We start from the raw sequence: 53,541 nt of genomic DNA, 5'->3' as shown, positions 1-53,541 counted from the left end.
TAATCCCAGCTGGGGGTCACGTCAGACCCAACCAAAGCTGCCGGTCCGCTTTCAGGCAGTCTCCGGCAGAGCCTGAACGTCTGAAATGAGGGCGCTAAGCGGTCGTCGCACACAATTCGCGCTTTAGAATGGCACCGACTTGAGCGCGCCCTAGCTTCGCCCCCTTCGAAAACCTCCCCGGGCATAACACTGGACAAAGGCGCACAAGCAATTTGAAATAGATGCGCAATCCTGCGAACCCCGCAGAAATTGGTGGCTGCGGGTAAGAGTTATGCTGGGCCAGGACCTGTTGCCTGCCACATGGTCAGTCTTATGACTCATTTGCGACTAGGCCGCTGGCGACGATTTTCCGACGTCAGCAGCCTGATATCGGCCGCGCCCACATCGGCGACATGGGCCGTCACGACCGGGATGCGATTGACGATCGCAAGAACAGTGCGCAGCGCGGCTGCGGAGGGGTAACGCGTCGCACCTTCTCCACCGTTGGTCTTATGCCCGAGGAGATCGTTTCTGAATTCAAGAAAGATCGCCTGCTGCTTGAGCTCGTCACTAACCATATGGCGAGCCGAATGCATCGCTTGGCCACGCAACAAGCCGGGGATCAGCGGCGCGAGATAAATCCACCACAGCTTGTAAAATACGTCGCCGCGCTTGCGCTTTGTGCCGTCAGCGGGCTCAATCTCGGGAAACACGAGCGTTTCACCCGCTGCCTTCAGGGCTTCTACATAATGAGTAAATCCGAGCCGCACGAGCTCGTCAGCGATCGGAATGCACCGGATAGCGCTGGTGTTTTTAACCCGCCCCGTTTCGGTCGTGTCGATCCGCAGGAACCAGATGCCGGAGACATGATCGACATCAACGATGCGTAGCTTGCAGATTTCCTCACGGCGCGCGCCAGTGTACCAGACGAGCAAGAGCACATAAAAAAGACTGTCGTGAATGATGATGTCGCCGGCACAGCCAGTCCAGGGCGGCAGCGCAAAGATGGCTTGACCCTGTTCCACGGTGTAGCGAGTTCTCGCCGCCCGTTCGTCTTTCCGGTCAGGCTGGATGAATTCGCTGGTGTTCAGCTCCGGCAAATCTTTCAGCTTGGACCGGAGAAATTCGTGTATCTGAGCGATCTTGCGATAGTGTTTGTTGCAGGTTGGTATTGTTAGCCCAATGCCATCTCCTGCCAGGTCCCCCGCCTCGACCCGCTCGATAGCGCGGGCGTGCGCGCGCTCGAAGGTCATGTTAGCCGCCCGATCCGCTGGCGATTTGCCGAAAGTGATAGGCAATTTGTCAAACCATTGGTCAAGTCTCTTGAGATTCTCGCTATTTACCGCCCACATGGGCTTGCCAGGCGGGAGCGACCTTTCGAGTAGCTGGGCGGCCCAGCGGATCTGACGGAGCGTTTGCTCGCCTGTCTGTTCGCTGGCGCGCTTGCCGCCCTGGCGATGTTCGAACATCCGAGGCGTATCGGCAATGAACCGCTCCGCTACTTCACTTGGCGTCATGTCGAGCCATTCTGTGTTCGGCTCATCAACAGCGATCGGGGCATCTTCAGCGGTCGGATGCGTGGCGGGCGGTGACGATTTAGGCGCCGCGCAAGGCGGCTCGGCTACCGCACCGGGCATGGCGCCGATCTCGACGCCCGTTCGACATGACCAAGCACCGACCATCCTGGCCAACATCACCAGCTTTCCTGCCAATGCGCGGTTTGCTGGCGACGGAGCAATATTGACCCGAGCCAGCGCGGCTTCCGTCTCCTTCGCGAAATTGGCTTTCAGCCCCGGCGTCGCAATGATGAGTTGGCGAAGCCGGCCGGCTTCTTCCTCGTCCAGTTCGACGAAATTCTCCTCCGCAAACGCGCGAGTCGGCTGCTCAACGATTCCTGTTTGAGCGAAGGTCCGCCAAAGCGCTTCATAGGCTTGCAGGTCACGGTCGTGATCAGACAGGGCGCTGAAGTCGTGGTCCGCTTGCCACTCCGCCACCAAGTGAACCAGCGCGTTCCGGTAAAGCGTCATCTCGTCCATGAAGAGGCGGTATTGCTGATCCTGATTCAGCCCCTCGGTCGTGATACGGCTATATAGGCTCATCCTGACGGTCTCGCTGTGCGCTGTCATCGCCGCGGCCCGTCCGCGTGCGATCCTCAGCTCCCGCGTCTGGAGGCTAAGTCCAAGGCTTATAGGAGCGTGGGCGCCTGTCGCCAAACGGAGCGTGCGCCGCCACCAGTATACGGCGCCTCGGCGATAGGTGTTGGTCGGTAGCGGCATGGCGTCTCGCGACAGTCAGTTAATACACCGACTTGAGACAGCGCCGGCCCAGCCAGGCTTTTCGCTGGCTGAAACCGCAGATTTCGGCCGTTCCCGAAAACGGGAACAGATGCTTGGCTGGGGCGGCAGGATTCGAACCTGCGAATGGCGGCACCAAAAGCCGCTGCCTTACCACTTGGCGACGCCCCAGCAGAGCGGGTGCCCTTAGCACCGCTTTGTCGCCGATGAAAAGCCCGTCCGGCGACGCAGTTCGCGCTCTTTTAGAACAGGCGCTTTACCCAGCCATGCGGGTCGGCCTGTTCGCCGCGCTGGATACCGACGAGGCGGTCACGCAGCCGCTGGGTGAGCTGGCCCGTACCGCCCGCGCCGATGGTGAAGTCGCCCTTCGACGAACGCACCGTGCCGACCGGTGTCACCACCGCTGCCGTGCCGCAGGCGAAGGTTTCGCGCAGGCGGCCGCTTTCGGCATCGGCGCGCCACTGGTCGATCGCATATTCCTCCTCGCGCACCGCGATCCCCTCGTCACGGGCGAGCGCCAGGATCGATTCGCGCGTGATGCCGGGCAGGATCGTTCCTTTGAGCGGTGGGGTGACCATCGACCCGTCCTCCATCACGAAGAACAGGTTCATGCCGCCCAGTTCCTCGACCCAGCGATGTTCGGCCGCGTCGAGAAATACCACCTGATCGCATCCATTCTCGATCGCCTGCGCCTGTGCGACCAGACTAGCGGCATAGTTTCCGCCGCACTTGGCAGCGCCGGTTCCGCCCGGTGCCGCGCGCGTATAATCTTCCGAGACCCAGATCGAGATCGCCTTCGCGCCGCCCTTGAAATAGGCGCCGACCGACGATGCGATGACGAGATAGAGATATTCGTGCGCCGGCCGCACGCCCAGAAACACTTCGCTCGCGAACATGAACGGCCGGATGTAGAGCGCCCCGCCCTCCGCCGTCGGAATCCATTCGCGGTCGATCGAGACAAGCTTTTCGATCGATTCGAGGAACAACTGCTCGGGCAGCTCGGGCATCGCCATACGCGTAGCCGAGCGATTGAAGCGGCGGGCATTTTCCTCGGGGCGGAAAAGCGCGGTGGCGCCGTCGGCGAGGCGATATGCCTTCATCCCCTCGAAAATTTCCTGCGCATAGTGCAGGACAGAGGATGCCGGATCCATCTCGATCGGCCTGCGCGCGGTGATTTTCGCGTCGTGCCAGCCCTTGTCTTTCGACCAGCGGACCATGGCCATATGGTCGGTAAAGACACGGCCGAAACCGGGATCGGCGATCCGCTCGGCACGCTCGCTGGCGGGAACCGGATTGCCGTGCTCCTCGATCGCGAAGGTCAGTTTTGTCTGGGCGTCCATGGGCATCCTCGATTCGGCGCGCACCGGCAATAATCGGCCCGGCACAGCACTGGTTGCCGTGGCCTAGAGCCGATGGCAAACAGGGTCAACATGGCTGGCCAGTCCCCTTCCGAACCGCCGCGCGGCGCGTCTCCGCTGTTCCTGCGCGAGCCCGAAATCCGGCGCGGGATCGAGCTGCTTTATTTCGGCTACAGCCATCTGACACGCGCGATCGACGACCTTCTGGCGAGCGAGAAGCTGGGCCGTGCGCATCACCGCGCGCTGTATTTCATCGCCCGCCAACCCGACCTGACCGTCGGCGATCTGCTCGCCATTCTCGCGATCACCAAACAGTCGCTCGGCCGCATACTTGGCGACCTGACCGAGCGGGAGCTGGTGGAAACGCGTCCCGGCGACCGCGACCGACGGCAAAAACTGCTCCGGCTTACCCCGGCAGGGCGCACGCTGGAGGCGGCACTGTTCGAAGCGCTGCGCGAGAAAATGTCGGCGGCCTATTCGAGCGCCGGCCAGGAAGCCGTTGGCGGCTTCTGGGCGGTGCTCGAAGGACTGGTTCCCGATGGCGAACGCAGGCGGCTGCGCGAACCGCGCTGAACGTCAGCGCTTGCGCGCCGCTTCCGCCAGTTCGTGATTGCGATCGCGCGAAGCCGTCAGCGTCTTGACCATCAGCTTCTTCAGCGCATCGCCGTCGTCGAGGACGTTCATACCCTCACGTGTCGAGCCGCCGGGGCTCGCGACACGGTCGGCGAGAACGCCCGGCGTTTCGTCGCTGCCGGCCGCCATTGCCGAGGAACCGTTGACCGTCGCCGTCGCGAGGCGGCGTGCCTGATCTTCGGGCAGGCCGAGTTCGGCGCCGGCTGCCGCGATCGCATCGATGAAGCGGAACACGAAACCCGGACCACAGCCCGACAGCGCGGTAACCGTGTCGAACAACCCTTCTTCCCGAATCCATTCGACAAGGCCGAGCGAGTCCATCAGCGCGGTCGCCGCCTTGCCCTGCTCACCCTCGGGATCGGCGCCGTAGAGCGCGACCACGCCCTTGCCGAGGCCAACCGGAAGGTTGGGCATCACGCGCACCACCGCCTTCGCATCGAAGCGGTCGGACAGCGCCGCGACATCGACACCGGCCAGGATCGAGAGCAGCAGCGGCACGCCCTTGATCCGCGGCGCAAGCGCCTCCGCAACATCGTCGAGCATCTGCGGCTTCACGCCGAGCATCACCGCGTCGGGATCGTCACCGCCCTCGGGAAATTTCTCGAGATGGCGGACGCCGTCGGGGATCTTCGGGGTGCCGGGGTCGATCACCGTCACCTGCGACGGCGACACGTCTCCGCTCGCGACCCATTGGCTGAGCATCGCGCCCGCCATGTTGCCACAGCCGATCAGCCAGATGTTCTGCGGGATGCCGTTGGTCATGCTTCTCCTTGCGTGTCGATGAGTGCCGATGCCAGCGCTTCCTCGGGGCTCTTGCCGCCCCAGAGGACGAACTGGAACACCGGGTAGAAACGCTCGCATTCATCAATCGCCGACTCGACGAGCAGTTCCGTCTGGGCGAGCGACATGTTGCCGCCATCGGATGCGTCGATCATCGCCGCGTGGCGGTACAGCAGAATGCCGCTCGACGACCACAGCTCGAAATGACCGACCCAGAGCTGCTCGTTGATGAGCCCCAGCGCCTCGTACACGGCGGCGCGTCGTTCCTTGGGAACGCGGACATCGGGAAAGACCAGATATTGCAGCACCCCATCTTCCTCGCGGTAGATCGCGCGCATTTCGTATTCGACCCAGCTACCCTTTACCCGCGCGACGATTTCCTCGTCCTCGCGCTCGTGGCTCCAGCCATGGGCGGCGAAATAGCTTTCGAGCATATCGATGGGCGCCGCCTCGACATCGGTGTCGAAATCAGCTTCCTCGAGCATGTATTTGCCTCCGGTGCGGCAGAATTGCCGCGTACAGGGGTGCCAATAGTGGACGCCCGGCACAAGACCGGGCGTCACGACATCGGCAAAAAACTGTGGAAAAGCGCCGGATCAGGACTTCGGGGCCGCCTTGGGCTTGCGCGCGGCGGCGGGCTTCGCCGTGTCCTTGGCTGCCGCTTCGAGCGCCTCGATACGCTTTTTCAGTTCGTCATTTTCGTCGCGTGCGGCCGACGCCATCGCCTTTACCGCCTCGAATTCCTCGCGCGATACGAAATCGAGTCCCCCGATCCATTCGCGGGCGCGATCGCGCGCGGCACTTTCGCCCTCGCGCGCCATGCCGGCAACGGTCCCCGCCGCACCGTTCATGAACTTGACGAAATCGTCGAAAAATCGGTTTTCGGTCTGCATCTGTCTTGATCTCCGTTCAGAGCGTAATCTGGGTGGCAGACGGCGAAGTTACAACATGTTCGGCGTTCGGGTTCAGCTGGCCGATCTGGAACAGGATGATGCCGGCATAGCTGACCCATATCAGATAGGGCACCAGACACCATGCCGCGGCCTTGCGAATGCGTGCGAATACGAACGTCATTGCGAGCACGAGCAGGAAGATCGCGGCGATCAGCACCAGCGACCAGGTGATCCGGTGCATGCCGAAGAACAGCGGCGTCCAGGCGAAATTGGCGGCAAGCTGGACAGCGAACAGCGCGAGCGCCTGCGCGCGAAGCCTCGATCCGCGGGCGTTGAGCACCATCGCCACCGCCAGCCCCAGCAGGATATAGATCGTCGTCCATGCCACCGGAAAGGCCCAGTCGGGCGGCGTTCCCGCAGGCTTGCTGAGCGCCGCGTACCACGCATTTTGCGATCCGGCAGGAACGAGGTTCGCCGACAGGAATCCGATCAGCAGGACAAATGGCACCGTCACCATCGCCCAGCGCAGGAACGCCATGCGCAGCTGCCCCTGCGACGCAATCTCTTGCATTCGGATCTCCCGTGAAGAACCTGATTTTTTCAAGCGTCCTTATCGGCAAGCGATGACAAGAACAATGCGCGAGCACATGCGCGGCTGTCCCGGTACGGTTCAGCCCCGAATGGCGGCGATCAGGAATTCGACATTGCCCTCCGGCCCGGTGATCGGGCTGGTGGCAATGCCCGCTACGTCCCAGCCGCGCTCCTGAAGCCAGGTCCGCACTTCGCCGCAGACGCGTTCGTGGACGGCCGGGTCGCGAACGACGCCGCCCTTGCCAACTTCGTCGCGCCCCGCCTCGAACTGCGGCTTGATGAGCGCGACCAGCCGCGCACCGGGCCTCGTAAAGCCGAGCGGCACGTCGAGCACCTTGGCGAGCCCGATGAAGCTGGCATCGCAGACCACCCAATCAACCGGCTCCGGCACGTGGTCGGGTGTCAGGATGCGCGCGCTGGTCTGCTCGTGAACGATGACGCGCTCATCCTGCCGCAGCTTCCAGGCGAGCTGGTTGGTGCCGCTATCGACCGCATAGACCCGCGCCGCGCCGCGCTGGAGGAGCACGTCGGTGAAGCCGCCGGTCGATGATCCGACATCGATCGCTACCGCGCCGGCCGGGTTCCAGCCGAAATGGTCGAGCGCATGCGCAAGCTTGATTCCGCCGCGCGAAACCCAGGGATGATCGCGCCCGCGCACCTCGATCGCGGCGTCGGCGGCAAGCTGCTGCCCCGCCTTGGCGATCTTCGTCTCGCCCGAAAAGACGAGCCCCGCCATGATAAGCGCCTGCGCCCGCGTCCGGCTCTCGGCCAGCCCGCGATCGACAAGCATCTGGTCAACGCGTTGCTTGGCCATCAGCGACTCGCTCGCTGCAAGGCGATCCCTAGTTCCGCCAACGTAGGATCTGCGCGGCACTCGAAGGGGTTTCCAGCCAACTCGACGCCAAAATCTTTTTCGTATCTGACGGCTATGTCGCTGACATCGTCGGGATCGATCTTCATATCGCCGTAAACCCGATCATCCGGATAAGGAGTTAGGGGCCTAAAATAGTAGGGCAGGAACGCGTTCCAAAGAAAGCTCGCAACCGCCGGTCGCACGTCTTTGCAGACCATCAGCGCGCAGAAATCATGCTCACTGAGAGGCTTGCGCTTCATCGCAAGGAATTGTTGCCTCCGCCGCTCCCGTAGCGTCAAGATTGTCACCCCGGCACCGACGACGGCAACGGCAATCGGTATTGCGATCCAGTCGCTCAGGCCCGCGCGCCTTCGATCTTGCCGCTCTCGTTCCAGCGCAGCGCCTTCAGCACGGTATCGACGATGTGCTGCGCGTTGAGCCCGGCCTCGTCATATTGTTTCTCGGGCTTGTCCTGGTCCTGGAAGCGGTCGGGAAGACGCATCGTGCGCAGCTTCAGGCCGGCATCGATCAGCCCCTCGTCGCTCGCCATCGTCAGGACATGCGCGCCGAGGCCGCCGATCGCCGCCTCCTCCACCGTCACCGCGACTTCGTGCGTCGTCAGCAGCTTGCGGATGAGATCCTCGTCGAGCGGCTTGGCGAAGCGCAGATCGGCGACACTCGTCGAAAAGCCCTTGGCCTCCAGCTGGTCGGCGGCCTTGAGCGCTTCGGCGAGACGCGTGCCGAGCGACAGGATCGCGACCTTCTTGCCTTCGCGCACGATGCGGCCCTTGCCGATTTCGAGCTGCTGCGGCGTATCGGGAAGCTGTACGCCGACCCCCTCGCCGCGCGGATAGCGTAGCGCGATCGGCCCGCTGTCGTGGAGCGCCGCGGTATAGGTCATGTGAACCAGTTCGGCCTCGTCGGCGGCGGCCATCACCACCATGTTGGGCAGCGTCGCAAGATAGGTGACATCGAAGCTGCCGGCATGCGTCGCGCCGTCGGCACCGACCAGCCCGGCGCGGTCGATCGCGAAGCGCACCGGCAGGTTCTGGATCGCCACATCATGGACGACCTGGTCATAGGCGCGCTGCAGGAAGGTCGAATAGATCGCGCAGAAAGGCCGCATTCCCTGTGCGGCGAGGCCCGCGGCGAAGGTCACGGCATGCTGTTCGGCGATGCCGACGTCGAACGCGCGGTCGGGATGCGCCTTGGCGAACTTGTCGACCCCGGTGCCGCCTGGCATCGCCGCGGTGATCGCGCAGATGCGGTCGTCGCTGTCGGCGAGCTTCGCCAGCGTCTCGCCGAACACATTCTGATAGGCCGGCGGTCCCGGCGGGCCCTTTTGCTGCGCGCCGGTGATGACGTCGAACTTTTTCACACCGTGATATTTGTCGTCGGCATTTTCGGCGGGCGCATAGCCCTTGCCCTTCTGCGTCACGACATGGACGAGGATCGGCCCTTCCTCGGCATCCCTGACATTTTCGAGCACGGGGATCAGATGGTCGAGATTGTGCCCGTCGATCGGCCCGACATAATAGAAGCCGAGTTCTTCGAACAGCGTGCCGCCCGTTACCATGCCGCGGGTATATTCCTCGGCCTTGCCCGCCGCCTTGTACATCCGCCGCGACAGCTTTTTCGCGACACGGCTCGCCAGGCTGCGCAGCCCCAGATACTCGCTCGACGAGATCAGCCGCGCGAGATAGGCCGAAAGCCCGCCGACCGGCGGCGCGATCGACATGTCGTTGTCGTTCAGGATGACGACCAGCCGGTTGCCCGCCTGTTCGGCGTTGTTCATCGCCTCATACGCCATGCCGGCCGACATCGCGCCGTCGCCGATCACCGCGATCGCCTTGCCCGGCTTGTTTGCGAGCTTGTTTGCGACCGCAAAGCCCAGCGAAGCCGAGATGGAGGTGGAACTGTGCGCCGCGCCGAACGGGTCGTATTCGCTCTCGGCGCGCTTGGTGAAGCCACTGAGGCCCCCGCCCTGCCGCAGCGTGCGGATACGGTCGCGACGCCCGGTCAGGATCTTGTGCGGATAGCATTGATGGCCGACGTCCCAGACCAGCCGGTCCTCGGGCGTGTTGAAGATGTAATGAATCGCCACCGTCAGCTCGACGACGCCGAGCCCGGAGCCGAGATGCCCGCCGGTTTCGCCAACCGCCGAGATAACCTCCGAGCGAAGTTCGTCGGAGAGCTGACGAAGCTGGTTGGGCTTCAGCTTGCGGAGATCGTCGGGGGTCGTGACCGTGTCGAGCAACGGCGTTTCGGGTAGTTCAGCCATGCCGCCTGCTTATCCCACGCTTACACTGGTGTCGATTGTTACCGGTTGCTCAATCGCAGTCGGCGCATTTGCCGCGCACTTCGATGACCGGACGAACCGGCGAAAATCCCGCGCTTTTCGCCGCCGAACGCACTTCATTGGTGATCGCGTCGTCGTCGAGATGCGTGGTCTGTCCGCATTTGTCGCAGACCAGAAAGATACAGTCATGCAGGCAATCGGGGTGCGCGTTGGCGATATAGGCGTTCTCGCTCTCGACGCGCCGTGCGAGGTTCGAATTCACGAACAGGTCAAGGATTCGGTACACGCTGTTGGCCGCGACACGCCGCCCCTCGCGGTCGGAAACCGCCTCGGCGATGTCATAGGCGGATGCCGGCTTGTCGAACTGCGCAAGCGCGGAGAACACGCTTTCACGCATCGCCGTCCATTGCTCGCCGGCCTTTTCCAGCGTCGTCTGGGCGGCGCGCGTCAGATCGGCGCCTTCATGTTCATGATGATCGTGCGCGTGCATGGCTTGAATTTAGGCACTGCACGCAATTGCGGCAAGCGTTGGCAAAAAGTCAGTGCGTCGCCCGGCGGTTGAGCTCGTGCCCGGCGGCGAGGCAGGCAACACCCAGGATCGTGAAGACCGTTTCCGGCCCGCCATGCGGTACGTTGAGCGCCCCGGCCATCACGCCGAGGCCGAATCCGCCGAGCGCCGCGGGCAGCATCAGGCCGTGGGTCAGAATCCCCTTGCCCAGCGCGATCACGCCGAACCCGATTGCGAGCACCAGACCGATCTCGTGAATGCGCGGATCGAGCAGCGCCCCGGCCGATGCGAGCAGACCCAGCAAAACAGCGCTTGCCAGGCAGTGCACAAGGCACAGCCCGCTGAGCGCAATCGCCAGATTGTCGAACCGGGTATCGACCCGGTCCCAAAGGCGCATGACTGGATTCGCGGCGGTCATCGCGGCGATATAGGGCAACGCCCTGCGCGATACAACATAACATCGCCCGTCGTTCAGGCGACTAGCATTCGTGCAATCGCGATATTAAGCAGCACTTGTGTCCGATCCTGCGCTGAAACCACCCACCGCCCGTCCGCTCGCCATCGCCAACTGGCTGTATGTCGTCGCCGCGATGATCGTCGCGATGGTCGTCGTCGGCGGAATTACGCGACTGACGGAATCGGGGCTGTCGATCACCGAATGGGACCCGATCAGCGGCATCATCCCGCCGCTCAGCCATGCGCAGTGGCAGGCCGAATTCGCGCATTACCGCGAGATCGACCAATATGCCGCGATTCATGCGGGCATGACGCTGTCGCAGTTCAAGGGCATTTTCTTCTGGGAATATTCGCACCGCCTGCTCGGCCGGTTGATCGGGATGGTGTTCTTCGTCCCGCTGGTCTGGTTCGCCGTCCGGCGCGCCATTCCGAAGGGCTATGCTTGGCGGCTGATCGCATTGCTCGCGCTGGGCGGCCTGCAGGGTGCTTTTGGCTGGCTGATGGTCCGTTCGGGCCTTCAGCCGGGCATGGTCGAGGTCAGCCATTACTGGCTGGCGATCCACCTTGTTACCGCGCTTTTCACGCTGTCGGGAATCGTGTGGGCCGCGCTCGACTTGCGGCAGCTTGCGCGCAACCCCGCAGCGCGCCCCGCGCGCCTCACCGGTATCGGCGCGGCCACCGGCATCGTGCTGCTGATCCAGCTGATCTACGGTGCCTTCATGGCCGGGCTGCGCGCCGGACTGGTCACCGACAAATGGCCGCTCATCAACGGCCATTTCTTTCCCGCAGCCGAGTTCGCCAGCCATTCGCTCGGCGATGCGTTGTTCAACGACCCTTATGTCGTCCACTTCATTCATCGCTGGTGGGCATGGGTCGCGCTCGGCTTTCTGATCGTACTTGCGCGCAAGGTACGCCCGGTCGACCGCCGCGCCTCGATCGCGATCCATTCGGCGGTCGGCACGCAAATCCTGCTCGGCATCGCGACCGTCATGGCGCATGTGCCGATCTGGCTCGCGGCGCTGCACCAGCTGGTCGGCGCGCTGCTCGTAATCGCGACCGCCTGGGCCGCGCATGCCGTCGGCCGGAGAAACGCCGCGACATGAGCGACATCGCGCTGCTGCACACCACCTTTCCCGACCGCGAGAGCGCAGGCACCGTTGCCGCTGCGGTCGTCGACGCGCGGCTCGCCGCCTGCGCGAACATCCTGTCGCCCTGCGTCTCGGTCTATCGCTGGCAGGGCGCGATCGCCAACGATCCCGAGGTTCCGGTCCTGTTCAAGACGACGATCCCGATCGCCAAAACGCTGCGCGATCGCATCACCGAGCTTCATCCCTATGACGTACCGGTGATCGAACTCTGGCCCGTCGCAGTGGCGCAGGCCGTATTCGACTGGGCCGAGCGGGAAACCGATGCTTGACCTCGTCGCGCTGGTTGCCGCGGCCACAGCGGTGCAGCCCGCCGCTGCCGCGCCCTTCTCCCCGCCGCTCGACCGGACGCTGCAATTGCGGATCAGCCAGACCCGAAGCGAGGACGGCCGGCGCAAACGCTTCGTCGTCCGCCGCACCGTGCGTTTTGCGCGCGAAGGAGACGGCTTCGTCGCCGAGCTGGTCACCATTGGCGCCGACGGAGCGAATGCCGGGAGCGCGGGCAGCCGGTTCGAAGCTGCGATGGCATCACTGATGGGGCGCACGATCCGCTACCATCTCGACACCCGCGGACGCGTGCGGTCGATCGACGAACTGGGCGTCCTTTGGAAATCGCTCACCGCCGCCGTCGCCGAAGAGGCCAGAAAGGCCCATCCCGAACGAAAGGGCTATGCCGAACGCATCATATCGTCGCTCGGCGGGCTTCCCGTTGCGCAGCGGCAGCGAATGCTAGCCACCATGCTGACCTCGGTTATCGAAGTCGATGCGGCGGAACGCGGCGTGATGCCGGTCAAGGCGGTGACACTCCCCGCCCAGCCGCCTTTCGGCCAGGATCAGCGCCTCGAAGGCACCGAACGCAGCTGGCGCGAGGGGAATCGGCTGGTCGTATCCGAGCGCTTCGCAGGAGACCTGAAGATTCCCGACGGCTCGGGGGCGGTCGCACACATCGAAACCGACATCGTCCGACGCGTCGATCCGTTGACCGGAATGCTCGTCCGGAGCCGCAAGACCAAGCGCACGACGATCGGTGACGAGACCCGCAGCAGCGTGACCGAAATTACCCTCGAATAGCACCCGGTATTCTGATACCCGTTCGCTATCCCCCGGCTGCGCTTGACTTGCGCGCGGTGATCCGACAAATGGCCCGCAGCGACGCCGCTCTGACAGGGGCGGCGCGATTCGTTTCAAACAACTAAGGTCAAAAGCACCATGAAGGCGCTGATGAAGACCACCAAGCCGGCCAAGCCGCACGAGGTGGAAAAGAAGTGGCACATCGTCGATGCCGACGGCCTGGTGGTCGGTCGCGCGGCGACGATCATCGCCAATGTCCTGCGCGGCAAGCACAAGCCGAGCTTCACCCCGCATGTCGATTGCGGTGACAATGTCATCGTCATCAATGCCGACAAGGTGAAGTTCACCGGCAAGAAGCTGACGCAGAAGCTCTATTACAAGCACACCGGCTATCCGGGTGGCCTGAAGGAAGTCCGCGCCGACAAGGTGCTGGAAGGCCGCTTCCCCGAGCGCGTGCTCGAAAAGGCTATCGAGCGCATGATCCCGCGCGGTCCGCTCGGTCGTCAGCAGATGCGCAACCTGCGCATCTATTCCGGCGCAGAGCATCCGCATGAAGCGCAGAACCCCGAAGTGCTCGACATCGCGAGCATGAATCGCAAGAACAAGGTGGGCGCCTGATGTCCGACAATCGCCAGTCCCTTTCCGATCTCGGCAACCTGACCAAGGGTCAGCAGCCGGCGCCTGACGCCGTCGTCGCCGAAGACACGACCGAAACCCCGGCCGAGCCGACGACGCCGCTGCGCGAGCAGGAAATCGACCAGCATGGCCGCGCCTATGCGACCGGCCGCCGCAAGGACGCTGTTGCGCGCGTCTGGCTGAAGCCCGGCACCGGCAAGATCACGGTCAACGGCCGTGACCAGGCAACGTATTTCGCACGCCCGACGCTGCGCCTCGTCATCAACCAGCCGTTCGACGTCACCGATCGTCGTGGTCAGTATGATGTCGTCTGCACCGTCAAGGGCGGCGGTCTTTCGGGCCAGGCAGGCGCCGTCAAGCACGGCATCAGCCAGGCGCTGACGCGCTACGAACCGGCGCTGCGTTCGCCGGTCAAGGCAGCCGGCTTCTTGACCCGCGACAGCCGCGCGGTCGAGCGTAAGAAGTACGGCAAGGCCAAGGCCCGCCGCAGCTTCCAGTTCTCGAAGCGCTAAGCGTTACGGAAACGAAATCACCAGAAAGGGCGGTCCGGCAGCGGGCCGCCCTTTTTCGTGCATGCGCACTCGCTTTTGTGACATTTTCGCTACAACAGCCCTGTTTTCACGACTGTTAGTACGGATACGGACGCACAACTAGTTGAGCCTCCACCCCGGCGAATCTAACCTTTGCCGATTCGTTTAAGGGGGGAACTAATGCAAAATCAGTATTTTGGCCGGAAAGCCCGCGCTCATCAGCGATTGCTGCTCGCATCTGCTGCCTGGGTCGGCCTCGCCATCGCGGGAAACGCACAGGCGCAGACTTCGGACGTTTCAGGCCCTGATTTCGCCATCGACGCGCCGCAGACGGCTTCGGTCGATCTCGCCGCGCTTCTGGGACAAGCACCCACCTCAAATGGCCCCGAATTTGCCGTCGATGCCGCACAACCTGGAACGGCGGCCACAACCGTCATCAACACTCCGAACGTCGTGGTCGAAGGACCCGGCACCGGATACACTCCCGCCCCAGGTGTCCCGGGTAGCATCATCGATGACGCAGTCGACGTAACCGGCGTCGGTCAATTCTACCGCGCGGACGGCTATGTCTGCACCGGCACGCTCATCAACCCGCGCACAGTGTTGTTCGCCGCCCACTGTGTGAACGACCGCAACCCGGAAGAATATGGCGTGGCGACCGGCGGCGTCCCTGCGGCCTTCTCCTTCAAGGCAGATGCGCTTGGAGGATTTATCGACTGGGTCAATTCGGGCTTCAATTCGGTGCCCGATTCGTATGTCTACAACGTCAACCAGATACTTTATAATCCCGCTTCGGTGGCCCGGCCCGAAGGCCTTGGCTTTCTGGAAGGCGACATCGCGATCGCCTCGCTGGACACGCCGGCCACAAACGTTCCGACCTGGGCGCTGCTCTTCTCGCCGCTGCCCGCGCCCAATACGATCGATTCGGTTGATGGCACCGGCTACCACGTCCGCGTCAACGGCTATGGCGCGTCCGGCTATGGCGACACCGGCGCGATCTACGGCGTCGATTTCCGACGCCGCGCCGCGGAGAACATGATCGGCATCCTCGGTTCGTTCAACGATCGTGACAACTTCCTGTTCGGCCCGCCGGGAGCGAACGACCCGAACCTTCCACAGAATCTGTATCAGCTCGATTTCGACGATCCCGCGAGGGCAAATCCATTTGATTTCAATCTTTTCAAGGATGACGCCCGCAATCCGGAAGGATCGACGGCGGGCGGCGATTCGGGCGGGCCGCTGATCCTCGATCAGACCTATGCCGAGGAACTGGTTATCGGCGTCCTGTCGGGCGGATCGCGCTTTTTCGGCCCCCAGCCCTTTTCGAGCTACGGCACCGAAAGCTTCTACCAGCCGCTTTATCTGTTCTGGGACTGGATCGTCGCCAACAGTCCCTATCGCTATACGCAGTCCAAGGCCGGGGATGGAATGTGGAGCGATCCCGATCACTGGGTGACCGCGCTCGATCCGAATTTCCGCATCATCGACGCCAATGGCGACCTGGTGAACGGCGTTCCTTCAACGGCAGGTGCCGGCACGGCCGGAGACGGGTCCAAATTCGGCCAGATCTGCAACGGCGCATATTGCTACGACCTCGCGACCGGCGACTATGTCGATTATGACGGCAATGTTCTGCTCGCCGGCGATCCGGCTCCCGCCGGTGGAACGCCCGACGCGCTGCCCGATCCGACGCTCGCCAACGGCCTGCCCGGTGCGACGGGATATGTACCGGACAATATCGACCCCCAGGTCATCATCGATCCCGACACCGGCGCCACCACCATCGTAAACGCCCGCTATTTCGACGTAACACTCGCGGCGGCAGGAACCACCACGCTCGATACCGGTGTGACGATCGACAAGCTTTCGCTGATGGGCGGCGAGACCGCGCTCGACATCACCGGCAACGGATCGCTGACCAGCCTGACCGACATCAACCAGCTGGCCGGGTCGATGAATGTCGACGGCACATTGTCGAGCAACGGCGATTATTTCCTGATGACAGGCATGCTGTCGGGCAGCGGCACGCTGAACGTGCCCTATTTCACCAATCTGATGGGCCTGGTCGCCCCCGGATCGGTGGGCACGGTCGGCACGCTCGATTTCAACGGCAACGTGATCCTGACCTCGGCCAGCGGCTATGCCGTCGATCTGGGCACCGACGGGGTTTCCGACCGGATTGCGGTGCACAGCACGGGCGTGGACGCCAATGGCGACCCCACCGATGGCCTTGCCAGCATCGGCGGAACGGTGATGTTCTCGCCGACCGATGGGACGCTGCTTCGCGACGGGTACAGCTATACGATCCTGACCGCCGAGGCTGGATATGACGGCACGTTCACGACGTCTGACCTCAGCGCTATCCTGCGCCCCGAACTGTCTTACGGCCCCAATGCCGTCACGATGGAAATCGTCGCCGGCAGCTATGTCAGCGTGGTCGATCGGTCTTCTTCGACGCAGCTCGCCTTTGCCCGGCTGCTCGACCAGAACCGGTCGCAATATGATCGCTATGCCGATCTCTACGGCCCGCTCGATATCCAGAACGCGGCGACGATCCAGGCGACCCTCGAAACCTTCGCTCCGCGTACCCAGGCGGTGAAGCAGGGCATGGGCACGACCGCGGTCGAAACCGCCAACCGGTTCATCCGCAACCGCATCAATCAGATCGGCAGCGGCGATATGGGTGGATCGCTTGCGATGTACGGCCAGCCTGTCGCGCTCGCATCGGCAGCGGCGACCAACCCGATGACGGCCACCTCGCTCGCAGGCGGCACCGGCGCCGAAACCGTAGAGCGGAGCGGCGTGCTCCCCGATGATGTCAGCGGCTTCCTTGCCGGCGGTTATATCGACGGCGACAGTGCGGGCATGCCGGCAACGACGATGGCGGGCCGCGACACGTTCGACGGCTATTTCATCGCCGGCGGTCTGGAAAAGGCGATCGATGCCAATGGCGCGATCGGCCTGGCCTTTTCCTACACCAGCCTCGACGGCATGACGCCGGTCGCGACGCATTCGGCGAAGGGCGACCTGTATCAGGGCACGCTCTACACCGTGTACAACTATGGTGGCGGCATCCGCTTCGATGCGCAGATGAGCGCGGGCGCGTTCGACACCCGGACGACGCGTCAGGTCAGCGCGGGCGGGACGAACTATTCGATCACCGGGCGCGACCGGGCGTTCGTGTTCACCTCGGAAGTCGGCCTCGGCAAGGTGTTCGGCACGGGGTCGTTCGATATCACTCCGCGGGTGGCATTTCGCGCCAGCCATATCGGCTTCACACCGGTCGCCGAACAGGGTGGTGGCCCGGCGCTGCAATATGCCTTGGGCAATTACGACAGCGTCCAGGGTCGCGCGGGCATCAACCTGACCGGGCGCGGCATGTTCAAGCCGTTCCTCAACGCGACCTATGTCCACGATTTCCGTGACAAGCCCGCCGCATTCGGCGCCAATTTCGTCGGCGGCATCGGTCCCAACGCGATCTTCGCGCTTCCGGGACATGATCAGGATTACGGCGAAGTCAGCGGTGGCGTCGGCTATGCCGGCAACGGTTTCGACATTTCGCTTGCGGCGGATACCACTGTCGCGCGCGACGATCTGTCCTATCAAAGCTATCGCGGCACGGTGACCTTCCACTTCTAAGGAAGGCGCCGACGTGAAATCGATTGGGGCGGTCCGGCGACGGGCCGCCCTTTTTCGTGAAGTGCGGCTACATCACGCGGCAACTGACCTCGATTTCACCGCCGCTTATATCGATCTGGTTGAACGAGGGGCGCGACATTCGTGTTCGTTCGGACAAGGTTCCCGCGCCGATCAGCCGCACCGAACGGTCTGTGGCATCGTGCGCAATGTCGAACGGATCATGGACATGCCCCGTCAGCACGGCATCGGCCCCCGCCTCTGCCAGCATCCGCAGCGCCCGGGGGCCATGGCGCGTCTTCGACGTCGCCGCCGTGCCGGGCTCGACAAGCGGATGATGCGCCGCCACCAGCAGAACCTTGGCAGACGATGCTTCTTCGATCAGCCGCAATGTCCGCTTCAGGCTCCGGCGACTGACATGACCCTTCGACCAGTTGAGCCGCCACTGGAAACGCGCCGTGGTTTTCAGCGGAACGACCGCAACGCCGGGCAATTCAAGCGGGCGTTCGATCGCGCGTTCCACCGCGCGGTATCGCCGATAGGGTGAAAACAGTCGCCGCAGCGGATTGAAATACGGCAGGTCGTGATTGCCCACCTCTACCGTCATCGGCCGGTCGAGCGAGAGCAGCCAATCGGCCGCCGCCTCGAACTCGCGCCGCCGGGCGCGCATCGTCAGGTCACCGGTCACGATCAGCGCATCGGGTTGCTCGTCACGCACCGTCTGGGCGAACCAGTCGAGCGCGGCGCGGTCCTCTGCCCCGAAATGGATATCGCTGACATGAAACAGGCGCGGCATCGGCTCTCCCGGCAAGGCTACACGATGTCGAACATCGCGATGCCCGCCCGGGTTCCCGATTTCCGTTACCGCTTGACAAAACCGCGCAACGCAAGCAATTCCGCGCGGTTCGCGGGCGTAGCTCAATGGTAGAGCAGAAGCTTCCCAAGCTTAAGACGGGGGTTCGATTCCCCTCGCCCGCTCCAGTTCCCCACCCTATCCGCAACAAGGCCGCGTCGGACGGCGGTGTCCGACACGGCCTCGATATTCCGGCATGCGCTTCGGTTCCGCTTACGCATCGGGGACGATGCTGATCCCCATCGCGACGCGTTCTGCGGGCTGGCCCAGCGCGGCATTGCGGCGGTCGGCCTCTTGTTGCAGTTTCGCGAGCTGCCGGTCGTGGCTCTGCTGATCGAGCGCAAAGAGCAGCAGTGCCTGATAACGCTGCCCGGCACCGATCCCGGCCGGTAGCGGATGCAGGGTCTTGATCCGCTGCACCGCAGCCATCGCCGCGCGGTCGAGTTCGCGGTGGCCCGACGATTTCGCCAGCGTGATCGCGGTCGGCGCACCCGTCTCGGTACACCGGAAGTTCACTCGCACAACGCCTTCGCTCGGTTGATGAAAGCCGCCCGCCTGGTGGAAGCGAACTGGATAATCGAGGTTGCGATTGAGCTTCCGCGTAATGCCCTTGGACCAGCGCTCGATGGTCAGCGTCGGCGCCGTGACGTCGAATTCGGGATTCTGGGTATTTTGGGCGTGGCCTGGAACCGCAAGCAGCAGCCCGCTGGCTATAGCGAATGTCGTGATCGTCTTCATGATGCGGTCTCCCGATCCTGATGGTCGGCGAAGCAGTGTCCGGCGGCGCGACGGATTCGCGTCGTCGCTGCGATTCTGCCTGGGAAATCCCGTACCGCGGCCGCGGCAGGAACTTCTCCGACCATCCTAGGGCGCTGGCCTCGCCCGACGATCCGCGTGCATCGACACGCTACCAGCAAGCAACCGGCGACCGCACCATCCTCCCGTCGCCCATGAACGACACTGTCGGCGGGCGGTGCCCGGACTCCGTTCCGAATAATCTCGCTTGACGGGACGTTCGTCGCATCGGGCGAGACGTTCATCGCACGCCGGCTCGGTCGCAGCGCGAGATGGCCAACTCGCGACATTGTGTATGTGCCGCGGCCTGATCGGCGCGATGAACGGCAAATGAACAGGAGCGTCCTTCGCGAAGCCGTGCCGCAATGCGGCTTCCCCTATATTGCCCGGCACCCGGTTCGGGCGCACGATACGCCATGGCTTTCGCGATGAACCGGTCGCGTTTCTTGTCGTCGTCCGCCGGCACGGCGTGGACGATCCTGCTCTTCTGGCTGGCGCAATACGGTCTGCTGACCGCGCAGCGCCTGCTCGTCAAACCCGATGAGGGCGGCTCCTTCCTTGTCGCCCGGGCATGCGTGACGCTTATCGGCATCGCGCTGGCATTCGCGATGGCGTATGTTCTGCGCGCGGTACGGGGCTGGTCGGCGCGCTGGCAGCTTGGCACCGCGATCTTGCTCGCGCTTGTCGGCTGCCTGCTCCACGCGGCCGGAAACTTCCTCGTCTTCGACCTGTTCATGCGTGAGCTCAACCGCGCCAATGCCGATGTCGCCAGCTATTTCATGGCGGTCGCGCACTGGTTCTGGTCCTATGCCGCGCTCGCCGGGTTCCTGCTCGTCCTGTCGTTCAGCCAGCAGGCCAGCGAACGCGAACGCCGTATCGCGCAGCTCCGCCGGGAAGCCGACAGCGCCCAGATGCGGGCGCTGCGATACCAGCTCAACCCGCACTTCATGTTCAACACGCTGAATTCGGTCGTCGCGCTGATCGGACGGCGCGACATCGATACTGCCGAGAAGATGGTCGAGAATTTGTCCGATTTCCTGCGCGCATCGCTATCGCTCGATCCGCAGGACATGATTCCCTTGTCGCGCGAGATCGAGTTGCAGTCGCTCTATCTGAGCATCGAATCGGTGCGGTTTGCCGACCGTCTCCGCATCGAATTCGACATTCCCGCCGATGCCGGGCGGGCGCTGGTACCCAGCCTGATCCTGCAACCGCTGGTCGAAAACGTCATTCGCTACGCCGTTGCCACCAGTCGGGTACCTATCCTGCTCGTCATCTCGGCGACGGTCGCCGAAGGACGGCTGCGGCTGTCGGTTCGCAATTCGAGCGGCGACGGCAGTGTTATAGAGCCAAGGGGAACGGGTGTCGGGCTAGCCAATGTACAGGCGCGGCTCACCGCGGCGTTCGGTGCGGAGGCGGGATTTCGCACCTATCGCACGGTCGACGGCTCTTTCACCGCCGACATCTCTATCCCGCTGTGCGAGAGGAAGGAGGAATAGGCCATGCTGCGCGCGGTCTTGAGCGACGATGAACCGCTCGCGCTCGACAGGCTCGCGGATCTGGTCGGGCGCCTGCCCGATATCGAAATCGCTGCAACGGCGGGCAATGGCGATGAAACGCTGGCCGCGGTCGAGCGACAGGAACCCGACATCGTTTTCCTCGATGTCGAAATGCCCGGGCTCGACGGCTTCGACGTGGTCGAGGAGCTGCTCCGCCGCGAATCGGCGGCGCCGCTCGTCGTTTTCGTCACCGCCTATCCTGAATTCGCCGCCCATGCGTTCGACACCGGCGCGATCGATTTCCTGACCAAGCCGGTCCGCATCGGCCGCCTCGAAACCGCGATCGAGCGCGTCCGTCAGGCGATCGAGGACCGCAGCGCTCGTGAACGGCTGGTTGCGATCGGCGAACAGCTCCACCGCCTGCGCGAGGAGCGGCAGACGCATATCCGCCGCGACCGGCACCTATGGGTCACGCGGCGGGGCGAAATGGTGCGTGTCGATCTCGATGCCGTCATATTCGTGCAGGCGGAGGGCGAGTATGTCCGGCTGCAGATGGGCGATCACGATCACCTCCACCGCGAGCCGATCAGCACGTTGCTGACACGGCTCGATCCCGATCGCTATGTCCGCATTCACCGGTCCTATATCGTCGATCGCGACCGGGTCGTCGGGCTGAGAAGGCGCGTTACCGGCAGCTATGTCGTCACACTGGAGGATGGCACCGAACTGCCGGTCGGTCGCAGCTTCCGCCAGGACGCGCGCGCGATCGTCGAACGCTGATGCGCGGGGCTCAGATGCCGCCGTCGACCACGGTGCGCCCCTCGCCTTCCAGCGCGGAAACGAGGCTCGACACGCAGGCATCGATCGCATCCGTTTCGGTCGCGCGGACAACGAAATTGGCTCCCACCCTGCCTTCTCGGAAAAAGGGATAGCTGCCGATCGCCACGCCGGGATGGTCGCGCTCGGCCTTGCGCAACAGATCGGCAACCTCGCTTTCGGCGACCCAGCAGCCGATCGTGCGCGACACCAGCGGCGCGCCGCCTTCCAGCGTTCCGGTCAGCGCGTCGAGCATTCCCGCGGTGATATGCGGCACGCCCGCCAGGATGAAGATGCTGCCGTGGCGGATGCCCGGCGCGCCCGACATGCGGTTGGGAATCAGTTCGGCACCCTCCGGCACCCGCGCCATGCGCAGCCGCGCCTCGGTCAGTCCGCCGCGCGTGGCGTAATGCTTCTCGAGCACCGCGCGCGCCTCCGGGTGCACGATGACCTCGACGCCGAGTGCCTTGGCGATCGCATCGACGGTAATGTCGTCATGCGTCGGGCCGATGCCGCCGGTGGTGAACAGATAATCGTTGCGCGCCCTCAACGCGTTGACCGCCTCGACGATCGCTTCCTCGCGGTCGGCGACCACGCGGACCTCGGCCAGCCTTATGCCCTGCGCGTTCAACCACACCGCGATCTGCGCGACATTCCTGTCCTGCGTCCGGCCGGAAAGGATTTCGTCGCCGATGACCACCAGGGCCGCTGTCCAGATACGTTCCGCCATGGCGATGCGGCATAGCCCAGCGAACCGCCCTCGCAAAGCGCGGATCGGCTCGCTATATGGCGCGCATGACCGAATATATAGCGACCAATGCCGACACGCCGCTCGCCCGGACGGGCGCGATCAAGCTCCATGACGAAGCCGGATTCGCCGGCATGCGCAAGGCCGGGCGGCTGGTGGCCGAAATCCTCGACGCGGTGACGCCGCATGTCGTGCCCGGGGTGACGACGCAGGAGCTCGACGATTTCATCCACAAGATGATCGTCGATGCAGGCGCCGTTCCGGCAACGCTCGGCTATCGCGGCTATACGCATTCGAGCTGCATCTCGATCAACCATGTCGTGTGCCACGGCATCCCCTCTGACCGGCAGATCAAGGACGGTGACATCGTCAATATCGACGTGACGCCGATCGTCGATGGCTGGCACGGCGATTCGAGCCGCATGTATCTGGCGGGCAACGTGCCGCTGAAGGCGCGCCGCCTGGTCGAGGTCACCTATGACTGCCTGATGCTCGGCATCGAACAGGCGAAACCGGGCAACCATCTGGGCGATGTCAGCCATGCCATCCAGCAACATGCCGAACGGCACCGCTACGGCGTTGTCCGCGATTTCTGCGGGCATGGCGTCGGCCAGCTTTTCCACGACGCGCCCGAGGTGGTGCATGTCGGCCGCCCCGGCACCGGCCCCGAACTCAGGCCCGGCATGATCTTCACCATCGAGCCGATGATCAATATCGGCCGCGCCGATGTGAAGCTGCTCGACGATGGCTGGACGGCGGTGACGCGCGACCGGTCGCTGTCGGCGCAGTTCGAACATTCGATCGGCATCACCGAGGACGGCTGCGAGATCTTCACCACCAGCCCCAAGGGCTATACCAAGCCGCCCTACGACTGATCGACGGCCCAGGCGCGCCGCCTTTCATTCGCCGCGTCGTGCGCCAGCCGCGTGGTGATCGGCAGTCTTCGCCCGTCGCATAGCCTCGATACCCATTCGACGGCGCTGTCGAGCGAAACGCGGTGGCCGGTGCTGACATAGATCGGGTTGGCCCGCCGACGCGTGCGCATCGCGACCCCGACCTGTTCGTCGCGATCGACGAGCGGTGCGGTACTGCCCGCCGCCTCATCCAATGTGCCTTCGATCCGGCCGCATAACAGGCTTTTCGCGACACCGATGGTCGGAATGCCGGTAACGACGCCCAGATGCGTCGCGATACCGCAGCGACGGGGGTGCGAAATGCCGTGGCCATCGACGAGGATGAGGTCGGGCGCGCGCTCCATCCGATCGAGTGCGGCGATCAGGCTCGGGCATTCGCGAAACCCCAGATAGCCGGGAATATAAGGCATCGGCGGAATCAGCGTCGTGCTGATCGGGTCGAGAGGCTCCCCACCCGGCCAGCGCAGCGGCGCGACCGCGGCATGGATCGGCCCGCGCGTATCGCGCCACTTCATCGAGGTATCGACACCGGCGATCAGCGCCACCGCCGCGATGCGATCGGTACGGTCGGCAGCGGCGGCGATTTCGATCTGCGCCCTGCTCGCGGTTTTCAGATCGGGTGGCGACAGCCATTCGGATGGAACCTTCATGGCGCCTCCAACGTCTGAATTGACATCGGGATGCTGCCCAAAAAATGGGCAGACCTCTCCCGGTGCCGCCAAATCCGGCATCGCGTCCGGCGCCGTAACAGCGCGAACCAGCCGTATCGCGGGCGCGCGAAATCTGGCACAGTTATTGAACCCGCAAGGAACGCGTACGGGGAGGTTCTACACGACGATGAAAAAGATCGAGGCGATCATCAAGCCATTCAAGCTCGATGAGGTTAAGGAAGCACTGCACGAAGTCGGCGTGTCGGGCATCACCGTGACAGAGGCAAAGGGCTTTGGCCGCCAGAAGGGCCATACCGAACTCTATCGCGGCGCCGAATATGTCGTCGATTTCCTTCCCAAGGTTAAGCTCGAGGTCGTTGTCGAGGATTCGCTTGCCGAACGCGTCGTAGAGGCGATCGGCGGCGCCGCGCAGACCGGCCGGATCGGCGACGGCAAGATTTTCGTCGTACCCGTCGAAACCGCACTGCGCATCCGTACCGGCGAACGCGACGACGAAGCTATTTGACGCAGCGCAGCATTCGCGTGAAAATCGCGCGCGTCTGGTAATATGATTGCGTGATTCGCGCCCCACTTGTTCCAACACGAAAGGCTTTCTTCCATGGCTAATGATGCCGGCAAGATTCTGAAGATGATCAAAGAAAACGAGGTCGAGTGGGTCGATCTCCGCTTCACCGACCCCAAGGGCAAGTGGCAGCACCTGTCGATGGTCGCCAGCGCGCTGGGCGAGGACGAGCTGACCGACGGACTGATGTTCGACGGTTCCTCGATCGCCGGCTGGAAGGCGATCAACGAATCCGACATGATCCTGAAGCCGGACCTCGAAAGCCCGTATCTCGATCCGTTCTCGGCAACCCCGATGCTGATCCTGTTCTGCGATGTGGTCGAGCCCTCGACCGGTGAGCTTTACGCCCGCGATCCGCGCTCGACCGCGAAGCGCGCCGAGGCGTATCTGACCAATACCGGCATCGGCGACACCATCTATGTCGGACCCGAAGCCGAATTCTTCATGTTCGACGATGTCCGCTTCGAAACCAGCTACGACACCAGCTATTTCCAGATCGACGATGTCGAACTGCCGACCAATTCGGGTAAGCAGTACGAGGCCGGCAACATGGCGCACCGTCCGCGCGCCAAGGGCGGTTATTTCCCCGTCGCGCCGGTCGACAGCGCCGTCGACATCCGCGGCGAGATGGTTTCGACGATGCTCGAAATGGGCCTGCCCTGCGACAAGCACCATCACGAGGTTGCGGCCGCGCAGCACGAACTCGGCCTGACCTTCGGCACGCTGACGCAGACCGCCGACCGGATGCAGATCTACAAATATGTCGTGCACCAGGTCGCGCATGCCTACGGCAAGACCGCGACCTTCATGCCGAAGCCGATCATGGACGACAACGGATCGGGTATGCACACGCACATGTCGATCTGGAGCGGCAAGGAACCGCTGTTCGCCGGCAACGGCTATGCCGGCCTGTCGGAAACCTGCCTCCACTTCATCGGCGGCGTCATCAAGCATGCGCGCGCGCTCAACGCCTTCACCAACCCGACGACCAACAGCTACAAGCGACTGGTCCCGGGGTTCGAGGCGCCGGTGCTGCTCGCCTATTCGAGCCGCAACCGTTCGGCTTCGTGCCGCATTCCCTATGGCGCGGGCGCCAAGGCGAAGCGCGTCGAATTCCGCTTCCCCGACGCGATGGCGAATCCGTATCTCGCCTATGCCGCGCTGCTGATGGCGGGCCTCGACGGCATCCAGAACAAGATCGATCCGGGCGAGGCGATGGACAAGAATCTCTACGATCTGCCGCCCGCCGAGCTGGTCAATGTGCCGACCGTGTGCGGTTCGCTCCGCGAAGCGCTCGTCGCGCTGCAGGAAGATTACGAATTCCTCCTCAAGGGCGACGTGTTCACCAAGGATCAGATCGACGCCTATGCCGAACTGAAATGGGAAGACGTCATCCGTTTCGAAACGACACCGAGCCCGGTCGAATACGACATGTATTACTCGGCCTGACGGCGCGATCCTTCGGCCCGACCATATGGCGGGCCGGGGATCATCAAATCTTCATATCCGCCCGGCTATCAGCCGGATGGGACAGCAGGCACCCGGGGAGGCGACTTCCCGGGTGTTTTTCGTCATTTGCGGGAAAACAAGCACGATCAAAGCGTTAGGCCGGGACAAGCTACGGGGGGCGCATGCCGAGTTCGTCGAAGGTCGCGGTCGCGGCGATCGTCGGGAACGAGGACGGCGCGCATTTTTCCTCGGCCCAACTGTTCCAGTCGCTGAACGATACCGGATATACGATCCCGGCGATCGCCGCCTGCTACTGGGTGGGCGAGGCGATGGGCTCGACCGATTTCAAGGATCTCGACACGGTGCCGGACAAGGTATCCGAAACGGCGGGCATGATCGCGAGCAATGCAGCGCATCTCGCCGGGCTTCTGAAACACAGCCCCTATCCGGGCTGACCGTCCTTCAGGGCACCAAAATCGTGGCGCCGCTGGTGTCGCTCGCCTCGAGCGCGCTGTGCGCCTCGGCCGCTTGGGATAGCGCGAACTTCTGACCGATTTCGGCAGACACCGCGCCGCTTTCCACCATTTCGAACAGGCGATCGACCGATGCCTGTTTCTCGGCAGGCGTCGCGGCATAATCGAACAGGGTCGGCCGCGTCACGAACAGCGACCCTTTCTGCGAAAGCACGCCCAGATTGACGCCATCGACCTGTCCGCCGGCGTTACCATAGCTGACGATCAGGCCGCGCCGCGCCGCGCTGTTCAGCGAAGCATTCCAGGTCGCCTTGCCGACGCCGTCGAGGATGACCGGCACCCCGGCGCCATCGGTGATTTCACGGACGCGCTTGGCGATATCGGCAAGGTCGTGCCGGATGACGTGATCGGCGCCATTGTCTTTCGCCGCCTCCGCCTTGTCGGCGCTACCGACGACGCCGATCACGGTCGCGCCGATCGCTTTCAACCACCCGACGAGAATATGGCCGACACCGCCCGCCGCGGCATAGACGAGCACGGTCTGCCCCTTTTCCACCCGGGCGCAGCGTTCGATCAGGAACTCCGCGGTACACCCTTTCAGCAGGAGCGCAGCCGCGGTTTCGTCGTCGATATTGTCGGGCAGTCGGACAAGGTCTTGCGCCTTCACATTGCGTTCGGTCGCATAGGCGCCGGGCATCAGAAACGCCCCCACACGGTCTCCCGCCGCCAGGTCCGTCACGCCCGCGCCGACCGCCTCGACCACGCCGACGCCCTCTACACCCAGCACCATCGGCAGATCGACCGGATACAGGCCGCTGCGGTGATAGGTATCGATATAATTCAGGCCGACCGCGGTGCTGCGCATCCGTACCTCGCCCTCGGCGGGTTCGGGCAGGTCGGTCTCGACCCATTGGATGACATCGGGACCGCCGGTCCGCTCGATACGCGCGACATGTGCCATATTTCCTCCCGCAGATCGTCGTGCCCCGCCAACGAAGCGATGCGTTTCCGGTTGCAACTCGCCCCATTAGCTTCCATGTCTCTCGCCATACCCGATCTTCAAAGACGTGGGAGGCGAGGATGCAGAGCTACACCAAACATTATATCGACGGCGCTTGGGTCGGAAGCGAGGGCGGACGACGTCATGAAGTCATCAACCCCGCCACCGAACAGCCCTGTACCGAAATCACGCTCGGAACCGCTGCCGATGTCGACCGTGCAGTAGCAGCCGCGCGCCGCACCTTCGAGAGCTTTTCGCAGACGAGCGTCGAAGACCGCGTGAAACTGCTCGAGGCGATCCTCGCCGAATACAAGAACCGCGCCGACGACCTCGCCAAGGCGATCGCGACCGAAATGGGCTGTCCGATGGCGGTGTCGAAGACCGCGCAGGTCGGCACCGGCATCGGCCATCTGATGGCGGCGATCAAGGCGCTGAAGGACTTCGAGTTCGAAGAGCAGGTCGGCTCCAGTATCATCGTCCACGAACCGATCGGCGTCGTTGCGCTGATTACGCCTTGGAACTGGCCGATGAACCAGATCATGGCGAAGGTCGCACCCGCGCTTGCCGCCGGCAACACGATGATCCTGAAGCCGTCGGAAGAGGCCCCCGCTTCCGCCGCGATCTTCGCCGAGGTCATGGATGCCGCCGGCGTTCCAAAGGGCGTGTTCAACCTCGTCCAGGGCGACGGCCCCGGCGTCGGCACCGCGCTTGCGCAACATCCGGGCATCGACATGGTCAGTTTCACCGGATCGACGCGCGCCGGCATCCAGGTGGCGAAAAATGCCGCCGACACGGTCAAGCGCGTTCATCAGGAACTGGGTGGCAAGTCGCCGAACCTGATCCTCGAAGGCGCCGATCTTTCGAAGGCGGTGCCTGCGGGCCTGATGAGCGTTCTCGTCAATTCCGGCCAGAGCTGCATCGCCCCGGCACGGATGCTCGTCCACAAGTCGCAGGTCGATGAAGCCGTCGCGATCGCCAAGCAGATGATGCAGGGCACGCAGACCGGCGATCCGATGGAGGAAGGCCGCCATATCGGCCCCGTCGTCAACCAGGCGCAGTGGGAAAAGATTCAGGGCCTGATCCGCAAGGGCATGGACGAAGGCGCAACGCTGGAGGTCGGCGGCCCTGATCGTCCCGATGGTGTCGAGCAGGGCTTCTATGTCCGCCCCACGCTGTTTTCGGGTGTCACCAACGACATGACGATCGCGCGCGAAGAAATTTTCGGGCCGGTCGTCACCATCATCGCCTATGAAGATGAGGACGACGGCGTTCGCATCGCCAACGACACCAATTACGGGTTGTCGGCAGTCGTGTTCGGCGACCCGGAACAAGCGAAAAAGGTAGCCGGCCGGCTGCGCGCTGGCATGGTCTATATCAATGGCGGCAACCCCGATCCGAACGTCCCGTTCGGCGGCTACAAGCAATCGGGCAATGGCCGCGAATATGGCAAGTTCGGGCTGGCCGAGTTCATGGAGGTGAAGTCGCTGGTGAACGCCGCCGCCTAGCCGCTCGCGCAGGTTGACGGGCTTGCCCGCGATGGGCCGATCCGGCTAGGCACGCGGGCGCCCGGCCGGCGTCGGCCGCATCCGTGTGGGAGGGACCGATCAACGACATCGCTTCGTTGCTTGACGCGCATCCGTTCGTCGAATCGAGCGTCTATCTGCTCGCGCTTCTGGCGCTTGCGGCGATCGCCAACTGGATCGCCAAGCGCATCGTCCTGCGCGCGGTCGACGGGCTGCTCGAACGGACGACCTTCGACGACAATATTCCCGCGATCCCCGTCGTCATCGGGCGCCTCGTCAACACCGTGCCGGCGGTCATCATCGGCGAAGGCATCGTGCTGGTGCCGCACCTTCCCTACGAGGTGCGCACGCTGGTCGAAAGCCTGGCGAACGCGTTTGTCATCTTCACCATCGCGCGTGCGGCAAGCGCCGTTCTGACCGCGGTCAACCAGGCCTATATCCTGCGCCCCGACGCGGCGCAGCGGCCGATCAAGGGCTATATCCAGGTCGGCAAGATCCTCGTCTATTGCGCGGCGGCGATCCTGATCGTCTCGACGCTGATCGGGCGCTCGCCATGGCTGTTGCTGTCGGGGCTCGGCGCGCTGGCGGCGGTGCTGATGCTCGTTTTCAAGGACACGATCCTGTCGCTCGTCGCATCGGTCCAGCTCAGTTCGAACGACATGCTGCGCGTCGGCGACTGGATCGACATGCCGCAATACAACGCCGATGGCGACGTCATCGACATCGCGTTGCACACCGTGAAGGTGCAGAATTTCGACAAGACGATCACCACGATCCCGACGCACAAGCTGATCTCCGAATCCTACCGCAACTGGCGCGGGATGCAGGAATCGGGCGGGCGACGGATCAAGCGGTCGCTGATGATCGATCAGAACAGCGTCCGCTTCCTGTCGGAAAGCGAAGTCGAGGATGCCCGCCGTTTCGGCCTGTTACGCGCCTATCTCGACGAGCGTTCGCGCGAGATCGCCGCGTGGAACGCCGACCTCCCCGGCCCGCGCACCGAGGCCGACCGGCGACAGATGACCAATCTGGGCGTATTCCGCGCCTATCTGGTCGCCTATCTGTCGGCGCACCCGCATATCGCCGCCGACAAGACGCTGCTCGTCCGCCAGCTCGAACCCAGCGCCGAGGGGCTCGGCCTCGAAATCTATTGCTTCACCGATACGACCGTGTGGGCGCAATATGAGGATATTCAGGCGGATATTTTCGACCATCTGCTCGCCGTGCTGCGCGAATTCGACCTGCGGCTGTTCCAGCAGCCGACGGGACGCGATTTCGCACAGGCATTGCGGTTCACACAGGCATTGCAGACGCCCGAAACCGCCCAGACCTGACGCGGCCGCCGCCGCGCCGTGTTCGATCAATAATCCTTCGACACCCGCACGTTCACGCTCTGCCGCCCGATCGTCGAAACGCTCGCCAACAGCGACAGCCAGCGCGTGACCTGGAACTCGACCCGCGTCGCGGAATAGCCCTGCCCGTCGGAGATGATCTCGACATAGGTCCGGCGGGTCAGATATTTGCCGGCGGCGATCGCGGTGGCCTGCCCGGTCTGCGGATCGGGTGGCAGGATGCGCAGCCGGTCGAGCCCCGCCGCCTTGCGTACCGCGTTGATCGGGTCGAGCCCGGTCCCGCCATTCTGGAGCGCTGCGACGGCCGATGCGAGCTGCAGTGCCTCGGGCGCCGACAGATTGGTGATCGAGGTGCCGAACAGCAGGCGCGACAGCAATTCGTCCTCGGGCAGCGCCGGCGTGCTCGAAAAACCGATTTCCGGCTTCAGTGCGGTGCCGGTCACGCGGATCGTTGCCGATAGCCCCTGCGTATCGGCGTTCGCTTCTATGTCGAGCGCCGGATTGGGCGGCTGCGAGCCTTCGAAGCGGATGATGCCGCGCTCCAGATCGAAGGTGCGTCCGGCAAATTCGTAATCGCCGCGGATCAGGTCGGCGCGGCCGCGAATGCTGGGATTGCTCGGCTCACCCCCGATGCGCAGATCGGCCGACCATTCGCTGTCGAGCCCCAGGCCGCGCACGCGCATCGAATCGGGAGCGCGTGCGTGAATATTCATCTTCCACGGTTCGGTCGGCTTGTCCTCGACCGCACTGCCATAAGGAAGGTTGATCTCGCGCGTGTCGATCTGCGGGATTTCGGTCGCCGCCTGTGCCTGGCCGAGCTGATAGCGGCTGCTGTCGAGGCGCACATCACCCGAGATCGTGCCTCCCTTGCCGCTCGACTTGATCGAAATCGGGCCACTGACGACGGCGGCGATATCGTCGCGGTTGATGAGCCGCGCCTTGTCCGCCTGCAAATTGAGGTCGATGCCGACGCCGCCATAGGAAAAGTCGAATGCGCCCGAGCCGGTCACGCTGCCGTCGCGCCCGTCCGATGCCGAGAACCGCCCGATCACCAGCCGCGACCCGTTGAACCTGCCGCTCGCCTTCACACCCGTCAGCGCGGTGCCCGTCGTCGCACTCTGGATTCGGGCATTGTCGGTGTTGAGCGATCCGCGGATGCGTGGATCGACGAGCGTTCCGCCGACATCCGCGCCGATCGCCACCGGGCCGGAAAGGTCGAACAGCTCGATACCCGTCAGCCGCCACAACGTGTCCGCCGCACCGTTGTAGCGGACCTGAGCGAATAGCGGTGCATGGGTCAGGCGACTGGTCAGGTCGCCACTACCAAGCGGCGCCAGTCGGGCCTGCGCGCGCCCGATCGTCTTGCCATCCGCCGCCGCGATCGCGCGGACGACCGCACGGTCGGGGCGCAACAAGCCGGTGACGCCGATATCGACGGGCTTCGACGACAGCACCAGACCCGACCGCGTCAGCCCGCGCACCGTCATGTCGATCTTGCCGGTGGGCGCGCCGCCTTCATTGCTCGAATAGCTGAGCGTGCCCCAGGCATTGCCGCCCAGCCCCAGCCCGGGAAAGCCGATGTCGAGCACCGATAGCGGCATCCGTGTCACACTGGCGTCGATGGCGTTGCCGCCCGCGCCGAACGCGCCCGACACCGTCGCCTGACCACCGGCAAAGGTCAGGCTGGTCTTGTCCAGCCGCCAGCCATTGCCGGCACGTGTCAGGCGTGCGGGCGTTTCCAGCTTGATCGTGCGCCCGTCGAGCGTTCCTTGCGCCTGCACGCTATAGCTGTTCGCGCTGATATCGGTGACGGTCTGCAGGTCGAATGCGCGCCCGCGCGACCCGGCGATCGATGCGTGCACCTGCCCCTCCCCGCCGCGCAGCTTGATGTTCGCGGCGAGCCTGCCGATCGTGATTCCGCTGCCGGTTACGCCGCGCGCGCGCGCGGTGGCGTCGATCACGGTTCCGTCGGGGTCGAGCAGTATCGAGGCATCGACATGGCCGCGGCCCACGCGGATGTCGCGGCCCAGCTGCGCATCGGCAGCGTCGATCGCCGCATCGATCCGCTGAATCTCGCCCTGCGGCCGGAAATCGAGATTGCCGGACAGGCCACCGCCATCCAGCGACAATCGACCGCGAAAACCACCCTCGACGATATCGAGCCCGCCGGTGGCCCGCGTGCCGCTGACCGCGAGTTCGGCAACGCCGATCCGCCCGGTACCGCCCGGCGGCAGCAGGATCGCACCGTTCGCGGTGAACGGGCCAAGTCGGGACCCGCCCTCGGCACGATAGGCAAAGCCCTGATCGGTAGGATCGAGATGCGCGACGACATCGTGCAGGCCAAGCGCGTCGTTCGGGTGCTGGAATTTCAGGTCGAGCGTCGGATGGTCGATCTTGCCGTCGAGCACGATCGTCAACGGACCATAGCTCGCCTGCTCGCCCGTACCCTCGAAATGGAACGTGCCGTCGCGTCGGCGAAAGCCATTGCCGCGGATCGTGAGCGCAGGCGAGGTCAGCACCAGATTGCGGAAGTGGAGGATCAGGTCGGGGCCGCGCTCGAGCTCAGTCTCGATATGCGGAAGTCCCTTGGTCAGCGAACGGAAAAATGCGTTGTCGAGCCGCACCATCTGCGCCGTACCGCGTCCGACGACGCGCGTACCGTGACCACCGGGGCCGGGCACCGCCTGAAGGTGCGAATCGACATCGACGATGCCCAGGCCCGGGATCAGATAGCGGCGCAGCCCACCCGTCAGCGTCACCAGATACTGCCCGGTGCGCAGGTCGAGCGTCAGCATGATCGTGCCGTTGAGCTTGTCCGATCGGATTTTCAGCCCGTCGCCGGTAACTTTCGTTGCCGACACCTTCAACGCGCCATCGACGCTCAGATTGCGCAAAATGCCCCCGGCGACATCGCCGACGCCCGTCACGCGCTTTGCCGACATGCGGATCGGAACCGTAACCGGCGACTTCGAAAAACGCCCCTTGCCCGCGGCATGAACGTCCTCGAACCCGGTATTGTCGAACGCGAACCGCACCGCGTCGAGCCGGTAGTCGAAGCTTGCCGTGGCGAACGCGCCGTCAAGGATGGCGCGCAGTTCGATTCCCCGCCCGGTCATGTTGGGAAACAGCGCCGGCGGCTTGAGCAGGTTCGCGCGAATCCGCACGTTGCGGAACATGCTCTTGCCGAGATCGACGACGCCGCTCGCATCGACCTTCAGCGCCGAAGACTGCAAGGCCAGATTGCCGTCGATCCGCCGGTTGGCGAGCGTGGCGGCGCCCGTCACACGCACGCGCGGCGCGGTCAGTCGGTGCAGCTTGCCATGCGTCAGCGTGCCCGGCGCGACGATGCCCCCCAGCGCATAGCTCCCCGACCGGTTGGACAGACGGAGGTCGATGATCCGCGCATCGCCTGCGCTGGCGAGTGCAGTGCCGTCCCAGCGGCTCCAACGGCCGTCGCCGGCAACGCGCAGCCGGAGCGGTCTGGCGATCCCGGTCAGCTTGGCGAGGACACCGTCGGCTGCGCCATCGGCGGCGATATCGACATCGAAACGGTCGCGGTCGGGCTCTGCATCGAGCTTGACACGCAGCCGGTCGCTACCTTCGACCACCGCCGCCAGATCGACGAGCGCACGGCCAGAGCGGATATCGGCGCGCGCTGCCAGCCGCCCTTCGCGTGCGGTTCCGGTCACCGCGGGCGCGATCGCCAGCCGGTCGATTCGCAGCGCGCCGACACGGATGTCGAACCCCGGCAGGATCGACCCCTGCCTTCCGGTCGGCGTCAATTCGGGCAGCTTGTAGAGTGTCGCGCGCGGAACGATCAGGCTGTCGATCGCCAGCCGGTTCGATACCCATTGCAGCGGTCGCCAGTCGAGTTCCGCGACCGGTGCGCGCAGAATGACGCCGTGCGAGTCGGAGATTTGCAGGCCACTGATCCGCGCCTTGGAATAGATCGAACCATCGATCCGCCCGACCTTGAACCGCAGGCCGTTGGCGGGCTGGAGCGCGGCGATCCGGTCGGCGACGAAGCGGTGCCCCATATCGGTGTCGAGCAGCGCCAGCGTGCCCGCCACCGCCACGAACAGCGCGATGACCGCGATCGCGATCCGCCGTGGCCAACGCCAGCGGCTCCGCGCGGGCGCTCCCTCTTCCCGGTCCTCGGCGGCCTCGGTCAAAATGCCTGTCCCAGCGACACATAGACGGCGATGCGCGGATCACCCGGCTGGGGGTTGAGCGGCGTGCCGACATCGACGCGGATCGGCCCGAAACTCGAATAATAGCGGACGCCCAGCCCCGCGCCGTAACGAAAGCCCGACAGTTTGGGCAATGGCGAGGTGTAGATGTTGCCGCCATCGAGAAACGGCACGACGCCGAAATTGCCGAACGCCTTTACCCGCGCCTCGATCGAAAATTCGGTCAGGCTGCGGCCACCGATCGGATCGTTATTGGGATCGCGCGGGCCGATATCCTGATAGCCATAACCGCGTACCGACGCGCCGCCGCCGGCATAAAAACGCCGCGACGGAGCAACCGCATCGCGCGGCGCGCCGAAGATGGTGCCCAATCGCACGCGTTCGGCCAGCACGACAGTGTCCGACACCGGCTGATACGCGCTGCCGTCGATCTGGACACGGGTATATCCGAAGACCTGCCCGCTCAGCGACAGCTCGGGCGACACCCGCGCGCCGAGGCGAAAGCCCCGGGTGGGATTGAGCAGGTCGTCCGACCCGTCATAATCGAGGCTCGTCGGCAGTGCGCCGATGAAATAGGTGCGCCGCCTCGGCTGCCCCGTCGATACGATCACATCGCGTTCGTCGGACGCCAGCAGCTCGGCCCCGACAGACCAGGTCCACGCCTTCTGGAAGAAGATATTGGTCTGCCGCTCCAGCGTGCCGGCAAGCTGAAGAGTGTTCGCGTCATAGGCGTTGCGCTGCGTATGCGCCGCCGACGCCTGAAGCGTCAGCACACGGTCGCGGCCGTGGAAATTGTTGCGGCGAAAGATGACGCTGCCAAGCTGTTCCTTGGTGCCCAGCACGCCGCGCAATGTCAGCGCACCTTCCGGCGGAAACAGGTTGCGATGCGTCCAGCTTACCTCAGCACGTGCGCCCTCACCGGTGCCATAGCCCAGCTCGCCCGCGATCGTTCGCGGCGGCGCGGGCGTCATCGTCACGTTCAGATCGACCGTGTCCGGCGTGCTGCCCTCCACCGGCTGGATGCGGACCGACGATACGAGGCTGGTCTGGATGATCGCGCGGCGCAAATCGTCGACATCGGTCTGGTCATACCGGTCGCCGGGGTGGAAGCGCGCGATCTCCTGCACATGGTCGGCGCCGAACACATCGGTATTGGGGGTGATGATCTTGCCGAACCGCCGGTTTCCACCGGGATCGACCTGGACGGTCAGCGTGGCGGTGGCGCTGTCGTGATCGACCACCAGTTTCGGATCGCCGACCTTGGCGAAGGGGAATCCCTTGTCGACGATCTCGGTCCTGAGCGCCGCTTCGCCCGCCGCGATGGCATCGGCATCGACCGGATCGCCTTGCTTGACGGCAAAGGCGCTGCGTAGTGCCGGCGCCTGTTCGCCCGCCTGGTTCAGCCCGGCAAGCGTCACGTCGCTCAGGTGATAGAGCGTACCCGGATCGGCGTGGAGCGTTACCATCAGCGCATCGCCTTGCCGATCGACGCTCGTATCCACGCGCGCATCATAATATCCCCGCGCGCGGAGCAGCTCGACGAGCAGCTTCGAATCCTCGCGCGCGCGGCGGTCTATCTGCGCCAGATTGGCGGGTTCGCCCTCATTGTCCTTGAGTGTCGAAAGCTCGGTAAAGCGCTTCTGGAGCGTCGAACCGGCCAGATTGTCCACGCCCGTGATCTGATAGTGGTAGCGCGTTTCCGACGCGACATCGGTTTGCCCGCCATTTTCCGTCGCCACCGCTTCGGGCGCAGTGGCAAGGTCGGGCCAGTCGACCCCGAGATCGGGCAGCGGATCGAGCGGCGATGTCGGATCGAGCGCGCCGGGATCGGGCACGCCTTGCTGCTGCGAAACATCGGGCGCGGGAGTAGCGGGCACGTCCTGGGCGCGCGCGGCGACCGGCATGGCGAGAAAAAGGCCTACGGCGCCGGCACACACGGCGCGCGGACGAACCGGGCGAAACATGAAAGGGGCTTAGCGCGAACCGCACGGCACCGGCAATGGTCTCGCCGCGCGCCGAACGTGCAATCCGATCAATGGACGGTGCCGACCGCCTCGTCCGCCGACAGCATCAGGATCAGCCGCTCGATCTGCCGCCAGCGGCAGAAATGGATGTGGTTGCCGAGGTCGCGGCTGCGATCCGCACGCGACGCCGCCTCGAATCCCGCCTCTTCGCCATATTCGGCGATCAGACGATCGGCAGTGACTACCTCTTCAATGCTGGCGAGATAGGGGAGCTGGGGCATGGGGGGATCGAACATCACCCGCGCCACCAACAAGCTATGTGCCAAACGGCGCGGTTTCGCGCGTTTCCCACGGGTGCGAGGGTAAACGGCGCATAACCATCGCATGCAGGGTCGTACCGCCTGTCCCGGATCAAGACGGTGGCGTCCAATCGCGGGACATGGCAAACGCCGCGCATGGAACAGCCCACCCCGCAAAAACCGCTCGCCGGCGGCATTCTGTTGACCATCGGAATCTTTGCCGGCGTCGTGATCGGACTGATCGTCGGTCAGGTGACGATCGGTTTCTTCGCCGGACTGGGCGCGGGCATGGTCGCGCTGATCCTGCTCGAACTCTGGCAGCGCGGCCGCCGCTGATCAGGCGGGCACGCGGCCCAGCCAGGCGACGCGTCCGATGATCTGGATGCCGCTGCCCTTGCCTGCGCGCTGTTCGATATAGGCGGGATTGTCGCTCGATATCACGATCGCGTCGCCGTCTCGCCGGAGCCGCTTGACCATCACGCCGTCGTCGAGGCGCAGGACATATAGCCCCCCTGGGGTACCCACCGAGCGATCGGCACTGTTGACGAGGATTTCGTCGCCGTCGAACAGCGTCGGCTCCATCGAATCGCCGATGACGCGCACCAGCGATACCGCCGCGGGCTTGAGCCCCAGCGCGCGAAGCAGCTCTGCATCGAAGCGGCGGACATGGCGGCGCGCGTCATCGGCGAGCAGACCGCCCCGCCCCGCTGTCGCCGCGACATCGACCGCCGGCACGCCGACCAGCGCGCCCGCCTCTGCCGGACCGCCCAGCTGCGCTTCGGCCACCCCGAAGTAACGCGCGAGCATCGCCCGGTCGCGCTCCGGCAATATCCGGGGAGATCCGCGCTTCACATATTGCTGAAGATAGGCCGGATTGCGCCCCAGCATCCGCGAGAGCGCGGCATAGCTTTCGCCCCGTTCATGGACCAGCGCGTCTAGCGCCGCGCGTGGATCGACCGCTTTCTCCATAGTCGATCCATACGCGTAGGAAATTTCCTAGACAAGTAGGATTTCCCAGAACAGACAAGGAACATCGAAAGCGAGACTCGGGAGAAAGGCGAGCATGACGGTGTTGTGGAAGGTCGAACGCTATCTCAGGAAGCAGAATATGCCGCCGACCAAATTCGGTCGGCTCGCGGCGCGCGATCCGCGGCTGGTCGGCGACATGCGCAACGGGCGCGAACCGCGTGCGGAAATGATCGCGCGGATCGAAGCGTTCATGGCGCGTGACGATGCGGAGGCCAAACGATGAGCCGCGGTCCCGATGCAGCGACACTGCTGGAACGCGCGCTCATCCGCAGCGGCGCCGATCACGGAATTTCGGTGGAGATCGCGGCAGGCGACTGGAGGCGCTGGGCGAGCGCGACCTTTGTCGGCGCGCGGCACAAGATCACCATGCGCCTGTCCGGCGATGCGAGGTGCTGGCTCGATGGTCTGCCCGAAGCGGACCTGCCGCTACGCGGGCATCTGGTCGCCGGTCTATCGGTCGAATGCGTCCGCACCGGCGGCGATTCGACCATCGCCGCGATCGAGGTGCTGAGTGTGGAGGAGCGCTGACGCCTTTCGTGCGATCAGCCGTTTACCGCCAGCTTGCGAAGCTGGTCGAGCGTACCGTTCAGCCCCGCCGCTGCCGTCGCGGGCTTTTCGACGCGACGGCGCGCGCGACGCTCGACACCGCGTTCGAGCCTTTCGAGCAGCGCATGAACCGTCGCCTCCGTCTCCGGCCCGGTGATCGGAATATCGTCTTCCTCTATCCGCTGCGGTTCGGATGCCCGACGCACCGGCGGCGTCAGTTCGAAGGTTTCCAGGCGCTCCCCGGCCTCGAGCGGTTGCGGCGCCGGGCGATGGAGCGGACGCACCGGCTGTTGCGGCGCCAGCGGTGTGTCGGGCAGCGCGTCGGGATCGTAGCTCGACAGCGGCTGATCGAGATCGTTGGGAAGGTCACGCTCGACCGGCGGCTTGCGCAGAACGACAGGCGTTTCTTCAACGATCGCATCGTCTTCGACTGCCTCGATGTCGCGCGCCGGCTCGGACGGTACGCCGAGATCGACCGTGGCGCGAAGCGGCGCACGCGGCGGGGCGTCCGGATGCGCATCGGCACGGCGCACCTGCGGCACCATCTCATAGGGTTCATCGGCGATGGCGGGCTGCGACGCGCCAAGACGGCGCAGCGCGAGCAGCGAAACCACCGCCCACACGGCCATGGCGGCCAGCCCTGCGGCAATCAGCGCCATCGCGACCCGCGCGGTTACGCCCAGCGGCGGAGCGGCGGCAGGAAGCACCGCCGGCAGACCGCTTTCCATCACCACGCGTTCCAGCATCGCAACCGGTGCAAGCCCGATCGCAGCCCCGGCAAACAGTGCGGCGGCAAGCGGGGCCGTGGCAGTAAGCGGGGCCTTGAGGCTGGGACGGAACGTGTACGCGGTCATGACTTATCCGATTCGCTGGGGTGAACGAGCGCTCGATAGACAGGATCGTAGCGCGAAACATTTGACGACCAGTTACGCTCCGCCTCGACAAATGCCCGCGCGGTGGCGCGGCGCCGCGGCCAGCTTTCGCGGTCGGCGAACATCGCGGAGAGGGCATCGGCAATGCCTGCGGGATCGTCTGGCGGAAACAGCGTGCCGGTCTCGCCATCGCGGATCAGTTCGCGGTGGCCGCCGACATCGGACGCCGCGACCAGCCGTTCCTGCGCCATCGCCTCCAGCGGCTTGAGCGGCGTCACCAGGTCGGTCAGCCGCATGCGCTTGCGCGGATAGGCGAGGATATCGATCAGCCCGTAATAGCGTTCGACCTGATCGTGCGGCACGCGGCCGATGAAATGGATATGCCCGGCGGCCGATGACGCTTCCGCCTGCCGCCTGAGCGCGGGTTCCTCCGGCCCTCCCCCGACCAGCACGAGCTGAGCCGCCGGACGCTTCGCCACGAGCATCGGCATCGCCGCGATCAGGTCGTCGAGCCCTTCATAATCGTAAAAGCTACCGATGAAGCCGATCACATCGCCGCCATCGAGGCCGAGTTCGGCCGCCAGCGCAGCGTCGCGCGTCGGGGCGGTCCCGAACAGCGTCATATCGACCCCATTTGGCGACACCATGATCTTCGCCGGATCGATGCCGCGCGCGATCAGGTCGTCGCGCAGTCCTTCGCAGATCACCGCCACCGCATCGGCCTGTTTCACCGCTCGCGTTTCCGCCGCCTTGGTCAGGCGATAGCGAAGCGATCCCTCGGTACCCGTGCCGTTGCCGACCGCGGCATCTTCCCAGAAAGCGCGAATTTCATAAACGAGCGGCAGGCCGCGCCGTCGCGCGACGCGCAGCCCCGCGATCGCATCCAGAACCGGCGAATGCGCGTGGAGGATATCGGGCCGGAAGGCGTCGACGGCTGCGTCGATGCGCTTGGAGAATGCCCTGATCTCACGCCATTCGCCGAGCGGCGTCGGCGCCTTGGCAGGTGCGATCGTCCGGTGAAAGGTCAGGCCGTCGACCACCTCCACGCCCGCATCGCTGTCGCCGTGGCGCGGGCCGGTCACGCTTGCGACGTCCCAGCCCAACGCCTGCTGCGCCTTCAGGATCGCGCGGGTCCGGAACGCATAGCCGCTGTGCAGCGGAAGGCCGTGATCGAGGATGTGAAGAATCCGCATGTCGCGAATCCCCCTGCCACAGGACTGTTTAACGCAGCGTCAACCCGTCGCCGATAGGAAGCGTAAAGCACGGCAAGGGCGGCGCCCATTGCCCGGTTACGAAAAGGCGGCTGCGACACATGATCGACAATTTCGCGCTCGGCCTATCGCATGGCCTGTTGCTGCTGACGGCATGGCTGCTGCTGCGCCGCGACGATCTCGACCGCGAAGACGCCAAGCCAAGCATGAAGCGCGGCCGGACCGAGGTCAAAACATCCAGATGGGGGCGTCCGCGTGCGTGACCTCGCCTTTATCGGATTTCTGGCGACGCTGCTGGCGTTCGGTTTTCGCCGGCCGTTCCTGTTCGTCCTCACCTATGTCTATATCGACGTCGTCTCGCCGCAGCGGTTGAGCTACTTCCTGCTCAATTCGATCCCGATCTCGCTGATCGCGTTCGGCTGTGCCGCGCTCGGCTGGCTGCTGGTCGATGACAAGCGCGACGTGCGCGTGGCGCCGCGCCAGTTCCTGCTGCTCACGCTGTTCTGCTATTGCTGGTGGACGACGCTCCACGCGGATTTCCCGGTCGAGGCGGCGTTCAAATGGGACTGGGTGTACAAGGCGCTGATCTTCGCCATGTTCCTGCCGCTCACGCTGCGCACCAAGCTCCGGATCGAAGCGCTGCTGCTGTTCATGCTGCTGTCGCTGTCGTCGATCGTCGTGGTCGGCGGTATCAAGACGCTCGCCTCGGGCGGCGGCTATGGCGAGCTCAACCTGATGGTTTCCAACAATTCGGGCCTGTTCGAGGGCAGCATCATCTCTGCGGTGTCGATCTGCGTCATCCCGATCATCCTGTGGTTCACCAAACACGGCACGATCTTCAAGCCCGACTGGCGCGTGAAGATCTATTGCTATGCGCTGATCTTCGCATGCATGCTGATCCCTATCGGCACATCGGCACGCACCGGCCTTGTCTGCATCGCCTTCCTCGCGCTCCTGATGCTGCGCGAGGTAAAGCGAAAGCTCCTCTACCTCGGCGCGATCGCCGCCGTTGGACTTGCTGTCATCCCGCTCCTCCCGTCGTCCTACACGGCGCGGATGGAGACGATAAAGACCTACAAGTCGGACGAATCGGCATCGACGCGGCTGGCGGTCTGGGGCTGGACGCTGAACTATGTGAAGGATCACCCGTTCGGCGGTGGGTTCGAGGCGTATCGCCAGAACCGCCTGAGCTACAATCTGGTCGATACCAAGGGCAAAGCGAACAACGAGCTCGTCGAAAAGACCAAGGAAACCGATCAGGCGCGCGCCTATCACAGCGCTTATTTCGAGATGCTGGGCGAGCAGGGATGGCCGGGGCTGTTGCTGTGGATCTGCATCCATTTTTCGGGCCTGTTCCGCATGGAACTGATCCGCAGGCGATATCGCAAGGCAGAGGGCGAGGATGCGTGGATCGCGCCGCTCGCCGTGGCGCTGCAACAGGCGCACATGATTTACCTGCTCGGCGCCGCCTTTGTCGGCATCGCGCTCAACCCGTTCGTCTATATGCTCGTCGGCACGCAGATCGGTTTCGACACCTATGTCGCGCGCAAGCGGCGCGAAAATGCGCGTGCGCCGATGTTGCGACGACCGCCGCCCGCCGCCCAGCCGCAACCCGCCTGAATGACCGGCTTTTTAACCCTCCTTCGGTAGGCACGCAGCCATGGCAGGCCTGTTCCTCGTCAACACGCAAGACGCGCAGCACGCTTCGGATGCGCTGACGGCCGCGCGCGCGCAGTTCGCGCGTCACGGTTTCGCCGGTCCGACCGCGCTGCCGGGGCGTGGCTGGGACGTGCTCGCCTGGCCCTATATGATCGGCGGGCCTGAGACGGTGTTCACCCGTGGCGCCGACTTCGCCGCGATCGCCGGCACGCTGACCTATGCCGGCCGCATGGGCCGCGCCGCGCTGGAGATGCTGCTCGACGAGGCGGACCTGCCGCACGGGCTGGACTGGTCGCGAATCGGCGGCCAGTTCGCCGCCGTCGTCCACAAGCGCGGGCGCACCTTCGTCTTCACAGACTGGTTCGCCGCCTTTCAGATCTATCTCGACCGGGGGCAGCGCGTGCTCTCGACCTCGCTCCTGTCGGCGCTCGAGGCACTGCCGCAGGTCCGGTTCGACCCGCAGGGCCTGTATGAGTTCGCGTTCAACGTCATGCCGATCGGCAACGACACGGTCTTTGCCGACCTGAAAACGCTGGGACCGGGCCACATCGCCGAACTGACGCCCGATGGGGTGACGCTGCACGAGGTGCAAAAGCCGCTCCCCGACACGGCCGACGCGCAGACCATCGCCGAGCGCATACCGGCGCACCGCGACCGGCTGATGGCGGTGGTCGAGGCGCACGTTGACCACTTTGGCGACCATGTTCACTGCCCGCTATCCGGCGGCATCGACTCGCGCCTGGTGCTCGCAACGCTGCGCGCCGCCGGGTCGACACCGCATGTCTATGTCTATGGACCGCCGGGCAGCGAGGATGTCGAGATCGCCCGCGCCATCGGCAAGGCCGAGGGATTCGAGGTCGAATGGATCGACAAGGCGCAACGACCACTCGCCCCGGACGCCTTCACCGAATTGACGCGCAAACATTTTCACAGGTTCGACGCGCTGCCCGGCTATGGCAACATTTTCGACAATGGCGGCAACATGGTCGCGATCGAGGGGCGGCACGCGGGCGGCGGGCTTGCCGCATCGGGCGGTTGCGGCGAAATCTGGCGCGACTTCTTCTATCTGAGCGACCGGCCGAAATCGGCGGTTGCCGTCGCCAACACCTTTTTCGCGCGCTTCACCAGCCGCGACGTCACCGCAGAGTTCCACCCGCGCGCCTTTATCGACCGGGTCGCGGGCAAGATCGCCGAAGCGGTCGGCGCAACCGATATTCGCACGCCCCTGCCCCGCCTGCGCATCGAACAAATCTATCCGCGCGTCCGCTGCCGCGCCCTGTTCGGTCGCGAGATCGGGCTCGAGGCGCGCTACGGCGCGTACATGATGCCGTTCCTCGATCATCAGGTGGTGGCGGAAGCGATGGCGCTGCCCATGACGATGAAGCAGGTCGGACGGTTCGAGGCCAGGCTGCTGGAGGCGATCGACCCCGGACTGGCGGCGCATATGTCCGCCTATGGCCACAGCTTCGCCGAACCGCCGTCGCGGCGTCACCGCTTCGAAGAATGGTCGTCGCGCATCCGCCCGGCCTGGGTGCGCGCCAACAGCTATGCCGTGCAGCGCCGCCTGCGCCCGATGGGTGACGAACATGGCGGGCTGCTGTCGCCCGAATATATGGACCGCGTCGTCAATCCCGGCTTTCCGATGATGCGGCGGTGGTTTCGAATGGAAAACGTGACCGACACCGGCCTTTGGCGGCGTATCGCGTGCCTTGAATATCTGGCCGAATATCTCGGGTCAAAGCTGTCCGATTGAACGGCCGACAGCGAACGAGATCGCCATTTCGGACTTGATCCGGAATCCACTCACGCTGCGCAATACTCCAGGCGGAGCGTCAATCGGTCCTGACATTCGTCACGATGACGGAAAGGCCTCAGCGTGCGGCTTCGGGCTTGATGCGGTTCGCCAGTTCGTTGCCGCGCACCGTCACGCGGTCGTTCGACCAGTTGCCGACAAACGTCGTGCTGTGCTCGAACGCAGGCGCGAGCCAGGCTCGATTATCCTCGATCACCAGCCCTTCGGACGAATTCTTCGCCCCCTCGGGCGCGACAGAGATCATCGTCGAATAATTGTCCTTGCCCGCACCTTGCAGGAAGCTGTTACCGGCGATCCGCCCGGACGCACCGTTCGACAGGTCGATCATATAGTTGGTGTGGCTGCCCTGGCTGTCGTCGAAACTGTTGTCGAGGATCGTCACCACCGGCGCGCGACATTTCAGATAATGCCCGCCTGTGCCGCGTTCGAAGCGCGAATTGGTGACGGTCAGCAACCCATAATCGCCGATATAGATCGAATGCGCGCCGTTGCCTGTCGGGTCCTTGCCAAGCCCGGCAAAGGTCGAATGGTCGATGGTGATCGAGCTGTCGGGGTCGCTTGCCGACAGGATGCCGCTCTGGCCGTCGAGAAACATCGCGTTCTCAACCGTCAGATCGCCCTTTTCGATACGGATACCCGCGCCGTTTCCGTCTGGTACGAAGGTGTGCATGAACACCAGTCCGTCGACCTTGGCAGAGCGGCCGCGCAGCACCAGCGACGCCTTGCCCTCGCAGATCGCGCGGTCGAATACCGCCTTGCCCGGCACTTCGGCGACATAGGCGACGCTGCCCGATTCCTGCACCGCGCAGTCGCGGTAGCGGCCCGGTGCGATGCGGATGGTGCCGTTGCCGCCGCCTAGCGAAGCCAGCGCGTCGTCCAGATGCGCAAAGGACCGTCCGGTCTCGGCAACGGTGAACGGCCCGCCGGCCGGATGCGCGGCAGCCGGTGCGGCGATGGCAAGCGCGATCGGAAGAAGAACGAGACGCATGAGAATCTCCGGCAGCAAAAACCCCGTGCCGCATAGTGCGACACGGGGAAAATGGTGGCCAGAGCGTTAACCCTCTTTTGGGTTCGGCCCGGTTCAGGCGGCTTCGGCGGGCACCTTTTGCAACGCTTCCATGATCGCGTTGTTGAACGCCGGAATGTCGTCGGGCTTGCGGCTGGTGATAAGGTTGCCGTCGATGACGACCTCTTCATCGACCACATCGGCACCGGCGTTCTTCAGGTCGGTGCGGACCGACGGCCAGCTTGTCGCCTTGCGGCCCTTTGCCACACCGGCTTCGACGAGCAGCCACGGCGCATGGCAGATCGCCGCGACGGTCTTTTCCGCGTCGAAGAATTCGCGAACGATTTCGATCGCGCGGTCCTGCAAGCGCATCGTGTCCGGATTGGCGACGCCGCCGGGCAGCACCAGCGCATCGAAGCGGCTGACATCGACCTGATCGAGCGTCATGTCGGGCGTGATCTTGTCGCCTTCGTCCGAATCGTGGACGACGCCCTGGATCGGATCGGTCTTGATCGATGCCAGCGTGACCTCCGCCCCGGCATCGAGCAGCGCCTGGCGCGGCTTGAAGAGTTCTGAATTCTCGAAACCGTCGGCGGCGAGGATAAGGACGTTCGTATCGGAAAGATCGGCCATGATTTCAATCTCCTGCGGGGGTTGGGATAGTATGAACAAAACGGGCAACCCCGCCGGACTGTTCCGGAACGAAGCGACGGGCCGAGCATTCAATGCGTTCGTCGAAAGGGTTTACCGACCAATGCCGCCTGACCTGCAATTTTCCGATCACGAGACGCCCGGCATCAGCCGCCGCAAGGTTGGAAACGACTGGAGCTATTGGGATGCGGACGGCAACCGCATCACCGACCGCGACGAAATCGACCGGCTGAACGCCATCGGCATGCCGCCCGCTTATCGCGACTGCTGGTTCTGCCCCGATTGCAACGGCCATATCCAGGCGATCGGCTATGACGAAAAGGGCCGGCGGCAATATCGCTACCACCCCGATTTCCGCGAGCATCAGGAAGCGGAGAAGTTCGACCGCTGCATCGCGTTCGGCCATCGCCTGCCCGATCTGCGCAAACAGGTCGAAGCCGATCTGCGCCGCCATTCGCTCTGCCGCGAACGCGCGGTGGCGGCGGTGGTCCGCCTGCTCGACCTCGGCAATCTGCGGATCGGCAACGAAGGCTATGCCAGATCGAACAAGAGCTTCGGCGCGACCACGCTGCGCAAGCGCCACGCCGAACTGTCGGGCAAGACGCTGAAGCTCAAATATCGTGCGAAATCGGGCAAGGAGCGCGTCGCGCGCGTCACCGACGGATCGCTCAGCCGCTTCGTAAAGCGGTGCCAGGACCTGCCGGGCCAGCACCTGTTCCACTATATGGGCGATGACGGTGACGCTCATCCTGTCAGTTCGAGTGACGTGAACGCCTATATCCACGAGCATATGGGCGAGGATTTCACCGCCAAGCATTTCCGCACCTGGGGCGCGAGCGTTCTCGCCTTCGAAGCGCTTATCGAAGCCGACGGCGATCTTTCGCTCAAACAGATGCTCGAACCGGTCGTCGATGCGCTGGGCAATACGCCGGCGATCGCGCGCAAATCCTATGTCCATCCGCGGCTGATCGACCTGTGCAAGCACGGTGACGCACATTTCCGCACAGAGTTTTGCCTTCCGCGCGCGACACGCTATCTGTCCCGCCACGAACGCGGTCTGATCGCATATCTCGAAACGCAAGCGGCCGACGAAGCGCCGCACCCTGCCAAGGCAGCCTGACAGGAGCGACATGAACAGCAACAGCGCGGCAAGCGCCGCTACGAATACGACCCAGATCACAACCGCCGGCTTCGACCAGCAGGCACAGTATCTTTTCCATTCGAGCGCGGCCTGGGTCCAGACTCACTGGCTTCAGATCCTGATCGCCGTCGCCATCGGCGCGGTAATCTATCTGATCCTGCGCGGATTGCGCGGATGGGGCGCCAAGCTTGCCCGGCGCAACACCGATACGACCGGCTGGACCACGATCATCGGCAAGGCGATCGGCAAGACGACCAATTTCTTCATGCTGATGACGGCGATCAAGCTGGTCGTCGGCTATTCCTATGCGCCCACGGTCGTGCAGACGACCGTCACCTTCCTCTTCACCGTTGCAGCGGTATTCCAGGCCGCGATCTGGGCGCGCGAGGTGATCCTGGGGTTCATCGTCCACCGTACCGAGGCGGGCGAGCATGGCGAGACACTGGGCAGCGCGATGAGCATCATCCGCCTGCTCGTCAGCTTCGCGCTGTTCGCGATCGCGTTGATCGTGGTGCTCGACAACCTGAACGTCGATGTTACCGGCCTTGTCGCCGGCCTCGGCGTCGGCGGCATCGCCATCGGTCTGGCCGCACAGGGCATCTTCGCCGATCTGTTCGCGGCGCTGTCGATCATCTTCGACCGCCCTTTTCGCAAGGGCGACAGCATCTCCTACGACACGACGTTCGGTTCGATCGAGCAGATCGGCCTGAAATCGACCCGCATTCGTTCGTTCGACGGCGAAGAGCGGATCATCTCGAACCGCAATCTGCTCGACAAGGAAATCATCAACAACACGCACCGCGTCCATCGCCGCGGTTCGTTCGCGGTGGGCGTCATCTACCAGACCCCGCCCGAGGTCTGCGCGAAAATCCCCGACATGCTGAAGGAGATCGTCGAGCGGCACGACTGTACCTTCGTGCGCTGCGGCTTTACCGGCTTCGGGGCGAGCAGCCTCGATTTCGAAGTGATCTTCGACAGCGACGGCCCGGACTATGCGCAGTTCTATGAGCGGCGCACCGCGATCGGCATCGACATCCTGAAGAAGTTCAACGACGACGGCATCGACATCGCCTATCCGACGCAGATGACCTTTGCGGCTGGCCCGGACGGCAAGCCGGTCGATCCGGCAGGCAGCGCGGTCGTCCGCGAAAGCTGATCCCGAACGGCGATTCTGCCGTTCACGCCTCGCTGGTGTGGATGTGCAGGACGCCGGTCAGCGTGCGGTGCACCGGGCATTTGTCGGCAATCGTCATCAGCCGCGAACGCTGCTGCCCGGTCAGTTCGCCCTCCAGCGTAACTTCGCGGAAAATCGCCTCTATCCGAGCATTCCGGTCGGCTGCGCTGCGTTCGCGGTCGTCGGCATGGTTGCGCTCATGGCGCAGGCGAACGGTCACCTCGTCGAGCGGAATATCCTCCCGCTCGGCGACGAGCTTGATCGTCATCGACGTACACGCGCCAAGCGCGCCCAGCAGCAGGTCATATGGACCCGGCCCCGCCGCTTCGCCGCCCACCGCCCTGGGCTCGTCGGAGATCCATTCATGGCCGTGGCTGCGCACGAAGGTCCCGAACTTGCCGTGCGCGCTGCCGACCAGGACTTCGCCCTCCGCCACATCGGGCATCGCCTCGCGCGGCGGCAGATACCGTTCGACCCATGCCGCGATCAGCCCGGCGACATAGCGCCCGTCACCCTTGCCGGTAAGCAGGTGGTCGGCGTCGTCGAGCGTCACGAAGCTCTTGGGATGCCGCGCAGCGTCGTAGATAAGCCGCGCATTGTCGATACCGACAACCTCGTCGCGCGGCGCATGCAGCACGAGCAGCGCGCGTTGAAGGTCCCCGATCCGGCGTCCCGGCCCCGCTTCCCGAACCGCCTTCAGAAAGTTCGCGCTGATCGTGAAGTGCCGCCCCGCGATCGAGACGTCGCCCGTGCCGTCGCGTTCGATGGCCGCCAGGTCGCCTTCGATCGCGCCGAGTACATGGCCCGGATCGAACGGCGCGCCGATCGTGACCACCGCCTTCGCCTCGGCAATGTCGTGCGCCGCTGCGAGGACCGCGGCCCCGCCCAGGCTGTGCCCGATCAGGATCGATGGTGCGCCCACGGTTTCGCGCAGATGCGCGGCAGCGGCGACGAAATCGGCGACATCGGCGGAAAAGCCGGCATTGGCGAAATCACCCTCGCTGCCGCCCAGTCCGGTAAAGTCGAACCGCAACGTAGCGATCCCCGCGGCGGCGAGCGCCGTCGTCACCCGCGTCGCCGCATGGCTCTTCATCGTGCAGGTGAAGCAATGCGCGAATAGCGCGACCGCACGGACCGGCCCGACGGGCATTTCCAGACGCGCCGCCAGCATATCACCCTTGGCACCGGGAAAATGGACGGCATGGCTGGGCATTTGGCAGTCTCCTTTTTCGCGCGCACCGCCCTACCGGGTTTGCCCCCTTTCCCCAACCGGCTCGATGCGCCAATCTGACGCCATGCAGACCGAAACCGCTCCGCTTGTCGCGGGAATCGAACTGGGCGGCACCAAGTGCATCGCGATCCTCGCCCATTCCCCGGATTCGGTCGTCGAGCGCGTTCGCATCGACACCACCACCCCCGACGCAACGCTCGGCGCAATCGACGACGTGTTGCGGCGCTGGCGCTCCGAGCGCCCCGTATCGGCGCTCGGCATCGCGTCGTTCGGGCCGTTGCAGCTCGACCCCGCGGCAGACAATTTCGGATCGATCGTCGCCACGCCGAAACCCGGCTGGAACGACAGCGACGTCTTCGGGCGCTTCGCGGCGACCATGGGCGTGCCGGCCGCGATCCAGACCGATGTCAACGCCGCCGCAATGGCGGAGGCGCGCTGGGGAGCCGCGAAGGGGCTGTCGGCGCACTGCTATATTACCGTCGGCACCGGGGTCGGCGTAGGCGCGGTGATCGACGGCAAGCCCGTTCAGGGCGCGATGCATGGCGAGGCGGGACATATGCGCACCGTCCGCGCCGAGGGCGACGACTTTGCCGGGCACTGTCCCTATCACCGCGACTGTACCGAAGGACTGGTCAGCGGCCCTGCCATCGCCGCGCGCTTCGGCATGCCGGGCGACGCTATTCCCGACGACGATGCTCGCTGGCGCTTCGTCGTCCATGATTTCGCGGCGATGCTCCACAATCTCGTCGTCACGCTAGCGCCCGAACGCATCTCGATCGGTGGCGGCGTGATGGCGGGGCGGCAGGGGCTTCTTCCCGCTATCCGGGCTGCGCTGGTCGAAAGCCTGGCGCATTACGGCCTTGCCGACGTCTATTGCCGGACGATCGACGAACGCGTCGGCCCGCCCGGACTGGGCGATCTTGCCGGGCCGATGGGCGCGATAGCGATGGGGCTGTCGGCGCTGAAGAACCGTTAGAGCAACAGCTGTTCGCGCGCGCTTTCGCCGACCGGCCCGCCGCCGCGGCGTCGCGCTAGCTCCTGCTCTGCGGTGTAGCGCACGTCGATGTCGCGATCATGGAGGAAGCCGGCGAGACTCTCGTCGGTGATCTCGTTCCATTCCTTGCCGCGATCGGGGCCATAGCGGACGCGCGGCAACAGCCCCGGCAGGTTCGACCATTCGATCAACTGCGCCATGCTCGCCTCGTTGAGCATGTCGCGCAGATGGTGCGCGGTGACATAGGCATCGGGAAAAGCACGGTGGACCGGCAGCCCGCGTTCATGCTCCAGCCCCTCGGGCTTGCGCCAATAGCGCAGCATCTGGTTCGAAAAGCTCGGCGAATCGGGCCATAGCCGCATCGCGCATTTCCAGGTGCAGATCCAGTCGGCACCGCGGGTCAGCGGCGCCGTGCAGAATTGCTGTTCGAAATCGGCGCGGTGCGCGGCAAGCGCCATGCGACGCGGCCAGGGGTCGAGCACCTGACGCGCGATATCGTGCCACCACGGCGCATCGGCGACCTGTTCGTCGAGGATGTGATGCACCGCCTGCGTCACCGGCGGGATCGGGCGACCGGGATTCACGAGCTTCGACCCGAAATCGTCGGTCAGTTCCCAGCGACCGCTGGCGCCCAGCGCAACATCCTGCCAGCCGATTTCGCACACGCCATGCGCCGGCGGGCTCGATCCCGTGGTCTCCAGGTCGATAACGCGGATGATGCGGTCTGACGCCATGCGCCCCCATGTGGCGTGTTCGGCCCGCGATTGCCACCCTTATGGCAATCGAGGGCGAAAGCGGCGGCAGAACCGGCCGAAGCGGATCAGTGGCCCGCCTGCGGTCCCCGCTCGACACCGCTCTTGGCGAGTTGTTCGTCGATATGGGCGACGAGCCGGTCGAGCCCTTCCTGGCTGTGCGATTCGGCGCGCGCGACCAGCACGTCCTGCGTATTCGACGCGCGCAGCAGCCACCAGCCGTCCTCGGTCTGAACGCGCGCGCCATCGGTGCGGTTGACGTCGGCGCCGCTCTTTTCGAGCCGGTCGAGCACCTCTTCGACGATTGCGAACTTGCGGCTTTCATCGACCTGAAAGCGCATTTCGGGCGTGTTGACGAGCGCGGGCATCGCGTCCTTCATCTCGGTCAGCGACTTGCCCGCGACATGCAGCGCGCGGATCAGTTGCACCGCCGCGAACAGCGCGTCGTCATAGCCGTAATATCCCTGCGCGAAGAAAATGTGCCCGCTCATCTCGCCGGCGAGCGGCGCGCCTGTTTCCTTCATCTTGGTCTTGATGAGGCTGTGCCCGGTCTTCCACATCAGCGGCTTGCCGCCCAGTTCGGCGATGCGGTCGTAGAGCATCTGCGAGGCCTTCACATCGGCGATGATCGTCGAACCCGGCGCTTCCTTGAGCACAGGTACCGCCAAAATGGACAGAAGCTGATCGCCCCAGACCACGCGGCCCTGCCCGTCGATCGCGCCGATCCGGTCGCCGTCACCGTCAAAGGCCAGTCCGAAATCGAGATTCTTCTCCGCGACCAGACGCTTCAGATCGGCGAGATTCTTTTCCTCTGTCGGATCGGGATGATGGTTGGGGAAATTCGCGTCCACATCGGTGTAGAGCGTATGATGCTCACCGGGCAGCAGCTTGACGAGCTTCTCGACGACCGGGCCGGCGGCGCCGTTGCCCGCGTCCCAGCCGATCCGGTACTCGCCCCCGGCATAACCGGCGAACAGGCGCCCGACATAGTCGTCCATGATGTCGGCGTCACCGACCGATCCTTCGCCTTCGTCCCAGTCGCCCTCGGCCGCCATCTTGCCGATCTTCTGGATGTCCTCGCCGAAAAATGGCCGATGCTGAAACACCATCTTGAAGCCATTGTAATCGGAGGGATTGTGGCTGCCGGTTATCTGGATGCCGCCATCCACCTCTAGCACCGCCTCGGCATAATAGAGCATCGGCGTGGGGCCCAGGCCGATGCGCGTCACATCGACGCCGCTCGCGGTCAGCCCCTCGACCAGTGCCGCCTCGAGCTCGGGCGAAGATGCGCGGCCGTCGCGGCCGACCGCGACACGGTGCCCGCCCGCACGGCGCAGCAGCGTTGCGAAGCCGCGGCCGATAGCGCGGGCGTCGTCCGGACCCAGCGTCTTTCCAACGATTCCGCGAATGTCATATTCGCGCAGCGAGGTCGGGTCGAATTGGTGCGTCATTGCGGGCCTCCCGGCATTTTGGAATGTGCCCGCTCAATTCACCAGCCGGGGGGAAAGTTCAACCGCCCTTGCGCCGCAGCAGCACGTCGCGCGCCGCGTTGATACGCCGTGCGCGATCGGCCGAGCCTCCCCGATCGGGATGCACGTCCGCGATCAACCGCTTGTGCGCCGCGCGGATCGTCGCCGCATCGGCATTCTCGCCAACGCCGAGCACTTCCCGTGCCTCGCGCTCCTCCCGCGTCGGCACGCTCACCGGCTCGTGGATCGCGGCGCGGATCGCCGATCGTCGCCACCACATATAAATCATCACGCCCAGCGTGATGACGATGACGAGTTTCGCCATCAGGCGGTCTTCGCCATCGCCGGTTCGGGGAGCGACAGCCCGGCCATCATCTCGCGCAATTCCTGCCGTGCGGCGACATGGCTCAGCCCCATCGAGCCGAATTCCTTGGCGTCGAGCATGGTCAGCCCCTTGGGAAACAGCTCGCGATAGATAACGCGCTCGGAAAGGCCGCTGATGACGCGGAAACCAACGCGCTTGGCGAGCGCATCGATCGCCTCGGACACGCGGCGCATGTTGCGCGCCTCGACATATTGCAGTCGGTTCCTCAGCACGACCCAGTCGATCGTGCTGCCATCGGCCTTGGCGCGCTTGGTACGCGACTGCCACACGAGTTCGGAATAGAAGCTCGGCCGCGTGACCTTGAAACTGTCGGGATCGACCTGGCCGATCAGGTCGAAATCGACGAAACTGTCGTTCATCGGCGTGACCAGCGTATCGGCGTTGGTGATCGCGATTCGCGCGAATTCGTCGTCGCGCCCGGGCGTGTCGATGACCAGATAATCTGCATCGCGGCTCAGTTCCTCGAGCTTTTCCTCGAACACCGACATGCTTTCGCCGTCATGCGTCGCATGGCGCGGCATCGGCAGCGTCCGGCCGCTGCGTTCCATCGTAATCGCGCGATTGTCGAGATAACGCCCCAGCGTGCGCTGGCGGTGGTCGAGGTCGAAGGCGGACACGCGCGCCCCGCGCGCCGCGAGTGCGATCGCGGTATGCACCGCGGTAGTCGATTTGCCCGTGCCGCCCTTTTCGTTGGCGAACACGATTACGTGCAATCGGTCCGATCCGTTGCCCAAAACGTCCATATCCCCAGTTGATCGATGCGGGCCGCCCCCATAGAAGGCCGCCCACCATCCATATCGGAGCCCTGTAAGGCGTGCAAACCATCCGTCAATCGACC

General features: G+C 64.5%; 53 protein-coding genes, 2 tRNA genes and 1 pseudogene (1 of these 56 running past the window's edge). 26 read left to right on the top strand and 30 right to left on the bottom strand.

Translation table 11 applies throughout. The features are described 5' to 3' along the window. Positions 1-317: 317 nt before the first annotated feature. The 3 genes from J7S20_RS15160 to J7S20_RS15150 form a co-directional block, all read right to left on the bottom strand. On the bottom strand, positions 318-2,105 hold the full coding sequence (locus tag J7S20_RS15160; RefSeq protein WP_284055076.1) for a site-specific integrase: 1,788 nt from the start codon (positions 2,103-2,105) through the stop codon (positions 318-320). A 264-nt stretch (positions 2,106-2,369) separates the two neighbouring features. After that, positions 2,370-2,444, bottom strand: a tRNA-Gln gene (locus J7S20_RS15155). Positions 2,445-2,515: 71 nt separating this feature from the next. After that, positions 2,516-3,613, bottom strand: a complete 1,098-nt coding sequence (locus tag J7S20_RS15150) for a branched-chain amino acid aminotransferase (RefSeq protein ID WP_284055075.1) — start codon at positions 3,611-3,613, stop codon at positions 2,516-2,518. A 90-nt stretch (positions 3,614-3,703) separates the two neighbouring features. On the opposite strand from J7S20_RS15150, the gene J7S20_RS15145 reads away from it, so the two are divergent. Then, complete coding sequence (locus tag J7S20_RS15145; protein ID WP_284055074.1) at positions 3,704-4,204, top strand: MarR family winged helix-turn-helix transcriptional regulator; 501 nt, start codon at positions 3,704-3,706, stop codon at positions 4,202-4,204. A 3-nt stretch (positions 4,205-4,207) separates the two neighbouring features. Here the strand turns inward: J7S20_RS15145 and proC are convergent, their stop codons facing one another. The 9 genes from proC to J7S20_RS15100 all read right to left on the bottom strand — a co-directional run bounded on the left by proC (position 4,208) and on the right by J7S20_RS15100 (position 10,606). Continuing rightward, the gene (gene proC / locus J7S20_RS15140; protein ID WP_284055073.1) at positions 4,208-5,026 is read right to left on the bottom strand and encodes a pyrroline-5-carboxylate reductase; all 819 of its coding nucleotides are present in this window, start codon (positions 5,024-5,026) and stop codon (positions 4,208-4,210) included. Beyond that, a complete protein-coding gene (locus J7S20_RS15135) occupies positions 5,023-5,529 on the bottom strand; it encodes a type III secretion system chaperone family protein (RefSeq protein WP_284055096.1) in 507 nt (168 codons plus the stop codon). The genes proC and J7S20_RS15135 overlap by 4 nt, the downstream gene beginning before the upstream one ends. A gap of 111 nt (positions 5,530-5,640) precedes the next feature. Beyond that, the gene (locus J7S20_RS15130; protein WP_284055072.1) at positions 5,641-5,937 is read right to left on the bottom strand and encodes an accessory factor UbiK family protein; all 297 of its coding nucleotides are present in this window, start codon (positions 5,935-5,937) and stop codon (positions 5,641-5,643) included. A 16-nt stretch (positions 5,938-5,953) separates the two neighbouring features. Next, positions 5,954-6,508 (bottom strand): TspO/MBR family protein, encoded by a 555-nt coding sequence (locus J7S20_RS15125; RefSeq protein WP_284055071.1) that lies wholly within the window; start codon positions 6,506-6,508, stop codon positions 5,954-5,956. 99 nt (positions 6,509-6,607) lie between these two features. Beyond that, positions 6,608-7,342, bottom strand: coding sequence for a TlyA family RNA methyltransferase (locus J7S20_RS15120; protein WP_284055070.1), 735 nt, complete (start codon positions 7,340-7,342; stop codon positions 6,608-6,610). Then, positions 7,342-7,680 (bottom strand): hypothetical protein, encoded by a 339-nt coding sequence (locus J7S20_RS15115; RefSeq protein ID WP_284055069.1) that lies wholly within the window; start codon positions 7,678-7,680, stop codon positions 7,342-7,344. Before J7S20_RS15115 ends, J7S20_RS15120 begins: the two co-directional genes overlap by 1 nt. A gap of 56 nt (positions 7,681-7,736) precedes the next feature. Beyond that, positions 7,737-9,662, bottom strand: a complete 1,926-nt coding sequence (dxs, locus tag J7S20_RS15110) for a 1-deoxy-D-xylulose-5-phosphate synthase (RefSeq protein WP_284055068.1) — start codon at positions 9,660-9,662, stop codon at positions 7,737-7,739. 49 nt (positions 9,663-9,711) lie between these two features. After that, complete coding sequence (locus tag J7S20_RS15105) at positions 9,712-10,170, bottom strand: Fur family transcriptional regulator (protein WP_284055067.1); 459 nt, start codon at positions 10,168-10,170, stop codon at positions 9,712-9,714. A gap of 49 nt (positions 10,171-10,219) precedes the next feature. Continuing rightward, entirely contained in the window at positions 10,220-10,606 is a 387-nt protein-coding gene (locus J7S20_RS15100; protein ID WP_284055066.1) for a MerC domain-containing protein, read from the bottom strand. A 97-nt stretch (positions 10,607-10,703) separates the two neighbouring features. On the opposite strand from J7S20_RS15100, the gene J7S20_RS15095 reads away from it, so the two are divergent. From J7S20_RS15095 to J7S20_RS15070, 6 genes are all read left to right on the top strand, one after another. Next, positions 10,704-11,747, top strand: coding sequence for a COX15/CtaA family protein (locus tag J7S20_RS15095; protein ID WP_284055065.1), 1,044 nt, complete (start codon positions 10,704-10,706; stop codon positions 11,745-11,747). After that, a complete protein-coding gene (cutA, locus tag J7S20_RS15090) occupies positions 11,744-12,061 on the top strand; it encodes a divalent-cation tolerance protein CutA (protein WP_284055064.1) in 318 nt (105 codons plus the stop codon). Before J7S20_RS15095 ends, cutA begins: the two co-directional genes overlap by 4 nt. After that, complete coding sequence (locus tag J7S20_RS15085) at positions 12,054-12,860, top strand: hypothetical protein (RefSeq protein ID WP_284055063.1); 807 nt, start codon at positions 12,054-12,056, stop codon at positions 12,858-12,860. Before cutA ends, J7S20_RS15085 begins: the two co-directional genes overlap by 8 nt. A 138-nt stretch (positions 12,861-12,998) precedes the next feature. Then, entirely contained in the window at positions 12,999-13,478 is a 480-nt protein-coding gene (gene rplM, locus J7S20_RS15080; protein WP_284055062.1) for a 50S ribosomal protein L13, read from the top strand. Continuing rightward, positions 13,478-14,008, top strand: a complete 531-nt coding sequence (gene rpsI / locus J7S20_RS15075; RefSeq protein ID WP_284055061.1) for a 30S ribosomal protein S9 — start codon at positions 13,478-13,480, stop codon at positions 14,006-14,008. The genes rplM and rpsI overlap by 1 nt, the downstream gene beginning before the upstream one ends. 243 nt (positions 14,009-14,251) lie before the next feature. Beyond that, a complete protein-coding gene (locus J7S20_RS15070; protein WP_284055060.1) occupies positions 14,252-17,665 on the top strand; it encodes an autotransporter domain-containing protein in 3,414 nt (1,137 codons plus the stop codon). Between the two features lie 67 nt (positions 17,666-17,732). Here J7S20_RS15070 and J7S20_RS15065 read toward each other — a convergent pair whose 3' ends face one another. Beyond that, positions 17,733-18,458 carry a metallophosphoesterase family protein gene (locus J7S20_RS15065; protein WP_284055059.1) on the bottom strand — a complete coding sequence of 242 codons (726 nt, stop codon included), beginning with the start codon at positions 18,456-18,458 and terminating at the stop codon, positions 17,733-17,735. Positions 18,459-18,569: 111 nt separating this feature from the next. Here J7S20_RS15065 and J7S20_RS15060 point away from each other — a divergent pair. Then, a tRNA-Gly gene (locus J7S20_RS15060) sits at positions 18,570-18,643 on the top strand. A gap of 85 nt (positions 18,644-18,728) precedes the next feature. On the opposite strand, the gene J7S20_RS15055 is transcribed toward J7S20_RS15060, so the two are convergent. After that, the gene (locus tag J7S20_RS15055) at positions 18,729-19,253 is read right to left on the bottom strand and encodes an energy transducer TonB family protein (protein WP_284055058.1); all 525 of its coding nucleotides are present in this window, start codon (positions 19,251-19,253) and stop codon (positions 18,729-18,731) included. A gap of 473 nt (positions 19,254-19,726) precedes the next feature. Here J7S20_RS15055 and J7S20_RS15050 point away from each other — a divergent pair, with 473 nt between their 5' ends. Both J7S20_RS15050 and J7S20_RS15045 read left to right on the top strand, forming a co-directional pair. Further along, complete coding sequence (locus J7S20_RS15050) at positions 19,727-20,809, top strand: sensor histidine kinase (protein ID WP_284055057.1); 1,083 nt, start codon at positions 19,727-19,729, stop codon at positions 20,807-20,809. 3 nt (positions 20,810-20,812) lie between these two features. Beyond that, positions 20,813-21,589 (top strand): LytR/AlgR family response regulator transcription factor, encoded by a 777-nt coding sequence (locus J7S20_RS15045; RefSeq protein ID WP_284055056.1) that lies wholly within the window; start codon positions 20,813-20,815, stop codon positions 21,587-21,589. Positions 21,590-21,599: 10 nt separating this feature from the next. Here the strand turns inward: J7S20_RS15045 and J7S20_RS15040 are convergent, their stop codons facing one another. Next, positions 21,600-22,355, bottom strand: a complete 756-nt coding sequence (locus tag J7S20_RS15040) for a competence/damage-inducible protein A (RefSeq protein WP_284055055.1) — start codon at positions 22,353-22,355, stop codon at positions 21,600-21,602. Between the two features lie 65 nt (positions 22,356-22,420). Here J7S20_RS15040 and map point away from each other — a divergent pair, with 65 nt between their 5' ends. After that, positions 22,421-23,248: a type I methionyl aminopeptidase gene (map, locus tag J7S20_RS15035; protein WP_284055054.1), complete on the top strand. Its 828-nt coding sequence runs from the start codon at positions 22,421-22,423 to the stop codon at positions 23,246-23,248. Here the strand turns inward: map and nfi are convergent. After that, positions 23,239-23,937, bottom strand: a complete 699-nt coding sequence (nfi, locus tag J7S20_RS15030) for a deoxyribonuclease V (RefSeq protein ID WP_284055053.1) — start codon at positions 23,935-23,937, stop codon at positions 23,239-23,241. The genes map and nfi overlap by 10 nt on opposite strands. Before the next feature lie 187 nt (positions 23,938-24,124). Here nfi and J7S20_RS15025 point away from each other — a divergent pair, with 187 nt between their 5' ends. The 3 genes and pseudogenes from J7S20_RS15025 to J7S20_RS15015 all read left to right on the top strand — a co-directional run. Continuing rightward, positions 24,125-24,463 (top strand): P-II family nitrogen regulator, encoded by a 339-nt coding sequence (locus J7S20_RS15025; RefSeq protein WP_284055052.1) that lies wholly within the window; start codon positions 24,125-24,127, stop codon positions 24,461-24,463. Positions 24,464-24,556: 93 nt separating this feature from the next. Further along, positions 24,557-25,969 (top strand): type I glutamate--ammonia ligase, encoded by a 1,413-nt coding sequence (gene glnA / locus J7S20_RS15020; protein ID WP_284055051.1) that lies wholly within the window; start codon positions 24,557-24,559, stop codon positions 25,967-25,969. A gap of 176 nt (positions 25,970-26,145) precedes the next feature. Continuing rightward, positions 26,146-26,424, top strand: a pseudogene (locus J7S20_RS15015) (NADPH-dependent oxidoreductase); the annotation flags it as partial. Between the two features lie 7 nt (positions 26,425-26,431). Here J7S20_RS15015 and J7S20_RS15010 read toward each other — a convergent pair. Continuing rightward, entirely contained in the window at positions 26,432-27,403 is a 972-nt protein-coding gene (locus J7S20_RS15010; protein ID WP_284055050.1) for a quinone oxidoreductase family protein, read from the bottom strand. 119 nt (positions 27,404-27,522) lie between these two features. On the opposite strand from J7S20_RS15010, the gene J7S20_RS15005 reads away from it, so the two are divergent. Together J7S20_RS15005 and J7S20_RS15000 are read left to right on the top strand one after the other, a co-directional pair. Then, positions 27,523-28,947, top strand: a complete 1,425-nt coding sequence (locus J7S20_RS15005; RefSeq protein WP_284055049.1) for an aldehyde dehydrogenase family protein — start codon at positions 27,523-27,525, stop codon at positions 28,945-28,947. 83 nt (positions 28,948-29,030) lie between these two features. Continuing rightward, complete coding sequence (locus J7S20_RS15000) at positions 29,031-30,299, top strand: mechanosensitive ion channel family protein (RefSeq protein WP_284055048.1); 1,269 nt, start codon at positions 29,031-29,033, stop codon at positions 30,297-30,299. A gap of 26 nt (positions 30,300-30,325) precedes the next feature. Here the strand turns inward: J7S20_RS15000 and J7S20_RS14995 are convergent, their stop codons facing one another. The 3 genes from J7S20_RS14995 to J7S20_RS14985 form a co-directional block, all read right to left on the bottom strand. Then, positions 30,326-34,492 carry a translocation/assembly module TamB domain-containing protein gene (locus tag J7S20_RS14995; protein ID WP_430980956.1) on the bottom strand — a complete coding sequence of 1,389 codons (4,167 nt, stop codon included), beginning with the start codon at positions 34,490-34,492 and terminating at the stop codon, positions 30,326-30,328. Further along, positions 34,486-36,471 carry an autotransporter assembly complex protein TamA gene (locus J7S20_RS14990; protein ID WP_284055046.1) on the bottom strand — a complete coding sequence of 662 codons (1,986 nt, stop codon included), beginning with the start codon at positions 36,469-36,471 and terminating at the stop codon, positions 34,486-34,488. The genes J7S20_RS14995 and J7S20_RS14990 overlap by 7 nt, the downstream gene beginning before the upstream one ends. Before the next feature lie 68 nt (positions 36,472-36,539). After that, positions 36,540-36,767 (bottom strand): hypothetical protein, encoded by a 228-nt coding sequence (locus J7S20_RS14985; protein ID WP_430980954.1) that lies wholly within the window; start codon positions 36,765-36,767, stop codon positions 36,540-36,542. A gap of 159 nt (positions 36,768-36,926) precedes the next feature. Here J7S20_RS14985 and J7S20_RS14980 point away from each other — a divergent pair, with 159 nt between their 5' ends. Next, positions 36,927-37,106, top strand: a complete 180-nt coding sequence (locus tag J7S20_RS14980; RefSeq protein ID WP_284055045.1) for a hypothetical protein — start codon at positions 36,927-36,929, stop codon at positions 37,104-37,106. On the opposite strand, the gene J7S20_RS14975 is transcribed toward J7S20_RS14980, so the two are convergent. After that, on the bottom strand, positions 37,107-37,739 hold the full coding sequence (locus J7S20_RS14975) for a S24 family peptidase (protein WP_284055044.1): 633 nt from the start codon (positions 37,737-37,739) through the stop codon (positions 37,107-37,109). Between the two features lie 94 nt (positions 37,740-37,833). Here J7S20_RS14975 and J7S20_RS14970 point away from each other — a divergent pair, with 94 nt between their 5' ends. Together J7S20_RS14970 and J7S20_RS14965 are read left to right on the top strand one after the other, a co-directional pair. Beyond that, positions 37,834-38,022 (top strand): hypothetical protein, encoded by a 189-nt coding sequence (locus J7S20_RS14970; RefSeq protein WP_284055043.1) that lies wholly within the window; start codon positions 37,834-37,836, stop codon positions 38,020-38,022. Continuing rightward, positions 38,019-38,327, top strand: a complete 309-nt coding sequence (locus tag J7S20_RS14965; protein WP_284055042.1) for a hypothetical protein — start codon at positions 38,019-38,021, stop codon at positions 38,325-38,327. Before J7S20_RS14970 ends, J7S20_RS14965 begins: the two co-directional genes overlap by 4 nt. A 14-nt stretch (positions 38,328-38,341) precedes the next feature. On the opposite strand, the gene J7S20_RS14960 is transcribed toward J7S20_RS14965, so the two are convergent. Together J7S20_RS14960 and J7S20_RS14955 are read right to left on the bottom strand one after the other, a co-directional pair. After that, positions 38,342-39,199 carry a hypothetical protein gene (locus J7S20_RS14960; protein WP_284055041.1) on the bottom strand — a complete coding sequence of 286 codons (858 nt, stop codon included), beginning with the start codon at positions 39,197-39,199 and terminating at the stop codon, positions 38,342-38,344. Further along, positions 39,196-40,410 carry a TIGR04063 family PEP-CTERM/XrtA system glycosyltransferase gene (locus tag J7S20_RS14955; RefSeq protein ID WP_284055040.1) on the bottom strand — a complete coding sequence of 405 codons (1,215 nt, stop codon included), beginning with the start codon at positions 40,408-40,410 and terminating at the stop codon, positions 39,196-39,198. Before J7S20_RS14955 ends, J7S20_RS14960 begins: the two co-directional genes overlap by 4 nt. Positions 40,411-40,529: 119 nt before the next feature. Here J7S20_RS14955 and J7S20_RS14950 point away from each other — a divergent pair, with 119 nt between their 5' ends. The 3 genes from J7S20_RS14950 to J7S20_RS14940 are packed head-to-tail and all read left to right on the top strand — an operon-like array spanning position 40,530 to position 43,840. Continuing rightward, positions 40,530-40,691 carry a hypothetical protein gene (locus tag J7S20_RS14950; RefSeq protein ID WP_284055039.1) on the top strand — a complete coding sequence of 54 codons (162 nt, stop codon included), beginning with the start codon at positions 40,530-40,532 and terminating at the stop codon, positions 40,689-40,691. Continuing rightward, entirely contained in the window at positions 40,684-42,048 is a 1,365-nt protein-coding gene (locus J7S20_RS14945) for a putative O-glycosylation ligase, exosortase A system-associated (RefSeq protein WP_284055038.1), read from the top strand. Before J7S20_RS14950 ends, J7S20_RS14945 begins: the two co-directional genes overlap by 8 nt. A 40-nt stretch (positions 42,049-42,088) precedes the next feature. Then, positions 42,089-43,840: an asparagine synthetase B family protein gene (locus tag J7S20_RS14940; RefSeq protein WP_284055037.1), complete on the top strand. Its 1,752-nt coding sequence runs from the start codon at positions 42,089-42,091 to the stop codon at positions 43,838-43,840. 118 nt (positions 43,841-43,958) lie between these two features. Here the strand turns inward: J7S20_RS14940 and J7S20_RS14935 are convergent, their stop codons facing one another. Together J7S20_RS14935 and J7S20_RS14930 are read right to left on the bottom strand one after the other, a co-directional pair. Then, positions 43,959-44,888, bottom strand: a complete 930-nt coding sequence (locus J7S20_RS14935) for a right-handed parallel beta-helix repeat-containing protein (protein WP_284055036.1) — start codon at positions 44,886-44,888, stop codon at positions 43,959-43,961. Between the two features lie 93 nt (positions 44,889-44,981). Beyond that, entirely contained in the window at positions 44,982-45,539 is a 558-nt protein-coding gene (locus tag J7S20_RS14930; protein WP_284055035.1) for a type 1 glutamine amidotransferase domain-containing protein, read from the bottom strand. A 121-nt stretch (positions 45,540-45,660) separates the two neighbouring features. Here J7S20_RS14930 and J7S20_RS14925 point away from each other — a divergent pair, with 121 nt between their 5' ends. Together J7S20_RS14925 and J7S20_RS14920 are read left to right on the top strand one after the other, a co-directional pair. After that, the gene (locus tag J7S20_RS14925; protein ID WP_284055034.1) at positions 45,661-46,677 is read left to right on the top strand and encodes a DNA topoisomerase IB; all 1,017 of its coding nucleotides are present in this window, start codon (positions 45,661-45,663) and stop codon (positions 46,675-46,677) included. Between the two features lie 10 nt (positions 46,678-46,687). Further along, positions 46,688-47,854 carry a mechanosensitive ion channel family protein gene (locus tag J7S20_RS14920; protein WP_284055033.1) on the top strand — a complete coding sequence of 389 codons (1,167 nt, stop codon included), beginning with the start codon at positions 46,688-46,690 and terminating at the stop codon, positions 47,852-47,854. A 22-nt stretch (positions 47,855-47,876) separates the two neighbouring features. On the opposite strand, the gene J7S20_RS14915 is transcribed toward J7S20_RS14920, so the two are convergent. After that, positions 47,877-49,085, bottom strand: a complete 1,209-nt coding sequence (locus J7S20_RS14915; RefSeq protein WP_284055032.1) for a bifunctional alpha/beta hydrolase/OsmC family protein — start codon at positions 49,083-49,085, stop codon at positions 47,877-47,879. Positions 49,086-49,167: 82 nt separating this feature from the next. Between J7S20_RS14915 and J7S20_RS14910 the strand changes: the two genes are divergently transcribed. Beyond that, entirely contained in the window at positions 49,168-50,079 is a 912-nt protein-coding gene (locus J7S20_RS14910; RefSeq protein WP_284055031.1) for an ROK family protein, read from the top strand. Here J7S20_RS14910 and J7S20_RS14905 read toward each other — a convergent pair. The 4 genes from J7S20_RS14905 to J7S20_RS14890 form a co-directional block, all read right to left on the bottom strand. After that, complete coding sequence (locus J7S20_RS14905; protein ID WP_284055030.1) at positions 50,076-50,831, bottom strand: exonuclease domain-containing protein; 756 nt, start codon at positions 50,829-50,831, stop codon at positions 50,076-50,078. The two genes, J7S20_RS14910 and J7S20_RS14905, sit on opposite strands and share 4 nt — an antisense overlap. A gap of 86 nt (positions 50,832-50,917) precedes the next feature. After that, a complete protein-coding gene (gene pgmG / locus J7S20_RS14900; protein WP_284055029.1) occupies positions 50,918-52,300 on the bottom strand; it encodes a phosphoglucomutase/phosphomannomutase PgmG in 1,383 nt (460 codons plus the stop codon). 58 nt (positions 52,301-52,358) lie between these two features. After that, positions 52,359-52,643, bottom strand: a complete 285-nt coding sequence (locus J7S20_RS14895) for a J domain-containing protein (protein ID WP_284055028.1) — start codon at positions 52,641-52,643, stop codon at positions 52,359-52,361. Continuing rightward, positions 52,643-53,446, bottom strand: coding sequence for a division plane positioning ATPase MipZ (locus J7S20_RS14890; protein WP_284055027.1), 804 nt, complete (start codon positions 53,444-53,446; stop codon positions 52,643-52,645). The genes J7S20_RS14895 and J7S20_RS14890 overlap by 1 nt, the downstream gene beginning before the upstream one ends. Positions 53,447-53,517: 71 nt before the next feature. Here J7S20_RS14890 and panC point away from each other — a divergent pair, with 71 nt between their 5' ends. After that, positions 53,518-53,541: the start of a pantoate--beta-alanine ligase gene (gene panC / locus J7S20_RS14885; RefSeq protein WP_284055026.1), read on the top strand. Its footprint extends 825 nt past the window's final position; 24 of the gene's 849 nt are visible here — the first part of the coding sequence; it begins with the start codon at positions 53,518-53,520; its stop codon lies beyond the right edge, outside the window.

It is taken from the genome of Stakelama marina (assembly GCF_018122655.1).
GTDB classification, from domain to species: Bacteria; Pseudomonadota; Alphaproteobacteria; order Sphingomonadales; family Sphingomonadaceae; genus Sphingomonas; species Sphingomonas marina.
Note: the sequence above shows the minus strand (reverse complement) of the source record. Positions and strands in the feature narration are given on the sequence as shown.

Excerpts from the sequence above, each read along its gene's own strand:
- J7S20_RS15105 (WP_284055067.1), bottom strand. The coding sequence starts at position 10,170 with ATGCACGCGCACGATCATCATGAACATGAAGGCGCCGATCTGACGCGC.
- rpsI (WP_284055061.1), top strand. The coding sequence starts at position 13,478 with ATGTCCGACAATCGCCAGTCCCTTTCCGATCTCGGCAACCTGACCAAG.
- J7S20_RS14965 (WP_284055042.1), top strand. The coding sequence starts at position 38,019 with ATGAGCCGCGGTCCCGATGCAGCGACACTGCTGGAACGCGCGCTCATC.
- J7S20_RS15045 (WP_284055056.1), top strand. The coding sequence starts at position 20,813 with ATGCTGCGCGCGGTCTTGAGCGACGATGAACCGCTCGCGCTCGACAGG.
- J7S20_RS15005 (WP_284055049.1), top strand. The coding sequence starts at position 27,523 with ATGCAGAGCTACACCAAACATTATATCGACGGCGCTTGGGTCGGAAGC.
- J7S20_RS14905 (WP_284055030.1), bottom strand. The coding sequence starts at position 50,831 with ATGGCGTCAGACCGCATCATCCGCGTTATCGACCTGGAGACCACGGGA.
- J7S20_RS14935 (WP_284055036.1), bottom strand. The coding sequence starts at position 44,888 with ATGCGTCTCGTTCTTCTTCCGATCGCGCTTGCCATCGCCGCACCGGCT.
- J7S20_RS15120 (WP_284055070.1), bottom strand. The coding sequence starts at position 7,342 with ATGGCCAAGCAACGCGTTGACCAGATGCTTGTCGATCGCGGGCTGGCC.
- J7S20_RS15010 (WP_284055050.1), bottom strand. The coding sequence starts at position 27,403 with ATGGCACATGTCGCGCGTATCGAGCGGACCGGCGGTCCCGATGTCATC.
- J7S20_RS15050 (WP_284055057.1), top strand. The coding sequence starts at position 19,727 with ATGGCTTTCGCGATGAACCGGTCGCGTTTCTTGTCGTCGTCCGCCGGC.
- proC (WP_284055073.1), bottom strand. The coding sequence starts at position 5,026 with ATGACCAACGGCATCCCGCAGAACATCTGGCTGATCGGCTGTGGCAAC.
- J7S20_RS15055 (WP_284055058.1), bottom strand. The coding sequence starts at position 19,253 with ATGAAGACGATCACGACATTCGCTATAGCCAGCGGGCTGCTGCTTGCG.
- J7S20_RS14980 (WP_284055045.1), top strand. The coding sequence starts at position 36,927 with ATGGAACAGCCCACCCCGCAAAAACCGCTCGCCGGCGGCATTCTGTTG.
- J7S20_RS14940 (WP_284055037.1), top strand. The coding sequence starts at position 42,089 with ATGGCAGGCCTGTTCCTCGTCAACACGCAAGACGCGCAGCACGCTTCG.
- J7S20_RS14970 (WP_284055043.1), top strand. The coding sequence starts at position 37,834 with ATGACGGTGTTGTGGAAGGTCGAACGCTATCTCAGGAAGCAGAATATG.
- rplM (WP_284055062.1), top strand. The coding sequence starts at position 12,999 with ATGAAGGCGCTGATGAAGACCACCAAGCCGGCCAAGCCGCACGAGGTG.
- J7S20_RS15040 (WP_284055055.1), bottom strand. The coding sequence starts at position 22,355 with ATGGCGGAACGTATCTGGACAGCGGCCCTGGTGGTCATCGGCGACGAA.
- J7S20_RS14925 (WP_284055034.1), top strand. The coding sequence starts at position 45,661 with ATGCCGCCTGACCTGCAATTTTCCGATCACGAGACGCCCGGCATCAGC.
- pgmG (WP_284055029.1), bottom strand. The coding sequence starts at position 52,300 with ATGACGCACCAATTCGACCCGACCTCGCTGCGCGAATATGACATTCGC.
- J7S20_RS15100 (WP_284055066.1), bottom strand. The coding sequence starts at position 10,606 with ATGACCGCCGCGAATCCAGTCATGCGCCTTTGGGACCGGGTCGATACC.
- J7S20_RS14960 (WP_284055041.1), bottom strand. The coding sequence starts at position 39,199 with ATGACCGCGTACACGTTCCGTCCCAGCCTCAAGGCCCCGCTTACTGCC.
- J7S20_RS14890 (WP_284055027.1), bottom strand. The coding sequence starts at position 53,446 with ATGGACGTTTTGGGCAACGGATCGGACCGATTGCACGTAATCGTGTTC.
- J7S20_RS15135 (WP_284055096.1), bottom strand. The coding sequence starts at position 5,529 with ATGCTCGAGGAAGCTGATTTCGACACCGATGTCGAGGCGGCGCCCATC.
- J7S20_RS14895 (WP_284055028.1), bottom strand. The coding sequence starts at position 52,643 with ATGGCGAAACTCGTCATCGTCATCACGCTGGGCGTGATGATTTATATG.
- map (WP_284055054.1), top strand. The coding sequence starts at position 22,421 with ATGACCGAATATATAGCGACCAATGCCGACACGCCGCTCGCCCGGACG.
- J7S20_RS14985 (WP_430980954.1), bottom strand. The coding sequence starts at position 36,767 with ATGTTCGATCCCCCCATGCCCCAGCTCCCCTATCTCGCCAGCATTGAA.
- J7S20_RS14955 (WP_284055040.1), bottom strand. The coding sequence starts at position 40,410 with ATGCGGATTCTTCACATCCTCGATCACGGCCTTCCGCTGCACAGCGGC.
- J7S20_RS14920 (WP_284055033.1), top strand. The coding sequence starts at position 46,688 with ATGAACAGCAACAGCGCGGCAAGCGCCGCTACGAATACGACCCAGATC.
- J7S20_RS15065 (WP_284055059.1), bottom strand. The coding sequence starts at position 18,458 with ATGCCGCGCCTGTTTCATGTCAGCGATATCCATTTCGGGGCAGAGGAC.
- J7S20_RS14910 (WP_284055031.1), top strand. The coding sequence starts at position 49,168 with ATGCAGACCGAAACCGCTCCGCTTGTCGCGGGAATCGAACTGGGCGGC.
- J7S20_RS14990 (WP_284055046.1), bottom strand. The coding sequence starts at position 36,471 with ATGTTTCGCCCGGTTCGTCCGCGCGCCGTGTGTGCCGGCGCCGTAGGC.
- cutA (WP_284055064.1), top strand. The coding sequence starts at position 11,744 with ATGAGCGACATCGCGCTGCTGCACACCACCTTTCCCGACCGCGAGAGC.
- J7S20_RS15150 (WP_284055075.1), bottom strand. The coding sequence starts at position 3,613 with ATGGACGCCCAGACAAAACTGACCTTCGCGATCGAGGAGCACGGCAAT.
- J7S20_RS15145 (WP_284055074.1), top strand. The coding sequence starts at position 3,704 with ATGGCTGGCCAGTCCCCTTCCGAACCGCCGCGCGGCGCGTCTCCGCTG.
- J7S20_RS15160 (WP_284055076.1), bottom strand. The coding sequence starts at position 2,105 with ATGACAGCGCACAGCGAGACCGTCAGGATGAGCCTATATAGCCGTATC.
- J7S20_RS14915 (WP_284055032.1), bottom strand. The coding sequence starts at position 49,085 with ATGCCCAGCCATGCCGTCCATTTTCCCGGTGCCAAGGGTGATATGCTG.
- J7S20_RS15085 (WP_284055063.1), top strand. The coding sequence starts at position 12,054 with ATGCTTGACCTCGTCGCGCTGGTTGCCGCGGCCACAGCGGTGCAGCCC.
- J7S20_RS14950 (WP_284055039.1), top strand. The coding sequence starts at position 40,530 with ATGATCGACAATTTCGCGCTCGGCCTATCGCATGGCCTGTTGCTGCTG.
- dxs (WP_284055068.1), bottom strand. The coding sequence starts at position 9,662 with ATGGCTGAACTACCCGAAACGCCGTTGCTCGACACGGTCACGACCCCC.
- J7S20_RS15130 (WP_284055072.1), bottom strand. The coding sequence starts at position 5,937 with ATGCAGACCGAAAACCGATTTTTCGACGATTTCGTCAAGTTCATGAAC.
- J7S20_RS14975 (WP_284055044.1), bottom strand. The coding sequence starts at position 37,739 with ATGGAGAAAGCGGTCGATCCACGCGCGGCGCTAGACGCGCTGGTCCAT.
- nfi (WP_284055053.1), bottom strand. The coding sequence starts at position 23,937 with ATGAAGGTTCCATCCGAATGGCTGTCGCCACCCGATCTGAAAACCGCG.
- J7S20_RS15125 (WP_284055071.1), bottom strand. The coding sequence starts at position 6,508 with ATGCAAGAGATTGCGTCGCAGGGGCAGCTGCGCATGGCGTTCCTGCGC.
- J7S20_RS15025 (WP_284055052.1), top strand. The coding sequence starts at position 24,125 with ATGAAAAAGATCGAGGCGATCATCAAGCCATTCAAGCTCGATGAGGTT.
- glnA (WP_284055051.1), top strand. The coding sequence starts at position 24,557 with ATGGCTAATGATGCCGGCAAGATTCTGAAGATGATCAAAGAAAACGAG.
- J7S20_RS14930 (WP_284055035.1), bottom strand. The coding sequence starts at position 45,539 with ATGGCCGATCTTTCCGATACGAACGTCCTTATCCTCGCCGCCGACGGT.